This window comes from Actinocorallia longicatena (assembly GCF_039534125.1).
GTDB classification, from domain to species: Bacteria; Actinomycetota; Actinomycetes; order Streptosporangiales; family Streptosporangiaceae; genus Actinocorallia; species Actinocorallia longicatena.
Window position 1 is genome coordinate 1 of sequence record NZ_BAAAUV010000013.1, and the last position, 54700, is coordinate 54700.

General features: G+C 69.6%; 57 protein-coding genes, 2 tRNA genes and 1 riboswitch. Of the genes, 27 read left to right on the forward strand and 32 right to left on the reverse strand.

Features of this window, described 5'->3' with window-relative positions; genetic code table 11:
* Positions 1-537 precede the first annotated feature (537 nt).
* The 3 genes from ABD785_RS24065 to ABD785_RS24075 form a co-directional block, all read right to left on the reverse strand.
* The gene (locus ABD785_RS24065; protein ID WP_344832266.1) at positions 538-2082 is read right to left on the reverse strand and encodes a TROVE domain-containing protein; all 1545 of its coding nucleotides are present in this window, start codon (positions 2080-2082) and stop codon (positions 538-540) included.
* A 117-nt stretch (positions 2083-2199) separates the two neighbouring features.
* Positions 2200-2341: transfer RNA gene (locus ABD785_RS24070), tRNA-OTHER, on the reverse strand.
* Positions 2342-2574: 233 nt separating this feature from the next.
* On the reverse strand, positions 2575-3501 hold the full coding sequence (locus tag ABD785_RS24075; protein ID WP_344832269.1) for an NADP-dependent oxidoreductase: 927 nt from the start codon (positions 3499-3501) through the stop codon (positions 2575-2577).
* A 97-nt stretch (positions 3502-3598) separates the two neighbouring features.
* Between ABD785_RS24075 and ABD785_RS24080 the strand changes: the two genes are divergently transcribed.
* Positions 3599-4027 (forward strand): winged helix-turn-helix transcriptional regulator, encoded by a 429-nt coding sequence (locus ABD785_RS24080; RefSeq protein ID WP_344832271.1) that lies wholly within the window; start codon positions 3599-3601, stop codon positions 4025-4027.
* Here ABD785_RS24080 and ABD785_RS24085 read toward each other — a convergent pair.
* Both ABD785_RS24085 and groL read right to left on the reverse strand, forming a co-directional pair.
* Positions 4002-4325 (reverse strand): hypothetical protein, encoded by a 324-nt coding sequence (locus ABD785_RS24085; protein WP_344832273.1) that lies wholly within the window; start codon positions 4323-4325, stop codon positions 4002-4004. The genes ABD785_RS24080 and ABD785_RS24085 overlap by 26 nt on opposite strands.
* Positions 4326-4458: 133 nt before the next feature.
* A complete protein-coding gene (groL, locus tag ABD785_RS24090) occupies positions 4459-6087 on the reverse strand; it encodes a chaperonin GroEL (protein ID WP_344832276.1) in 1629 nt (542 codons plus the stop codon).
* 567 nt (positions 6088-6654) lie between these two features.
* On the opposite strand from groL, the gene ABD785_RS24095 reads away from it, so the two are divergent.
* Positions 6655-7182 (forward strand): hypothetical protein, encoded by a 528-nt coding sequence (locus ABD785_RS24095; RefSeq protein WP_344832278.1) that lies wholly within the window; start codon positions 6655-6657, stop codon positions 7180-7182.
* Positions 7183-7231: 49 nt separating this feature from the next.
* On the opposite strand, the gene ABD785_RS24100 is transcribed toward ABD785_RS24095, so the two are convergent.
* From ABD785_RS24100 to thrC, 3 genes are all read right to left on the reverse strand, one after another.
* Positions 7232-7432, reverse strand: a complete 201-nt coding sequence (locus ABD785_RS24100) for a cold-shock protein (protein ID WP_344832279.1) — start codon at positions 7430-7432, stop codon at positions 7232-7234.
* 173 nt (positions 7433-7605) lie between these two features.
* Positions 7606-7881 carry a MoaD/ThiS family protein gene (locus tag ABD785_RS24105; protein WP_344832281.1) on the reverse strand — a complete coding sequence of 92 codons (276 nt, stop codon included), beginning with the start codon at positions 7879-7881 and terminating at the stop codon, positions 7606-7608.
* 5 nt (positions 7882-7886) lie between these two features.
* Positions 7887-9119, reverse strand: a complete 1233-nt coding sequence (gene thrC, locus ABD785_RS24110; RefSeq protein WP_344832283.1) for a threonine synthase — start codon at positions 9117-9119, stop codon at positions 7887-7889.
* Between the two features lie 15 nt (positions 9120-9134).
* A riboswitch (SAM riboswitch) is annotated at positions 9135-9273 on the reverse strand.
* Between the two features lie 185 nt (positions 9274-9458).
* Between thrC and ABD785_RS24115 the strand changes: the two genes are divergently transcribed.
* A complete protein-coding gene (locus ABD785_RS24115) occupies positions 9459-10883 on the forward strand; it encodes an alpha,alpha-trehalose-phosphate synthase (UDP-forming) (protein ID WP_344832285.1) in 1425 nt (474 codons plus the stop codon).
* Between the two features lie 61 nt (positions 10884-10944).
* Complete coding sequence (locus tag ABD785_RS24120) at positions 10945-11340, forward strand: type II toxin-antitoxin system PemK/MazF family toxin (protein ID WP_344832287.1); 396 nt, start codon at positions 10945-10947, stop codon at positions 11338-11340.
* A 25-nt stretch (positions 11341-11365) separates the two neighbouring features.
* Here the strand turns inward: ABD785_RS24120 and ABD785_RS24125 are convergent, their stop codons facing one another.
* Positions 11366-11917 carry an RNA polymerase sigma factor gene (locus ABD785_RS24125; protein WP_344832290.1) on the reverse strand — a complete coding sequence of 184 codons (552 nt, stop codon included), beginning with the start codon at positions 11915-11917 and terminating at the stop codon, positions 11366-11368.
* A gap of 124 nt (positions 11918-12041) precedes the next feature.
* Here ABD785_RS24125 and ABD785_RS24130 point away from each other — a divergent pair, with 124 nt between their 5' ends.
* Positions 12042-13775 carry a serine/threonine-protein kinase gene (locus ABD785_RS24130; RefSeq protein ID WP_344832767.1) on the forward strand — a complete coding sequence of 578 codons (1734 nt, stop codon included), beginning with the start codon at positions 12042-12044 and terminating at the stop codon, positions 13773-13775.
* On the opposite strand, the gene ABD785_RS24135 is transcribed toward ABD785_RS24130, so the two are convergent.
* The 3 genes from ABD785_RS24135 to ABD785_RS24145 form a co-directional block, all read right to left on the reverse strand.
* The gene (locus tag ABD785_RS24135; RefSeq protein ID WP_344832291.1) at positions 13772-14653 is read right to left on the reverse strand and encodes an RNA polymerase sigma-70 factor; all 882 of its coding nucleotides are present in this window, start codon (positions 14651-14653) and stop codon (positions 13772-13774) included. The genes ABD785_RS24130 and ABD785_RS24135 overlap by 4 nt on opposite strands.
* Positions 14653-15774 carry an NAD(P)/FAD-dependent oxidoreductase gene (locus ABD785_RS24140; protein ID WP_344832293.1) on the reverse strand — a complete coding sequence of 374 codons (1122 nt, stop codon included), beginning with the start codon at positions 15772-15774 and terminating at the stop codon, positions 14653-14655. The genes ABD785_RS24135 and ABD785_RS24140 overlap by 1 nt, the downstream gene beginning before the upstream one ends.
* A gap of 154 nt (positions 15775-15928) precedes the next feature.
* Positions 15929-17098 (reverse strand): FAD-dependent oxidoreductase, encoded by a 1170-nt coding sequence (locus ABD785_RS24145; RefSeq protein ID WP_344832294.1) that lies wholly within the window; start codon positions 17096-17098, stop codon positions 15929-15931.
* A 118-nt stretch (positions 17099-17216) separates the two neighbouring features.
* Between ABD785_RS24145 and ABD785_RS24150 the strand changes: the two genes are divergently transcribed.
* Positions 17217-17849, forward strand: coding sequence for a PadR family transcriptional regulator (locus ABD785_RS24150; protein WP_344832296.1), 633 nt, complete (start codon positions 17217-17219; stop codon positions 17847-17849).
* 91 nt (positions 17850-17940) lie between these two features.
* Here ABD785_RS24150 and ABD785_RS24155 read toward each other — a convergent pair whose 3' ends face one another.
* Positions 17941-19389, reverse strand: coding sequence for a serine/threonine-protein kinase (locus tag ABD785_RS24155; protein ID WP_344832299.1), 1449 nt, complete (start codon positions 19387-19389; stop codon positions 17941-17943).
* Between the two features lie 169 nt (positions 19390-19558).
* Between ABD785_RS24155 and ABD785_RS24160 the strand changes: the two genes are divergently transcribed.
* Positions 19559-20086, forward strand: coding sequence for a hypothetical protein (locus ABD785_RS24160; protein WP_344832301.1), 528 nt, complete (start codon positions 19559-19561; stop codon positions 20084-20086).
* Between the two features lie 7 nt (positions 20087-20093).
* On the opposite strand, the gene ABD785_RS24165 is transcribed toward ABD785_RS24160, so the two are convergent.
* From ABD785_RS24165 to ABD785_RS24185, 5 genes are all read right to left on the reverse strand, one after another.
* The gene (locus ABD785_RS24165; protein ID WP_344832303.1) at positions 20094-22064 is read right to left on the reverse strand and encodes a serine/threonine protein kinase; all 1971 of its coding nucleotides are present in this window, start codon (positions 22062-22064) and stop codon (positions 20094-20096) included.
* A 60-nt stretch (positions 22065-22124) separates the two neighbouring features.
* Positions 22125-22778 carry a hypothetical protein gene (locus ABD785_RS24170; RefSeq protein WP_344832306.1) on the reverse strand — a complete coding sequence of 218 codons (654 nt, stop codon included), beginning with the start codon at positions 22776-22778 and terminating at the stop codon, positions 22125-22127.
* Positions 22779-23019: 241 nt separating this feature from the next.
* On the reverse strand, positions 23020-23799 hold the full coding sequence (gene otsB / locus ABD785_RS24175; RefSeq protein WP_425547814.1) for a trehalose-phosphatase: 780 nt from the start codon (positions 23797-23799) through the stop codon (positions 23020-23022).
* Between the two features lie 68 nt (positions 23800-23867).
* Complete coding sequence (locus ABD785_RS24180) at positions 23868-24194, reverse strand: DUF3263 domain-containing protein (protein WP_344832308.1); 327 nt, start codon at positions 24192-24194, stop codon at positions 23868-23870.
* 321 nt (positions 24195-24515) lie between these two features.
* Complete coding sequence (locus tag ABD785_RS24185; RefSeq protein WP_344832310.1) at positions 24516-26012, reverse strand: MDR family MFS transporter; 1497 nt, start codon at positions 26010-26012, stop codon at positions 24516-24518.
* A 141-nt stretch (positions 26013-26153) separates the two neighbouring features.
* On the opposite strand from ABD785_RS24185, the gene ABD785_RS24190 reads away from it, so the two are divergent.
* Both ABD785_RS24190 and ABD785_RS24195 read left to right on the forward strand, forming a co-directional pair.
* Positions 26154-26669 carry a MarR family winged helix-turn-helix transcriptional regulator gene (locus ABD785_RS24190; protein WP_344832313.1) on the forward strand — a complete coding sequence of 172 codons (516 nt, stop codon included), beginning with the start codon at positions 26154-26156 and terminating at the stop codon, positions 26667-26669.
* Positions 26670-26765: 96 nt separating this feature from the next.
* Positions 26766-28136: a S8 family peptidase gene (locus ABD785_RS24195; RefSeq protein ID WP_344832315.1), complete on the forward strand. Its 1371-nt coding sequence runs from the start codon at positions 26766-26768 to the stop codon at positions 28134-28136.
* 243 nt (positions 28137-28379) lie between these two features.
* Here ABD785_RS24195 and ABD785_RS24200 read toward each other — a convergent pair whose 3' ends face one another.
* The 5 genes from ABD785_RS24200 to ABD785_RS24220 all read right to left on the reverse strand — a co-directional run bounded on the left by ABD785_RS24200 (position 28380) and on the right by ABD785_RS24220 (position 32897).
* Complete coding sequence (locus ABD785_RS24200) at positions 28380-29102, reverse strand: ABC transporter ATP-binding protein (RefSeq protein WP_344832318.1); 723 nt, start codon at positions 29100-29102, stop codon at positions 28380-28382.
* A complete protein-coding gene (locus ABD785_RS24205; protein ID WP_344832321.1) occupies positions 29075-29833 on the reverse strand; it encodes an ABC transporter permease in 759 nt (252 codons plus the stop codon). The genes ABD785_RS24200 and ABD785_RS24205 overlap by 28 nt, the downstream gene beginning before the upstream one ends.
* Positions 29830-30768, reverse strand: a complete 939-nt coding sequence (locus ABD785_RS24210) for an aliphatic sulfonate ABC transporter substrate-binding protein (protein ID WP_344832324.1) — start codon at positions 30766-30768, stop codon at positions 29830-29832. The genes ABD785_RS24205 and ABD785_RS24210 overlap by 4 nt, the downstream gene beginning before the upstream one ends.
* Positions 30769-30882: 114 nt before the next feature.
* On the reverse strand, positions 30883-31848 hold the full coding sequence (locus ABD785_RS24215; RefSeq protein WP_344832327.1) for an AraC family transcriptional regulator: 966 nt from the start codon (positions 31846-31848) through the stop codon (positions 30883-30885).
* Positions 31845-32897 (reverse strand): helix-turn-helix transcriptional regulator, encoded by a 1053-nt coding sequence (locus tag ABD785_RS24220; protein ID WP_344832329.1) that lies wholly within the window; start codon positions 32895-32897, stop codon positions 31845-31847. The genes ABD785_RS24215 and ABD785_RS24220 overlap by 4 nt, the downstream gene beginning before the upstream one ends.
* A 430-nt stretch (positions 32898-33327) precedes the next feature.
* On the opposite strand from ABD785_RS24220, the gene ABD785_RS24225 reads away from it, so the two are divergent.
* A complete protein-coding gene (locus ABD785_RS24225) occupies positions 33328-33906 on the forward strand; it encodes a GNAT family N-acetyltransferase (protein ID WP_344832332.1) in 579 nt (192 codons plus the stop codon).
* A 643-nt stretch (positions 33907-34549) separates the two neighbouring features.
* Here ABD785_RS24225 and ABD785_RS24230 read toward each other — a convergent pair.
* Positions 34550-35614: an LPO_1073/Vpar_1526 family protein gene (locus ABD785_RS24230; RefSeq protein WP_344832334.1), complete on the reverse strand. Its 1065-nt coding sequence runs from the start codon at positions 35612-35614 to the stop codon at positions 34550-34552.
* 10 nt (positions 35615-35624) lie between these two features.
* Complete coding sequence (locus ABD785_RS24235; RefSeq protein ID WP_344832336.1) at positions 35625-35942, reverse strand: hypothetical protein; 318 nt, start codon at positions 35940-35942, stop codon at positions 35625-35627.
* A gap of 261 nt (positions 35943-36203) precedes the next feature.
* Between ABD785_RS24235 and ABD785_RS24240 the strand changes: the two genes are divergently transcribed.
* Complete coding sequence (locus ABD785_RS24240) at positions 36204-37037, forward strand: hypothetical protein (RefSeq protein WP_344832338.1); 834 nt, start codon at positions 36204-36206, stop codon at positions 37035-37037.
* Positions 37038-37090: 53 nt separating this feature from the next.
* Here ABD785_RS24240 and ABD785_RS24245 read toward each other — a convergent pair whose 3' ends face one another.
* The gene (locus ABD785_RS24245) at positions 37091-37756 is read right to left on the reverse strand and encodes a GntR family transcriptional regulator (protein ID WP_344832340.1); all 666 of its coding nucleotides are present in this window, start codon (positions 37754-37756) and stop codon (positions 37091-37093) included.
* Positions 37757-37883: 127 nt separating this feature from the next.
* Here ABD785_RS24245 and ABD785_RS24250 point away from each other — a divergent pair, with 127 nt between their 5' ends.
* From ABD785_RS24250 to ABD785_RS24310, 13 genes are all read left to right on the forward strand, one after another.
* A complete protein-coding gene (locus ABD785_RS24250) occupies positions 37884-38027 on the forward strand; it encodes a hypothetical protein (RefSeq protein WP_344832343.1) in 144 nt (47 codons plus the stop codon).
* A complete protein-coding gene (locus ABD785_RS24255) occupies positions 38027-38365 on the forward strand; it encodes a WhiB family transcriptional regulator (RefSeq protein WP_344832346.1) in 339 nt (112 codons plus the stop codon). The genes ABD785_RS24250 and ABD785_RS24255 overlap by 1 nt, the downstream gene beginning before the upstream one ends.
* Entirely contained in the window at positions 38365-38823 is a 459-nt protein-coding gene (locus ABD785_RS24260; protein ID WP_344832347.1) for a transcriptional regulator, read from the forward strand. Before ABD785_RS24255 ends, ABD785_RS24260 begins: the two co-directional genes overlap by 1 nt.
* A 30-nt stretch (positions 38824-38853) precedes the next feature.
* The gene (locus ABD785_RS24265) at positions 38854-38988 is read left to right on the forward strand and encodes a hypothetical protein (protein WP_344832349.1); all 135 of its coding nucleotides are present in this window, start codon (positions 38854-38856) and stop codon (positions 38986-38988) included.
* 71 nt (positions 38989-39059) lie between these two features.
* Positions 39060-40193, forward strand: a complete 1134-nt coding sequence (locus ABD785_RS24270; RefSeq protein WP_344832351.1) for a hypothetical protein — start codon at positions 39060-39062, stop codon at positions 40191-40193.
* A gap of 86 nt (positions 40194-40279) precedes the next feature.
* Positions 40280-42256 (forward strand): FtsK/SpoIIIE domain-containing protein, encoded by a 1977-nt coding sequence (locus ABD785_RS24275; protein ID WP_344832352.1) that lies wholly within the window; start codon positions 40280-40282, stop codon positions 42254-42256.
* Positions 42257-42433: 177 nt separating this feature from the next.
* Positions 42434-42844, forward strand: a complete 411-nt coding sequence (locus ABD785_RS24280; RefSeq protein ID WP_344832353.1) for an RRQRL motif-containing zinc-binding protein — start codon at positions 42434-42436, stop codon at positions 42842-42844.
* A gap of 22 nt (positions 42845-42866) precedes the next feature.
* Positions 42867-43142, forward strand: a complete 276-nt coding sequence (locus tag ABD785_RS24285; RefSeq protein WP_344832355.1) for a hypothetical protein — start codon at positions 42867-42869, stop codon at positions 43140-43142.
* Entirely contained in the window at positions 43139-43384 is a 246-nt protein-coding gene (locus ABD785_RS24290; RefSeq protein ID WP_344832356.1) for a hypothetical protein, read from the forward strand. The genes ABD785_RS24285 and ABD785_RS24290 overlap by 4 nt, the downstream gene beginning before the upstream one ends.
* A 5-nt stretch (positions 43385-43389) precedes the next feature.
* A complete protein-coding gene (locus ABD785_RS24295; protein WP_344832773.1) occupies positions 43390-44322 on the forward strand; it encodes a bifunctional DNA primase/polymerase in 933 nt (310 codons plus the stop codon).
* Positions 44319-45488, forward strand: coding sequence for a DUF3631 domain-containing protein (locus ABD785_RS24300; RefSeq protein ID WP_344832357.1), 1170 nt, complete (start codon positions 44319-44321; stop codon positions 45486-45488). Before ABD785_RS24295 ends, ABD785_RS24300 begins: the two co-directional genes overlap by 4 nt.
* A 184-nt stretch (positions 45489-45672) precedes the next feature.
* Positions 45673-45885, forward strand: coding sequence for a helix-turn-helix domain-containing protein (locus tag ABD785_RS24305; protein ID WP_344832358.1), 213 nt, complete (start codon positions 45673-45675; stop codon positions 45883-45885).
* Entirely contained in the window at positions 45885-47177 is a 1293-nt protein-coding gene (locus tag ABD785_RS24310) for a tyrosine-type recombinase/integrase (RefSeq protein WP_344832359.1), read from the forward strand. The genes ABD785_RS24305 and ABD785_RS24310 overlap by 1 nt, the downstream gene beginning before the upstream one ends.
* A 78-nt stretch (positions 47178-47255) precedes the next feature.
* Here the strand turns inward: ABD785_RS24310 and ABD785_RS24315 are convergent.
* The 4 genes from ABD785_RS24315 to cysS form a co-directional block, all read right to left on the reverse strand.
* Positions 47256-47329: transfer RNA gene (locus ABD785_RS24315), tRNA-Thr, on the reverse strand.
* A 111-nt stretch (positions 47330-47440) separates the two neighbouring features.
* Positions 47441-48370 carry a 23S rRNA (guanosine(2251)-2'-O)-methyltransferase RlmB gene (rlmB, locus tag ABD785_RS24320; protein ID WP_344832360.1) on the reverse strand — a complete coding sequence of 310 codons (930 nt, stop codon included), beginning with the start codon at positions 48368-48370 and terminating at the stop codon, positions 47441-47443.
* A gap of 105 nt (positions 48371-48475) precedes the next feature.
* Positions 48476-49045 (reverse strand): Clp protease N-terminal domain-containing protein, encoded by a 570-nt coding sequence (locus ABD785_RS24325; protein WP_425547815.1) that lies wholly within the window; start codon positions 49043-49045, stop codon positions 48476-48478.
* Between the two features lie 58 nt (positions 49046-49103).
* Positions 49104-50489, reverse strand: coding sequence for a cysteine--tRNA ligase (cysS, locus tag ABD785_RS24330; protein WP_344832362.1), 1386 nt, complete (start codon positions 50487-50489; stop codon positions 49104-49106).
* 123 nt (positions 50490-50612) lie between these two features.
* Here cysS and ABD785_RS24335 point away from each other — a divergent pair, with 123 nt between their 5' ends.
* Positions 50613-51788: a hypothetical protein gene (locus ABD785_RS24335; RefSeq protein WP_344832364.1), complete on the forward strand. Its 1176-nt coding sequence runs from the start codon at positions 50613-50615 to the stop codon at positions 51786-51788.
* Here ABD785_RS24335 and ispF read toward each other — a convergent pair.
* Together ispF and ABD785_RS24345 are read right to left on the reverse strand one after the other, a co-directional pair.
* Positions 51785-52252, reverse strand: coding sequence for a 2-C-methyl-D-erythritol 2,4-cyclodiphosphate synthase (gene ispF, locus ABD785_RS24340; RefSeq protein ID WP_344832776.1), 468 nt, complete (start codon positions 52250-52252; stop codon positions 51785-51787). The two genes, ABD785_RS24335 and ispF, sit on opposite strands and share 4 nt — an antisense overlap.
* A gap of 64 nt (positions 52253-52316) precedes the next feature.
* Positions 52317-52799 (reverse strand): CarD family transcriptional regulator, encoded by a 483-nt coding sequence (locus ABD785_RS24345; protein WP_344832365.1) that lies wholly within the window; start codon positions 52797-52799, stop codon positions 52317-52319.
* Between the two features lie 326 nt (positions 52800-53125).
* Between ABD785_RS24345 and ABD785_RS24350 the strand changes: the two genes are divergently transcribed.
* On the forward strand, positions 53126-53863 hold the full coding sequence (locus ABD785_RS24350) for a hypothetical protein (RefSeq protein WP_344832367.1): 738 nt from the start codon (positions 53126-53128) through the stop codon (positions 53861-53863).
* A gap of 126 nt (positions 53864-53989) precedes the next feature.
* Positions 53990-54646 (forward strand): copper chaperone PCu(A)C domain-containing protein, encoded by a 657-nt coding sequence (locus ABD785_RS24355; protein ID WP_344832369.1) that lies wholly within the window; start codon positions 53990-53992, stop codon positions 54644-54646.
* The last annotated feature ends 54 nt before the right edge of the window (positions 54647-54700 follow it).

Sequence of the window (54700 nt, forward strand, 5' to 3'; positions counted from 1 at the left end):
AGAAATCCTCAGACGAGGATGTACATGACCAGAACCGAAGTCCCGGCCATTATTTTGGCACTGACTTTTAGCACGCTGTTGAGTTCTCAAGAAACGGTGTCGCTTCGCCTTCGGCCCTTGCGGACCTCCTTCGGAGCAACCCTTCTAACTTACCAGGCTGGGGAAGTTTGTCAACTTCCATCCCGCCCTGCCCCGGTTCCTGCCCTTCCGGACCTGTTTCGGAGCAGCCTCTCTAACCTACCAGCCCTGTCCGGAGTGTCAAACTCCGTCCCGTTCTGTCCGCTTTAGACGCGGCAAGCCGCACCTTCAGCAGGTGGATCGAGTGGGTTCCTCTGCCGACCGGCCGCCCCTAGGTGTGACCCTGGTGGCGTCCCGCACTCGGCGAGGCGAAGAGAAACTTATGCCCGCGAGCGGGGAACGTCAAACTGGCGCGCCCGGCGTGTTCCACGGGGCTGGTGAGACCACGCCGCGAGCTGCGGCGGAACGCCCGAAAGGCGGTGTCTCCCGGGACTCCGGAAGACACCGCCTCGTGGTGCGTCAGAACGGCCAGTCGGCGTTCCGGCCCGCCTCGATCAGCGGGATCATCGCGAAGGCGTGGTCGGACAGGCCGCCGAACACGTGGCGCCGTGCCCGGCCCGAGGGGCCGTGACCGTGCTGGTACCCGACCAGGTTCCAGGTGTAGACCGGCACCTTCGCCGGGACCGCCGCGGTCGGGTCGTTGCCCCGCGCGGTCCCCCAGACCTGCTCGTCGGTGACGATCAGGACCCGGTCGTGCCCCTTGTAGTGCGCCCGGACGGCCGCCGCGGTCTCGGTGCCGCCGAGGTCGCCGAACCGCTCGACCAGCTGGAGAACGGACTCGCCCCTGTTGAATCCGATCTCCCGGTGCGACGAGCCGAACTCCACCAGCGTCGCCTTCTCCGCCCGCAGCGCCAGGGCGCTGCCGAAGACCGCCGCCGTGTCGGCGAAGGTCATCTGCGAACGCTCCGAGGTGCTCCAGAACATCGAGCCCGACCGGTCCACCAGGATCAGCGTCCGGCCCGGCAGCGCCGGAACGTTGGTGAGCGAGGCGTCGAGCGCCTGGCTCAGCGCCCACCCCCACCGCAGCGACGGTGCCGCACGGTGGGCGGCGAGGTAGCGCATGGGCAGGACCCGTGCACCGCCCTTGCGGCTCACCAGCCGGTCGGCGACCTTCGCCGCCACCTTGTCGCCGACGCCCGCCTGGTCGAAGTTCCGCAGGTTGCGGAGCTGGGCCAGGTAGCCCATCGACGGGATGAGCGCCGTCCAGACGCGGGCGTCGAGCGGACCCTGGAGCCAGCCCGCGACCGACTCCCAGGTCATGCCCGCCTCGGCGAGACGGCCGGCCGCGTCGGCGTGCTCGACCAGGGCGCGGCGCTCGGCCACCGGCAGCGCCAGCAGCTTCGCCCGGGCCCGCAGGACGGGCAGCGACGCGGGGATCTCCTCGTCCCGGCCGTGCCGGCGGTCGATCGCGTAGCGGAACAGGTCGCCCTGCGCCGCGTCGGCCGGGGCCGGGTGGGTCAGCTCCAGGACGTCGCCGAACCGGAAGGCGCCGCTGTCGTACTTGGCCAGGGCCCGCTCGGTGTAGAGCCGCCGCACCGCGTCGCCGACACCGCGCTTGACCGGCTTGGGCAGCGCCCGGCCGAAGCGGGAGGTCCAGTAGGCGAGCAGTTCGCCCGGCTCGTCGGCGCGCTGGAGCGCGGCGTCGATCAGCCGGCGGTTGCCGCCGTGCAGCGACCCGCAGAGCCGGGACATGACGCCCTCGGCGGCGGCGACCACGGACGCGGTCCGCAGGCCGGCGTCGCCGCGCAGCCAGCCGATGAACCGGACCAGCCAGTCCGGGTCGCTCAGCGCGACCTCGCCGACGAGTGTCCGGAACCGCGCGTCCCGGTCGGTGGCCGCCTCGTAGAACGCGGACTCGCCGACCATGTTCGAGACGGCGAGCAGAAAGAGGGCGGACTTGGTGTCGCGCTCGTAGCCGTCGCCCCCCTCGTGGGTGCGGCCGCCGCGAAGCGACGTGATCGGGCTGAGGACACCGGTGGAAGAGGCGCGGTTGAACTTGGACATGGCTGTACTCCGAGAATGAGCACCGGAAAACGAAAGAGAAGGGAAGAAAAGGGGGCTGCCCGAGATCAAGGGCGGCGACGGTGTCTTGGTGCTCTGCCACTGAGCTACCGGCACAGGTATGCCGGGCGGGATTCGAACCCGCGACCTCCCCATTAAGAGTGGAAGTAACCGTCACCTGCGCACCGGGCAGGTCTGGTTCCCCTCGAGATCGAAAGCGGCTGCGGAGGTCTCATTGCTCTGCCGACTGAGCTACCGGCACGAACGCGCCGGGCGGGACTCGAACCCGCGACCCATGAAATAGGAAGTATCCGCTGCCTGCGCACCGAGGGGAAGTCTTCGCCGCAGGGTCCGGTCAGGGCCTTCGAGGGCCTCTGCGGAGGCGGCGATTCTGTTTCCGCATCTGCTCTCTCATCGCTCTGCCTCCTTTCCGGCCGTTCCTGCTGACATGCAGAACTCTGCCTCATCCGGGAATGGCGTGCAACGCATTAACGGTCAGGGGGACAGGACGACCTTTCCGGTGACGCGGCCCGAGGCGAGCAGTTCGTGCGCCTTCGCCGCCTCGGCCAGGGGGAACTCCGCCTCGATGTGGACCGTCAGACGGCCCTCGGCCACCAGCGCGGCCACGCGGGCGAGGTCGTGGGCGGACGGGCGGACCGAGACGACGGCGAAGCGGACGCCGAGGGCGGCGGCGCGGGAGTCGTCGAAGCCGGGGTTGCCGCCGACCGCCGCCACGAGGAGGCCGCCGGGCCTGAGGACCCGGGCCGACTTCTCGCCGTGGACCCCGCCGAGCAGGTCGAGGACCACATCGACACCGGTCAGGTCGCCGTAGTCGGCCGTGGTGTGGTCGATCAGCTCGTCGGCGCCGAGCTCCTTCAGGAACGCGTGCTTGGCGGAGGAGGCCGTGCCGATCACGTGGGCGCCGCGCGTCTTGGCGATCTGGACGGCCAGATGGCCGACGCCGCCCGCGGCCCGGTGGACGAGCACCCGCTGCCCGGGGCGCAGGTCGGCGACACCGGCGAGGGCCTGCCAGGCCGTGAGCGCCGCCAGGGGAAGTGCTCCCGCCCGGAGGGTGCTCAGCCCGTCCGGGATGCGGGCCAGGTCGTTCGGGTCCGCCAGGACGTACTCGGCGTAGGCGTCGCCCGCCGCCGGGTAGGCGCTGAGCCCGAACACCGCGTCGCCGGGGGCGAACTGGGTGATGCCGGGGCCGACCTCCTCGACGGTGCCCGCCACGTCCCAGCCGAGGGTGAAGGGCGGGGTGAGCAGGGGGAAGGCCCCGGCCCTGACGAACAGATCGACCTGGTTGACGCCCGCGGCACCGACCTTGACCAGGACCTGCCCGAAGCCGGGCCGGGGCCGTTCGACCTCGGTGACCGTGAGGACCGACGGGTCTCCGTACTGCCGCTGGGTGACGATGCGCATCTCGTGCTCCTCGCTCGGTGTCTTCGTGCTCTGCACCGATCATGACCGAGGTGGTATCTTTCGGTAAGAAGGCACCTTCGAGGAATATAGGTACCCCGTGGATACCGCTCCTGACCAGCGAATTCGCTTCGACGCCAATGCCTACCTGGCCGAGTGTGCGTCCCGGACGGTCCTCACCGCCCTCGCCGACAAGTGGACCCTGCTGCTCGTCGACGCGCTCAAGGACGGGCCGGTCCGCTTCGGTGAGCTGCGGAGGCGCATCGGCGGCATCACCCAGAAGTCGCTGACGTCCTCCCTGCGGGGCCTGGAGCGCGACGGCATGGTGATCCGGACGATCTATCCGACGATCCCGCCGAAGGTCGAGTACGAGCTGAGCCCGCTCGGGCGGAGCGTCGTCGCGCTGGTGGCCGGGATCAAGGACTGGGCGGAGGGGCACGTCGACGAGATCCTGCTGGCACGCGAGCGGTACGACCTGCTGGCCGAGCAGGAGGTCCGGCCGGTCAGGTCAGCAGATAGCCCCCGATGAACAGGATCGCCCCGGCGGCGATCCAGAGGGCGGCCGTCAGCAGGAGCAGGGTGTCGAGCTCCTGGGGGTGATCGCGAAGCAGGAGCCAGCCGAGGACGCCGAAGATCCCCGCGGGGACGGCGAGCGCCACCGACAGCTCGACGGCGCGCCGGTAGTCGTCCAGGCAGGCGCGGTCGGCCGTGCAGAAGGCGTCACCGCCCCACCCGCCGGCCGCGGAGAAGATCCACAGCACGGCGAGCAGCAGATTCGCTGACGCGGGGAGGACAGGTGAGATCCCCCAGCGCGGGGGGCGTCGCATGTCATCGGGGTACCCGCGCCGGGCGGTCCGCGAACGTGATCGGGGCCGAACATGCGCGGTAAACGCTGGAAGGACGGCCCCCTTCACGGGAGGCCGCCCTTCGTCAAAAGCGTCCTGCTGCGGTGGGACGGACTTAGAAGTCCATGCCTCCGCCGTCGGGCATGCCGCCGCCGGGGGCCGGGTTCTTCTCCGGCTTCTCGGCGATGACGGCCTCGGTGGTCAGGAACAGCGCCGCGATGGACGCCGCGTTCTGCAGCGCCGAGCGGGTGACCTTGGCCGGGTCGATGATGCCGTGGCCGAACATGTCCACGTACTCACCGGTCGCGGCGTTGAGGCCCTGGCCCGCGGGGAGCGAGCGGACCTTCTCCACCACGACGCCGCCCTCGAGGCCGGCGTTGACGGCGATCTGCTTGAGGGGCTCCTCGAGCGCCTTCTTCACGATCGCGGCACCGGTGGCCTCGTCGCCGGACAGGTCCAGCTTGTCGAACGCGCCGACGGACGCCTGGATCAGCGCCACGCCACCGCCGGGAACGATGCCCTCCTCGACGGCCGCCTTCGCGTTGCGAACGGCGTCCTCGATGCGGTGCTTGCGCTCCTTGAGCTCGACCTCGGTCGCGGCACCGGCCTTGATGACGGCCACGCCGCCCGCGAGCTTGGCCAGGCGCTCCTGGAGCTTCTCGCGGTCGTAGTCGGAGTCGGTGTTGTCGATCTCAGTGCGGATCTGGTTGACCCGGCCCTGAATGTCGTTGGCGTCGCCGACGCCCTCGATGATCGTGGTCTCGTCCTTGGCGATGACGACCTTGCGGGCGCGGCCCAGCTGGTCGATGGTCACCGAGTCGAGCTTGAGGCCGATCTCCTCGGAGATGACCTGGCCGCCGGTCAGCACGGCGATGTCGCCGAGCATGGCCTTGCGGCGGTCACCGAAGCCCGGAGCCTTGACGGCCACGGACTTGAAGATGCCACGGATCTTGTTGACGACCAGGGTGGCCAGGGCCTCGCCCTCGACGTCCTCGGCGATGATCAGCAGCGGCTTGCCGGCCTGCATGACCTGCTCGAGCACCGGCAGGAGGTCCTTGTTGGAGGACGCCTTGCCCTGAACGATCAGGATGAACGGGTCGTCGAGAACCGCTTCCATGCGCTCGGGGTCGGTGACGAAGTAGGGCGAGATGTAGCCCTTGTCGAAGCGCATGCCCTCGGTGAGCTCGAGCTCCAGCCCGAAGGCGTTGCTCTCCTCGACCGTGATGACGCCTTCCTTGCCGACCTTGTCCATCGCCTCGGCGATGAGCGCACCGATCTCGGTGTCGGCGGCGGAGATGGAGGCGGTGGAGGCGATCTGCTCCTTGGTCTCCACGTCCTTCGACAGCTGCGAGAGCTGCTCGGAGACGGCGGCGACGGCGGCCTCGATGCCCTTCTTCAGGGACATCGGGTTGGCGCCGGCGGCCACGTTCCGCAGGCCCTCACGGACCAGGGCCTGGGCCAGCACGGTGGCGGTGGTGGTGCCGTCACCCGCGACGTCGTCGGTCTTCTTGGCGACTTCCTTGACGAGCTCCGCCCCGATCTTCTCCCACGGGTCCTCGAGCTCGATCTCCTTGGCGATGGACACACCGTCGTTGGTGATCGTGGGGGCGCCCCACTTCTTCTCCAGGACGACGTTGCGGCCCTTCGGGCCAAGCGTCACCTTGACGGCGTCCGCCAGCTGGTTCATGCCACGCTCGAGACCGCGCCGGGCCTCCTCGTTGAACGCGATCATCTTGGCAGCCATAGGCTCCAGATCCTCCTTCAGAGTGGATGCGGAACATGGCGGATCGGAGCGACGCCCGCGACGGACGGCAAGCCCCCTCGAGAAGCCCCATGTACGGCCCCCCAGGCGACGAACCTCGTCGACCCGATCCAGATAAGTTCGATTATCACTCTCCTAGGGAGAGTGCCAGTTACTGTCTAGCACTCCCCCTAGGAGAGTGCAAGCGGAACGCATCCTGAGCAGGGGATGGACTGGGCCGGGAGGGCCGACGAGGGCCTACAGGACGAAGGTGGGAAACCCGACGATCGCCGTCAGAGCGAACCGAAGGGCATCCGGTACCGAGCAGACGGCCGTACGGGAGCGGAGGCCCGGCGGCTCCGGCCGTTCGTGCCGCCCCGGACCGACCGCCGCCCGGCCGGACGAAGATCGATCCACGCCGCGCGACACGTCGTCGACCTGTGAATTCGTCCAGATGATGGCCGGACACGGCCATTCCCTAACCGCATTCGCGCGGGATGAAGCGACCTGCCCGGCGCCTAGCTTGGCGAACTCCTGAGGACGAGTACAAGCGGGCGGAGCGTGGGGTCCTTGAACGGTGACCAGTGGAAGCTGATCGGTAGCTTCGTGGTCGGAGTGAGCGCCATCCTCGCTGGAGGCGGGGCCGTCTGGGCGGCCGCCGAAGCGCACTGGGTCGGCGAACGGCAGCAGTCGATCAACGCGACCAGCAGCGCGACGATCAAAGAACCGGCGGACGGACGGAACGGCGGGTGCGCGAGCATCAGCTACGAGGGAACGACGCTCCGCGGCACGGCGAAGCTGCTCCACGGCGAGCAGCTGTGGGTGCTCACCCTGGCGACGGGCGAGGGCAAGTTCTACACCAGCCAGGATCATGTCGCGGTCGGCCCCGACGGGTCCTGGAACCGCAAGGTCGACCAGATCGGTATTCCGGGAGCGAAGGGCAAGGGCGGCAGGTTCCAGCTGGTCGTGCTCCGGGCGAACCTCAACGCGGCCAACTACTTCGTCGTCAGCACTCAGAAGAAGAAGGCCAACGGTTACGACAGGCTCCCGCCGGGCGCCGTGAGCCTGGACCAGGTCTGCGTCGAGCGCACCAGCTGAAGGGGCCGCGGCACCCGGGGGGGTGACGCGGCTCCTCCGGGTCGGCCGCCTAGAGCTGGCGGACGAGGTCGGCCTGGGGGCCTCGGTCGGATTGGGTGATCTCGAATTCGACTCGCTGGCCCTGTTCGAGGGAGCGGTAGCCGTCCATCTGGATGGAGGAGTGGTGGACGAAGACGTCGCGGCCCCCGTCGACGGCGATGAAGCCGTAGCCCTTGTCCGCGTTGAACCACTTCACGGTGCCTAGCGCCATGCTGAACCCTGCCTGGAGCCACGGCCCCCCTGGACCGTGGAACGGAAAAGATGGCACGGAACATACCGGGGCATATTTGGCGGAATCTTCTTACGGCCGGGATCGGCCATAAGGGCGGAGCAGAAGGGGCTCGCCCATTTTTACAGGCGAGCCCCTTCTGTAAAGAACGGTGTTCAGCCGCCCGCGACCGCCGGGATGATCGAGACCTGAGTGCCGTCGGGGGTGGGGGTGTCCAGGCCTTCGGCGAAACGGACGTCCTCTTCGCCGACATAGACGTTGACGAAACGGCGGAGCTTGCCGGTGTCGTCGAGAATGCGCGCGGAGATCCCGGAGAACTGTGCCTCCAGGTCGCTGACGAGCTCGCGGAGCGTCGCGCCGGTGGCCTTCACTTCCGATTCCCCGCCCGTGTACGTGCGGAGGATCGTCGGGATGCGGACGGAAACAGACATGTCGATCAGACCAATCCGGTAGCGCGGAACGCCTCGAGAGTGGGCGCGATGTTGGCGGACGGCTTGGCCACGTCGGCCACGGCGTCCAGGGTCTTCAGGCCTTCGCCCGAATTGATGATCACGGTCTCCAGGGACGGGTCGAGCTGCCCGGTGTCGATGAGCTTCTTCAGCACGCCGACCGTCACGCCGCCCGCGGTCTCGGCGAAGATCCCCTCCGTGCGGGCCAGCAGCCGGATGCCCTCGACGACCTCGGCGTCGGTGACGTCCTCGATGGCGCCGCCGGTACGGCGGGCCACGTCCAGGACGTAGGGGCCGTCGGCCGGGTTGCCGATCGCCAGGGACTTGGCGATCGTGGCGGGCTTGACCGGGCGGACCACGTCGTGGCCGGCCTTGAACGCGGCCGAGACCGGGGAGCAGCCCTCGGCCTGGGCGCCGTAGACCTTGTACGGCCTGTCCTCGACGAGCCCGAGCTTGATCAGCTCCTGGAACGCCTTGTCGATCTTGGTGATCTGCGACCCGGACGCGATCGGCACGACGATCTGGTCGGGCAGCCGCCAGCCGAGCTGCTCGGCGATCTCGTAACCGAGGGTCTTGGAGCCCTCGGCGTAGAAGGGACGGACGTTGACGTTGACGAACGCCCAGTCCTCCTGCTCCCCCGCCAGCTCCGACGCCAGCCGGTTCACGTCGTCGTAGTTGCCGTCGACCGTCACGAAGGTGCCGTCGTACACGGCGGTGGTGATGATCTTCTGCTGCTCCAGGTCGGAGGGGACGAACACCGCGCTCCGGATCCCGGCCCTGGCCGCCGCGGCGGCGACGGCGTTGGCGAGGTTGCCGGTCGAGGGGCAGGCGAGCACCTTGAAGCCGAGCTCACGGGCGGCGGCGAGCGCGACGCCGACGACGCGGTCCTTGAAGGAGTGGGTCGGGTTGCCGGAGTCGTCCTTCACCCACAGGTTCTGCAGGCCCAGCGCGGACGCCAGCTGGTCGGCCTTGACGAGCCGGGTGAAGCCGGGCTCGGTGTTGGGGATGTCGGCGACGTTCGGGGGGACCGGGAGAAGGTCCTTGTAGCGCCAGATGTTGTGCGGGCCCGCCTCGATCGCCTCACGGGTGACCTTGGAGAGGTCGTAGGCGACTTCGAGCGGGCCGAAACACTGCTCACACGCGTAGAAGGGGCCGAGTTCGACCGAGTGGCCGCATTCACGGCAGACGAGCGCGGTGGCGTTACCCAGATTCGCGGGCATGGTGGCGAGGCCTCTCCCTCATCTTCCCTGTGCACCACTGTGGTCACAGGCCGGAGTTGGCACCTGTCCCGACCGGGCCTCGCAGGAGCGCGGGCTGATCGGGAGGGTTGCCGGGGCTTCGCAGGGCCGGTCCCTCCACCCCTCTGGATGAGCGGCCCGCCGGGAACGGCAGGCCTTATGAAGTTGTGTGCCTGACTTTACATCAGGTGTCCGTTTGTCCGCGCGCACCGTCTCACTCCTCGGACGCCGCACCGCGTGGAACGTGCCCGAATGTGTGCTTGATCACCCATGGCCGCCCCGGGGAGTCATGGAATTCTCCCTCATGCGACACTGCGTCACATGCAGGTACTCGTCGCCAGCAATCGCGGGCCCGTTTCCTTCTCCCAGACCGACGACGGCACCCTGACCATGCGAAGAGGCGGCGGCGGGCTGGTGTCGGGCCTGGCGTCGGTCGCGGCGGGCACCGACCTGGTGTGGGTGTGCGCGGCCCTGTCGGAGGCCGACCGGATCGCCGCCCGCCAGGATCCGCACGGACGGCTGGACGCCGCCGGCCACGAGACGGGCGCCGTCCGCATGCTGGACATCCCGGAGTCGACCTTCGAGCGGGCCTACAACTCGATCGCCAACTCGACCCTGTGGTTCGTGCACCACATGCTCTACTACACCCCCACCGCACCGCACTTCGACGCCCGCGCCCGCCGCGACTGGCAGTCCTACGAGGCCTACAACGCGGCCTTCGCCGACGCGCTCGCCCAGGACGCCAGGCCGGGCGCGAAGGTCGCCGTGCAGGACTACCACCTGACGCTCGTCCCGGCGATGCTGCGTGAGCGCCGTCCCGATCTGAGGATCTCCCACTTCTCGCACACGCCGTGGGCTCCGCCGGAGTACTACCGGCTGCTCCCCGACGACATCGGCGTCCAGATCCTGGAGGGCATCCTCGGCGCCGACCACGCGGGGTTCCTCTGCGAGCGCTGGGCCGAGGCGTTCCTGGACTGCTGCGAGGAGATCCTCGGCGCGAAGGTCGACCGGCTGGACCGGCGGGTCACCCACCAGGGCAGGGTCACCGGGGTCGGCGTCCACAGCCTGGGGGTCGACGGCGGAGCGCTGCGCGACCGGGCCGCCGAGGAGGACGTCGCCGACCGCAAGATCCAGCTCCGCGACCAGGTCGGCGACCGGCAGATGATCATCAGGATCGACAGGACCGAGCTGTCGAAGAACATCGTGCGCGGGCTGGCCGCCTACTGGGAGCTGCTGCTCGACCATCCCGAATGGCACGGCAGGGTCGTCCACGTCGCCTTCGCCTACCCGTCGCGCACCGACGTGCCGGAGTACCGCGAGTACACCACGGCGGTCGAGCGGATGGCCGCGGAGATCAACGACGAGTTCGGCACCGACGACTGGACGCCGCTGATCCTCCAGGTCAAGGACGACTACGCCCGCTCTCTCGCGGCCTACGCCGTCGCCGACGTGCTGGTCGTGAACCCGATCAGGGACGGCATGAACCTGGTCGCCAAGGAGGGCCCGATCCTGTCGGAGAAGGGCTGCGCCCTGGTGCTGTCGCGGGAGGCCGGGGCCGCCTCCGAGCTGCAGGAGGACGCCCTCATGGTCAATCCCTACGACGTCTCGCAGACGGCCAGGGCCCTCAACCGGGCTCTGCTGATGCCACCGGAGGAGCGCAGGAAGCGCACCGCCCGGCTGGTGGAGGCCGCCACGGCCCTGCCGCCGCAGCGGTGGTTCGCCGACCAGCTCGCCGCGCTGGACTGAGACCGGCCGGCCGCGTCACCCGGGCGGTCTCCTGGTGGACGTCCCGCTATGCTCCGGGCGCGTGAGCATCCGTGAGGTCTACTCCGCCGAGCACGTCGCGTCCCTCGAGTACTCCCCCGAACTGGACGGCCTCGCCGACCCTGGCGAGATCGTCTGGGCCTGGGTCCCCTTCGAGGAGGACCCGTCCCAGGGAAAGGACCGGCCGCTGCTCGTCATCGGGCGGCACCGGAAACTGCTGCTGGCGATGCAGCTGACCAGCAAGGCCCACGAGGACGCGCTGCCGCTGGGCCCGGGCGCGTGGGACCGCGAGGGCAGGCCGTCCTACCTGCGGCTCGACCGGGTCTTCACCCTCGCCGAGGGCGACCTGCGCCGGGAGGGAGCGATCATGGACGGCGACCTGTTCGCCAAAGTCGCCTCGGTGCTGATGGCCCACCACGGCTGGCAGGTCCGCCGCTGATTCCGCGGCGGACCCTCGCGGGGGATCAGCCGTAGGACTCGCCCAGGGTGGCGCGGACCTGCTTGCGGGCCTCGTGGATGCGGGACTTGACGGTGCCGAGCGGCAGGTTGAGCTGCTCGGCGATCTCGCTGTACTCCAGCTGGGAGACGTCGCGCAGGACCAGGGCCTGGATCAGGTCGGGCTTGCGGGCCTCCAGGTCCTCCATCGCGTCGAGGATGTCGACGCGGGAACCCGCGATCACCGAGGTGCGGCGCGGGTCGGGACGCTGCGAGGGCAGCTCGCCGGCCTGCTCGACGCTGCGGCGCTTCAGGGAGCGGTAGGTGGAGCGGGCGGAGTTCGCCACGACCACGTGCAGCCAGGTGGAGAAGCGGCTGCGGCCCTCGAACCGGTGGATGTTGCGGGCGACCTGGAGCAGGGCGTCCTGGCAGGCCTCCTCGGCGTCCTGCCGGCAGGGCAGGAACCGGCCCGCGTGCCGGAGGACGTCGTTCTGGATCAGGCCGAGCAGGTCGTTGAGCGCGCCCTGATCTCCCTTGGCGGCCTTCAGCGCCAGCTCTTCTGTTCGTTCGTTGAACGCCATGCCGCCCTCTTGCTCGTCATAGGCCACAGGGCCTGTCGCCCGCGCCTACACGTTACGAGTCGCTGACCTTGGAAGATCCAGCTCCCCATCTTGACCACTCATTGGGCATGATATCGGGGTGTCCATGCCTACGGCCGTCGGCCGTTACCGAATTGATCGCGTCCTCGGGCAGGGGGCTTTCGCCTCCGTCTGGCTCGGCCTCGACGACGACCTGAACGACCGGGTCGCCATCAAGGTCCTTTCCGGCAGCCTGCTGGACGACCTGGACGTGCGCAACAGGTTCCTGGAGGAAGCGCGCATTCTGCGCCGGGCGGACTCCGAGCGCCTGGTGCGCGTCCACGAGTTCGGCGAGCTTCCCGACGGGCGTCCGTACTTCGTGATGTCGCACGCGGACCGCGGATCTCTCGCGGACCGGATGGCGGGACGACCACTTCCGGTCACCGAGGCGCTCGGGCTGATCGAGGAGATCGCCCGCGGCGTCGAGGTGATCAACGAGCTCGGTGTGATCCACCGCGATCTGAAGCCGTCGAACATCCTGTTCCAGACCACCAAGGACGGTCAGGGCGAGCGGTGCCTGATCGCCGACCTGGGCCTGGCCAAGGCGCTGGCGCACGCCTCCGGCGCGTTCACGCTGCCCGTCGGCACACCGGGCTACATGTCCCCCGAGCAGGCGCGCTTCGGCGGAGGCCTGGACGTACGGGCCGACGTGTACGGCATCGGAGCGCTCTCCTACCACCTGCTCACCGGGCGTCCGCCGGGGCCCGCCCCGGTCCGCACCAAGCCCTCGCAGGTCAACCCGGAGATCTCCCCGGCGATCGAGGCCGTGATCCTCAAGGCGCTGGAGGCCAACCGGGACAACCGGTTCGACACCGCGGGCGACTACGCGGACGCCATCGCCGCGCTGCGCAGGGGCGAGTCCCCGCTCCAGGCCCCCTCGGCCGTCCCGCCGGAGGTCACCCAGATCGACCGGCTCCCGGCGGGCTTCGAGCCGTACGCGCGGGTCCAGCCGCCCGCCGCCGCCCAGGACGACATCCCCACCGGGCGCTTCGAGGCCGTCGACCCCGACAAGACCGCCGCGCTCAACTTCCAGCCGCGCGACCGGGACGCCACCTTCCTCGACCCGCGGGCGCTGGTGCAGAACCAGCCGCCGACCCCGCCCGTCCAGCCCGGCGGCTACCAGCCCCCGGCCGGCCCCTACGGCGACCCGCAGTACCGGACGCCGGTCGCGCCCACGCCCAAGGCGGCCAACCGGCTGCTGATCCCCGCGGTCGTCGCGGCGGGCGTCCTGGTGATCGGCGCGGTCGCGGTGGTGCTGGTGAAGGTCAGCGGGGGCGGTGACAGCGGCAAGAAGACGCCGCCGCCCGCGAACGTGGTCAGCCTGACCGACGCCGCGGCGAAGATCACTGTCTCGGTGCCGAAGGAGTGGCAGCAGGACGCCACCGAGCAGACCTGGTCGCCCGCCGCCAACAACCTGACCGGCGACGCCTCGACGACCCGCCCGGTGCTGCGCGCCTCGACCGACCCGACCAGGTTCCGGGGCGTCGAGCAGACCAACGGCGGGGTCTTCATCGGGCTCACCACGGCCCCCACCCCGATGCCCGCGACGCTCTCCGACCACGCGAGGGCCGGGAACGGCGGCTGCACCAAGGGGAACAGCTCGACCAAGACCGTCGGCACGCTGACGTTCACGATCACCGACTGGACGGCCTGCAAGACCGGCGTCCCGGTGATCAAAGAGATCGCGGCCGTCGACTCCTCGAAGACCTTCGGCGCCTGGATCCGGATCAAGCAGGCGACCGGCGCCGCCGACGTGACGAACCAGATCCTCGACTCGCTCAAGCTCAGCGCCCCCGCCTAGAAGGCGAGGCTCGCCCCCTTCGCGAGGGGGGCGAGCTTGTCGGGGTTGGCGATGTTGTGGACGGTCGTGACGCGGCCGTCGGCGTCCAGGTCGACCGAGAGGGTGGCCAGCGGGCCCGCGGGCGAGGAGACGAACAGGGCGGGGCCGCCGTTCAGCTCGACGGTCGTGAAGACCATGTCCTCGATCGCGACGCCCTCGTAGGGCCGGGAGGCGACCCCCGTCAGCCAGGGGGCGACCCGCTCGGCGCCGACCACCGGGCGGAGCGCCTGGCGGACCTTGCCGCCGCCGTCGGTCCACAGGGTGACGTCGGGGGCGAGGACCTCCATCAGCGCGTTGATGTCGCCGCCGGTCGCGGCCGCCAGGAACCGGTCGGTGGCCGCCTTCTTCTCCTGTGGGGAGGCGCGGAAGCGCGGCCGGTGCTCCTCGACGTGCGCCCTGGCCCGGTGCGCGAGCTGCCGGACGGTCGCCTCCGACCGGTCGATGGCGACGGCGATCTCGGTGTGCGGGACCCCGAAGACGTCCTTCAGGACGAACACCGCCCGCTCCAGCGGGGTCAGCCGCTCCAGGACCACGAGCATCGCCAGCGAGACCGACTCGGCCCGCTCCGCCGACTCGGCGATGTCGGGGCCGGTCAGCACCGGTTCGGGCAGCCACGGGCCCACGTAGGTCTCGCGTCTGCGCTGCCCTGACCTGAGCCGGTCGACGGCCAGGTTGGTGACGATCCTGACCAGGTAGGCGCGGGGCTCGGCGACCCCGGAGCGGTCCGCGGAGGACCAGCTGATCCAGGCGTCCTGGACGGCGTCCTCCGCGTCGGCCGCGCTCCCGAGGATCCGGTAGGCGACCGCGAACAGGTAGTTCCGGTGGTCTTCGAAGGACATCAGTGCCTCCAGAGGACGACTCCAGCGCTCTTCTTGATCATTCCATAGGTCTTCCAGGGGCTCGAGCTGACGAACTCCTTGTAGGCGACGGCGCTGCGGCCGGTCAGCAGGAATCGTCCGGGGGTGTCGTCGCGGCGGGTGAACTGGATGACGGCGTCGCGGCGGCCGAGGCTGACCGGCTGGTGCATGTACCCGAACCGGAACGGCCGGGGCGTCCTTCCGCGCAGCTCGGCGGCGATGGCCCTGGCGGCGTGGGCCGCGGTCGGGATGCCGCTCTGGCAGGTGCCGTGGAGCACGCCGTGCTCCACGGTGACGGCGGCCGCGTCGCCGACGGCGCAGATCTCGGGGTGGGAGACCGAGCGGAGGTACCGGTCGACCACGACGCGGCCCCGGTCGTCGACCGTCAGGCCGGCGTCGCGGGCGAGCGGGGCGACCCGGACGCCCGTGGTCCACAGGACGGCGTCGGCGGAGAGGAGTTCCCCGCCGGCGAGCTCGACGGCGCCGGGAAGGACCTTCTCGATCGTCACCCCGGACCTGACGGTCACGCCGAGCCGGTCGAGGGCGGCGCGGAGGTGGGCGCGCGCCCGGTCGCCCATCATCGCGCCGGGTTCGTCGCGGCCCGCGAGCACGACCCGGACGCCGGCGTTCCGCTCGGCGATCTCCGCCGCGGCCTCGACGCCCGTCAGGCCGCTGCCCGCGACGAGCACGGTCCCGCCGGCGGCCGCGGCGAACCGGGCGGCGTCCCGCGGGCCGTCGAGAATGTGGGCGTGCTCGGCGGCGCCCGGGACGTTCGTGGTGTCGGCGACGCTGCCGAGCGCGTACACCAGGCGGTCGTAGGCGAGCCCGGTGCCGTCCTCGAGGACCACCCTGCGCTCGTCGGCGGCGATCGAGGCGGCCCTGCCCAGGACGAACCGGACGCCCGTGCCCTCCAGCATCGCCGGGATGTCGAGACGGGCGAGGGCCTCGCCGGCGGCCACCTGGTGGAGGCGCAGGCGCTCGGTGAACCGTTCCGACGGGTTGACCAGGGTCACCCTGACCTCCCGCCCGCGGGTCCTGCGGGCGAGGCCCAGCGCGGCGGTCATGCCGGTGTATCCGGCGCCCAGAACCAGGATCTCGGTCATCTTCGTTTCCTCTCGTGTCGCGGTTGCACACGGGGAGACGGAAACGGGACCCGGAAGCGTGACAGTGATCCGGGTCACACCCGCACGGCGCCCTGAGGCGCCGAGAAGGCCGTGGCGCCCGCGCTGGGTCCGGAACCCCGGGCGGAGCCCGCGATCACCTCTCGGCCGGGGCCAGGGGCACCTGGACGTGCTCCGGCCGCAGCCCCTTGGCGATCAGCGACACGGCGGCCCGCTGGAGCGGCCGCACGTATGACAGGTACCGGACCGGCGGCGGCGAGGCGCCCTCGAGCGCCGGGGCGATGACCCGGTCCTGGATCGTGAGCTGGAGCCGCTGAATCACGACCGTGGCGGGGGTGCGGCGGCGCTGGACGGCGGCCAGGTGCCGCGAGCTCAGGTTCCCCTCCAGCAGGGGCCGGTACAGCAGGTTCGCCGCGGCGACCGCGTCCTGGACGGCCAGGTTGATGCCCACTCCAAGGACGGGCGACATGGCGTGGGCGGCGTCGCCGATGCACAGCAGGCCGGGCCGGTGCCAGCGGCGCAGCCGGTTCACCTGGACGGTCAGCCGGCTGATCGCGTCGATCTCGGCGACCCGTCCGGCGAGGAAGGGCAGCAGCTTCGCGACGTGCGGCCGGACGGTCTCCGGATCCTCGACGGGGTCGCCCTTCGGCACGATGTAGCCGAGCTGCCAGTAGGTCTCCCGGTTGATGGCGACCATCATCTTCCCCGTGCCGAGCCGCAGGATCGGGTCCTCCGGATCGTCCGGGACGCGGGGCAGCCGGAACCAGCCGACGTCCATCGGCGCCCCGTGCTCGCGGAGCGGCAGCCCCGCGCGGAGCACCGAGGACCGGCCGTCGGCGGCGACGGTCAGATCGGCCCTGATCCTGCGCTCGGCGCCCTCGGGGTCGCGGTAGAGGACACCGTCGCCGGTGAAGGACAGGGCCTCGCAGCGCATCCGCAGGTCGAAGTTCGGGAAGGCGCGGGCGGCCTCGGCGAGCAGGTCGAGGAAGTCCCACTGGGGGACGAAGGCGATGTAGGGGTGGCGGCCCCTCAGCTGGGAGAGGTCGCCGATCGTCACGGTGTCGGTGTCGGTGACCGCGGTGATCTTCCTGGCGTGGCGCTGCGGGAGCCCGGCGAACCGGGCGCCCAGGCCGAGCTCGTCGAGGATCTCCAGGGTCGACGGGTGGACCGTGTCGCCCCGGAAGTCGCGCAGGAAGTCCGCGTGCTTCTCCAGGACCACGACCTTGACCCCGGCCCTGGCCAGCAGGAGCCCGAGCATCATCCCCGCCGGACCGCCCCCGGCGATCACGCAGGTCGTCTCTTCCATGCCCCCACCCTGCCCGGCGGGAGGGGGCCGAACCAGGCCCACTTGTCAACGACATGTTTCCGATATATCGTTGAGACATCGACAACCAGTCGAGATCGTTCACAGAAGGAGAACCACCATGTACCGCGAACACGAACACCACGAACCCGAACACCACCGGCGCGGACGCGGCGGCTTCCCGGGCGGGCGCAGGGGCGAGGGTCCCGGTCCGCGCGGCGAGGGCCTCGGCAGGCGCGGCGACTTCTGCCCCTGGGGCGGCCCGGGAGGACCGGGCGGCTTCGGCGGTCCCGGCCTGCGCGGCGGACGCCGCGGAGCGCGCCGGATGCCGCGCGGCAACGTCAGGGCCGCGATCCTGGCCCTGCTCGCCGAGCGGCCGATGCACGGCTACGAGATGATCGGCGAGCTCGACACCCGCACCGGCGGGATCTGGCGGCCGAGCCCCGGCTCGGTCTACCCGACCCTCCAGCTCCTCGAGGACGAGGAACTCGTCACGAGCGTCGAGCAGGGCGGCAAGCGCCTGTTCACGATCACCGAGGCGGGCCGCACCGAGGCCGGGCGCAGCCCCGAGCCGTGGCGCGAGGTCGCCGATCAGGCGGGCGAGTCCGCGCCGCACGCCCGCGACTCGATCGGCCAGCTCGTCCTGGCTCTCAAGCAGGTCCTGCACGCCGGCGACGACGACCAGCAGGCCCGCGCCCTGAAGATCGTCGACGATGCCCGCAAGAAGCTCTACGGCATCCTCGCCGAGGACTGAGCGATGGCGGCGAACCTGACGGCCCTGTTCCTGAGGCTGGCTCTCTCCCGCGCGGCCGCCCGTACCGCCCTGGCCGTCGAGGCCCTCGCGGCTAAGCGAACGGCAGAGTGATGGGCCGGGCCACGAAGCGCGGCTGCGACACGAAGACGCCCAGATCACTCTGGGCGAGGTCGCCCGGAACCGGGTCGACCGTCGAGATCCGCAGCACGTACGAGGCGTGGGGCGGCATGGTGAACATGCCGTCCCGCAGCCCCGGCTCCGGCGAGCCCGCGAGCCTCTCCTGCACGACCGTCGCCGAGGGCAGCGAGCACATCGCGTCCGTCGCCGGCGCGCACCTGGCGGCCAGCGAGACGGGCAGCGCGCCCTTGCGCAGCAGCAGCTCGCCCGGCATGACCAGCGCGATCGTCCGGCGCGAGACGTTGTCGAGCTCGTACTCGGCGAACGGGCGCCCCTCGATCGTCCCGCCGCGCAGCGCCCTGATCCGGTAGTCGCCCCGCAGCTGCACCGAGGAGTCGGCGGCCGCGACCGGTGTGATCACCGTGTCGCTCGCGGTGCCCGGCTGACCGAACTTCACGATCCCCGCGCCCACGACCAGCGGGATCAGCACCGAGGCCGCGACGAGCAGCGGGCGCAGCGGCGCCGACTGCACCCCCGAGAGCCCGAGGTAGGGCTGGATCGGCTCCGGCGCCGGCGAGTGCGGCGCCGGCACCCGCACCACCGACAGCGACGGCCACGAGCGGGCGGACGGCGCGGTCGTCCCCGTCAGCTCCAGCAGGATCTGCTGCGCGGAGGGCCGCGACCGCGGCTCCTTGGCCAGGCAGTCGATGACCAGGGCGCGGAGCTGGCCGTCCAGGTCGCCGAGATCGGGAACCCCGGTGACGATCCGCTCGACCACCTCGGAGATCGCGCCGTCGCCGAACGGAGGCCTGCCCGTCGCGGCGTAGACCACCAGGCAGCCCCACGCCCACACGTCGACGGCCGAGCCGACCTCGCCGCCCGACACCTGCTCGGGAGCGCGGAACGACGGCCCGCCCATGACGCCGCGCACTCCCCCCGAGTCCAGCGCCGAGCCGTACCCGAAGTCGATGACACGGGGCCCGCCCGCGTCGAGCAGGACGTTCCCCGGCCGCAGATCCCGGTGGATCACCCCGGCCCTGTGCAGCGCCCACAGCGCCCCGGCGACCCCGATCGCCAGCCGGGTCAGCGGCGGCCCGAACCGCGCGCCGGCCGCCTCCACCACATGCTGGAGCGACAGCCCGTTCACGTACTCGGAGGCGATGTAGGGGGCGCCGCGCTCCATGCCGGCGCCGAGCACCCGGGCGACCCCGGGATCGTCGACCCTCTGCGCGGTGGCCAGCTCGTGCGCGAACCTCGCGCGGAGCCGGTGGTTACCGCCGAACCTGGCGTGCAGCAGCTTGACCGCGGCGACGTCGCCGTCCCGATGGGCCAGGTAGACGACGCCCTGCGGGCCGCGCCCCAGCCGGCCGGCGAGCCGGTAGGGGCCGACGGCCTGGGGGTCGGCTGGCCGCAGCGCTTCCATGCCGTTGATTCTCTCCACCGGCCGCGAACTCATGACGTCGCCTCCCCTGTCCGTATGTGGCCATCACGGCGCCCGCCGGGCCCCCGATGGTGAGATCGTCGTTCCCTGATCCACGCCCTGGGCCGTGTCTTACGGATCTTGTCCGTGGCGAGCGGAGGAGAACGCGACCTTGAAGACCGCCGACATCGTGACCGGGGCCCTCGAGGCACCGGGGATGGTCATGCCCTTCTCCCCCGCCGCGGGGGAGGCCGTGGCCGTCGCCCGCTGGAAGGATCCCTCGGGGCTCGGCGGCGTCCTGCTGCTGCGGCGGCGGCGCGACGGCCTGCTGCTGGGCGAGGCCGAGTTCGCCGTCCGCGGGCCCGGCGGATGGCAGCCGCTCGGGATCAACGCGGGTTCCAGCGGCTATGCCGACCTCTTCGAGGTGAAGCCCGCCGACCGGCAGGTCTCGGTGCTCGGCGCGGGCGAGTTCTGGGCGACCCCGCCGGGCGGTGCCGAGGCCGTCCGGGTCAGGTACCTCGAACTCGCCGTGGGCAAGGCCGTCACCGAGGTCGGCGCGTGGCGGGAGGAGGGCGTCCCGCTGGCGGCCCATCCGGTGTCGCCCGTCCGCGCCTGCCTCGCCGGGGTGTGCGGGGAGGGACCCGTGGTCTTCACCGCGCACGCCTCCGGGTACGAGGTGTGGCGCCACGCCGTGGACTGAGCCGCCGTCAGGGAAGGACGACCTCCCTGGCCTCGCGGTCCTTGAAGAACCGCACGTCCCAGACGTAGAGCTTCAGGTCCTCGGCCGGGTCGATGCCGTCCTCGACCGGACGGTCCCCGCTGACGCGCAGCAGGTAGGACGCGCCGCCCGGCATGGCCTCCACCCCGTCGACGATCACCGGCGGGCCCGCCTTGTCGAGGTAGGCCTTGACCACGGTGCGGTTCTTGACGCTGCAGAAGGCCTTGTCCGCACCGGCCTGCTCCATGCAGCCGACGCTCTTGTCCTCGACCTGGTCGGTGCGCACGAACAGGTCGCCGACCTCCTCTATCGGGACGGGCTGCGCGGTCACGTTAGTGAGCACGTACTCGATGTAGGGGTACTTCTTGCCGTCGTTCTCCTCGACGCCCGCCTTGACCGCGGCCATCGTGTAGCTGTGCAGGTCCGTGTTGGTCAGGCTCAGCGGGGTTCCCGCGGGCGGGGCCGCGGCGGACGTGGCGGTGCCGGTGTTGACGACCGTCTTCTGGTCGGAGGGCGTCGAGCCGGTCTTCTCCCCGCCCGGCCACAGCAGGAACGCCGCGAGACCGGCCACGGCGAGGAGCCCGGCCACCCCGGCGAACGTCCCGTTCCTGGTCGTGGCCCTGCGCCTGCGGGCCCGCTGCATGGCCCGCAGTTCGAGCCGGGAGACCGCGGGATGGGTCCCGGTCCCGAAGGAGCCCTCGGGGCCGCCGCCGAGGGCGCCGCCGTCACCGAACGGGCCCTGGCCCCCCGCCCTGCCGGAGCCGAAGCCGGGGTCGGCCGGGCGGCCTCCGCCGGGGCCGAAGGAGGGGTCGTGCGGGGCCCGCCCGCCGGTGGGCTGGTCCTCCATGCGCCGCCGGCCGCGTCCGTAGGTGTTCTCGCCGGGGCCGCGTCCGGGGTCGAACGCCGGGCGCGGGGGTTCCTGGCCGAAGGAGCGGGCGGCGGAGGGGCCGGTGCCGGGGTCGAAGGCCGGGCGGGGCGCGGCGGGGCCGAGACGCGGCTCGACCGGCAGGGACGCCCCGGAGTCGTACGGGCTCGGCGGTGCCGGCTTGGCCCGGCGGCCGCGTCCTCGGTAGCCGGGGTCGCGGGACGGTTGCGAGCCGATGGGGTCGTCGGCGGAGGCGCCTGAGCCGATCAGGTCGAGCAGGAGCTGGTCGGCCGAGGGGCGGGCGGCCGGGTTCTTGTGCAGGCAGGCCGCGGCGAGCTCGCGCAGCCCTCCGGCGAGCCGGCCCAGCTCCGGCTGCTCGTTGAGGATCCGGTTGATGACGACCGAGATCGAGTCGTTGCCGAAGGGCGGCTGCCCGCAGGAGGCGTAGACCAGGGTCGAGGCCCAGGCGAACACGTCCACCGCGGTGCTGACGGGTGCGCGGGCGAACTGCTCGGGCGCCATGTAGGCGGGGGTGCCGACCGGGCCGCCGCTGGAGATGCTGCTGGTCGTCAGGTCGAGGGCGCGGGCGACGCCGAAGTCGATGACGCGGGGGCCGTCGGGGCCGAGCAGCACGTTCGACGGCTTGAAGTCGCGGTGCACGACCCCCGCCTTGTGGATCGCGACGAGCGCCGTGGCGGTGCCGATGGCGAGCCGGTTGAGCTGGCTGCCCTCACGCGGGCCCCACTCGGCGACGGTCCGCTTCAGCGACAGGCCGTGGATGTACTCCGAGGCGATGTAGGGGATGTCGCCCTCGACGTCCGCGGCGAGGATGCGCGCGGTGCAGAACGGGTCGACCTTCTGGGCGGCCGCCAGTTCGTAGGCGAAGGCGCCCCTGGCGCGAGGGTTTCCGGTGAAGCGCGTGTGCAGCAGCTTGACGGCGACAGGCTCGCCGCTCTCGGACAGGCCCTGGAAGACGACGCCCTGGCCGCCCTCGCCGAGCCGTCCCATCAGCCTGAACGGGCCGATCTGACCAGGGTCTCCCGGTCTCAGCGGTTCCGCCTCGGGCATGAACGTCCCCCGTGTGCTCTGTCGCATGGTCGAAGATTGTGGCCGAAACCTTAGGACGAGTCAGCACCAACTTGCCAATTTGCGAATTTATTTCGGAAACGGGACGGGATGCCCCACGCGGTCGCGGTAGAAGCGGCTCGCCCACAACCACAGCGAGACGTCCTCCGCGGCGACGCCCTGCTTCATCGGAACGGCCGCCGTGACCCGGACGAGATAGGAGGAACCGGGCGGCATATACCAGTCGGCGCCCTCCTTGCGGAGCTGCGGGGAGCCCCCGACGGCGCCGATCAGCTTGGCCTTGTTGCGGGGGCTGCACGCCCCCCTGACGCCCTCGGTGAGATTGCACGGAGTGCCCTTGGGCAGCACCCTCGTGGCCACGAAGAGATCGACCGGCATCGCGAGAAGTGCCTCGTCAGAGCCCATGTTGGTCACCGTGTACTCGGCCCACGGCACCTGGCCGGACAGGCCCGCCCTGACCCCGGCGAACTGGTAGTCGAAGCCGTCGGTCGACCCGGCCCGCAGGGGCTCTCCGGCCTTCACGTCCGCCACCGGGGAGACCGGCGCCGAACGCGGGGCGTTCCGCGCGGAATCGTCGCCCGAGGGCCAGAAGACGAGCACGGCGATGAGCGCCACCGCCAACGGGACCGCGCCGAAAGCGAAGGTCATCACCCGCCGGTTGGTCTTCCTCCGCCGCTCCGCCCGGGCCTGCATCCGCTCGTGGCTGCGCCGCGAAGGGGGCACCCGCTCGCCCCGCGGACCTTCGAATCGGAAGTTCCCCGACCGTCGACCGCCGCCCTGCTGCGTCATGACCCACCTCCACGCTCAACCGCACGGAAGCGTAGTGACCCTCGCCACTCGCGAAAACCCCTGCCCCACCCCTTTCACCCGGAAAAAGTCCGCTTACGGCCACCTGCACCGTCTCCTGACAGGCCTTGTCAGGGTGCGTCACCGGGCTGTGCCGGTCGGCGAGCGCTTTCCGAGGTCAGTGCTCCAGGGCGCCGGCGAGCTCGGCGAGGAGGGCGACGACGCCCTCGGGACCGTCGACGACGATGTCGGCCCGGTCGGCCAGCGCGGTGACCTCGTCGGAGCCGGAGCAGACCTTGAGGGCGGGCAGGCCGAGCGCGTCGGCGGCGGCGAAGGCGGCGAGGTCGCCCAGGTCGTCGCCCGCCACCAGGAGGGCTCCCGCCTTGGTCTCCCGCGCGTAGGCGGTCAGCGCCGCGCCCTTGTCGACGCCGGGCGGGCGGAGCTCCAGCACGAAGCGGCCCGGCTCCACGTGGAGGCCGGTGCGCTCGGCCAGGGCGTCGACGATGGAGCGGAGGCGGTCCAGCGTGACCTGCGGCTCGGCGGCCTGGCGGGTGTGGACGGCCAGGGCGTGGCCCTTGTCCTCGACGAGGACGCCCGCGGGCTGGCGCTCGAGGATCAGGGGGAGCTTGCGGCGGGCCTCCGCGACGCCCGGGTGCTCCTCGGGCGTGGTGTAGGTGCCGTCCGACCACCGTTCGAGCCCGTACTGGCCGAGGACGGTCAGGTTCGGGATCGTCTCGAAGCCGCCGTACTCCACGGCGGACAGGGCCGGACGGCCCGTGATGATGACGAGGGAACGCACGTGCGGGGCCAGGCGCCGCAGCACCGGGGCCGCCTGGGGATGGGCCCGGGCCGCTGCCGGGTCCGCGACGATCGGGGCGAGGGTGCCGTCGAAGTCGAGGGCGATGACCGCCTCGCCGGAGTGGTCAATGATGGGGGCCAGCACATCGGGAATCGTCACTCCCCACTCTTTACCAGGGGGAGAGGGCTTACCCGTGAACAATCACACAGAGCGAGGAGAAGCCTCGCTCAGGGGTTGAAGCCGTACCTGCGGGCGGCGCGGACGCGCTGCCGCTCCGCCCTGACCCGCTGGAGCCGCTTGATCAGCATCGGGTCGTGCTCGAGGGCTTCGGGGCGGTCGATGACGATGTTCAGCAACTGGTAGTACCGGGTGGCCGACATGTCGAAGGTCTCGCGGATGGCCTGCTCCTTGGCCCCCGCGTGCTTCCACCACTGTCGCTCGAAGGCGAGGATCCTCCGGTCGCGATCGCTCAGCAGATCACCGGGGAAGGCTCTCAGGTCGTCTTGGTCGCCCTCGGCGACCTGAGATGGGTCCGGGGCGTTCGCCGCACTCATCAGGTCCCTTTCGGTGGTTTCTGATCCCGGTCGTCCGGGTTCGGCGGGCCTCACTCTAGCGGGCCGCCACGACACCCGCCCGCCGTTCTGCTTGTCCCTCTACGCGGTTATTCGAACGCCAGTGGCGCTCCTTTTCTGTAATCCCCGGCGACTCGTCGGCAACTTTCGTCACTTCTTTAACAACAGTGGCACTATCACCGCTCTCCAAGCGCGTGACCTGCGGATTGATGGCCATCCGGTGATCGGTCCGAACACGCCGCGACGGCGCCCGCATGGTGCGCGAGCGCCGCCGAAAAGCGGGCGAGAACGGCGAACCGGGAACTAATGCGCCGCTTTCACGAGTTCGGGTTCGGCCTCGGCTCCGGGGGCGCCGCGCAGCGGCTCCTCGCGCAGGAGGAACGCGCACAGGAACGCCACCGCCATGAACGGGACGCCGTAGCGGAACACGTCCGTGAGCGAGACCGCGAAGGCGTTCAGGACGCCGTCGCGGACCGGGGCGGGCAGCGCGTCGATCACCTCGCGGGAGATGGAGGAGGTGCTCGGCAGGTTCCCGCCGGGCGGGATCACGGACCTGATCTCCTCGGTCAGGCGATTGTTGAAGATCGCCCCGAAGACCGCGACGCCGAACGACGCGCCGACCTGGCGGGCGAAGGTCACCGTGGACGTCCCGGAGCCGAGGTCCTTGCGGTCGACCGTGTTCTGCACCGCCAGCACGACGGTCTGCATGACCATGCCGAGCCCGGCGCCGAGCACGACCATGTACAGGCCCGCCTGGCCGCGTCCGGTGTGCACGTCCATGGTGGACAGCAGCGCCATGCCCGCGCCGGCCAGGAAGGTCCCGAGGATCGGGAAGATCCGGTAGCGGCCGGTCCTGGAGATGATCCGGCCCGACACGATGGACGTCGACAGCACGCCGACCATGAGCGGCAGCGTCAGCAGGCCCGAGTTGGTCGCGGACGCCCCCGAGACGATCTGCAGGAACAGCGGGATGAACGACATGCAGCCGAACATCGCGAACCCGGTGAAGAAGCTGACCACGCTGGAGGTCGAGAACGTCCGCGACCTGAACAGCCGCAGCGGGATGATCGGCTCCGCCGCCCTGGTCTCGACGAACGCGAACACCGCCAGCAGCACGGCGCCGCCGATCGCGAGGCCGATGATCGTCGAGGAGCCCCAGGCGTACTGGGTGCCGCCCCAGCTCGTGAACAGGGTGACGCAGGTGACGGCCCCGGCGATGGTGAGCGCGCCGAGGTAGTCGATCTTCGGCTTGCCACCGGGCTTGTGCAGATGCAGCCCGAAGATCGCGACGAGCAGCGCGACCGCGCCGATGGGCAGGTTGACGTAGAAGATCCAGCGCCAGGTCAGGTGGTCGGTGAAGAACCCCCCGACCAGCGGCCCCGCGATGGAGGCGAGGCCGAACATCGCGCCGAACAGGCCCTGGTAGCGGCCGCGCTCGCGCAGCGGCACCACCTCGGCGACGATCGACATCGCGCTGAGCATCAGCCCGCCGCCGCCGAGCCCCTGGACGGCCCGGAAGATGATCAGCTGGGTCATCGACTGGGACATCCCGCACAGCATCGAGCCGACGAGGAAGACCACGATGACGAAGACGAAGACCGGCTTGCGCCCGAACTGGTCGCCGAGCTTCCCGTACAGGGGCATCGCGACGGTCGAGGCGAGCAGGTAGGCGGTGACCACCCAGGAGATGTGCTCGAGTCCGTCGAGGTCACGGACGATCGTTGGCAGCGCGGTCGAGACGATCATCTGATCGAGCGCGGCCAGCAACATGCCGAGCATGAGGCCGGAGATGATGACCATCCTCTGCCGTCTGCTCAGTCGGGGGGTTTCCACAAGGCTCCTTCTTCTGGTGCTGGACCCCTGATACGTGTAGCTTGCATACAAGAGTCATATGCACCGTACATCTGTACGGTGCACGCATCAACCTGACGAGAGGCCGTCATGAGCGACCCCGTGCTGGAGCAGATCGGTCGTGCGCTGTTTCATCTGCGCAGGGTGTGGGCTCGGCCGGACCTCATGCGGAAGGTCAGGGAGCAGACTCCGGGCTCCCGGCCGCTGCAGCTGTCGAACCTGATGGTCGTCTCGGCGGTGACGCGGCTCGGCGAGGGCGGCGGCGAGGTCACCGTGGGGGCCGTCGCCGAACGGCTCGAGATCGACCCCTCGACGGCCTCGCGGCTGGTCGGGCACGCCATCGACGCCGGATTCGTGTCACGGCGGCCGTCCGTGGCGGACGCCAGGCGGGCCAACCTCCAGCTCACCGACGCCGGAAAGCGCGTGATGGAGTCCGCCGACCGGCACCGGCACGCCTACCTCCAGGCGCTCATGGCCGACTGGCCCGAGGAGGAGCGGAACGAGTTCTGCCGGCTGCTGACCCGCTTCACCGACGCGATGGCGAACGACCCGATGGACCCGTCCCGGATCAGCGAGATCTTCGAGGACGCCGAGAACGCCCGGTGACCGTCCGGATGCTGGCTGATTGACGGGATGCATCAGGTGCCCTGATCCTTCGTGGCAGAATGTCTACTCGCCTGCCAAGGTCGTGAAGGAGGACGGATGCGCGTCACGCTCATCACCGCGCTCGCGGTCCCCCTGATCCTCGCCCCGCAGGCCGCCTCCGCCGACCAGATGCGCGACATGCAGTGGACCCTGAAGGCCCTCGGCGTCACCAAGTCCTGGGCCTACTCCAAGGGCACGGGCGTGACGGTCGCGGTCCTGGACACCGGCGTCGACGCGGGGCATCCCGACCTCAGCGGCCAGGTCATCACCGGCCCCGACTACACCGGGCACAGCACGCCCAAGGGCAGCGCCTACTGGGCGCGGCACGGCACCGCGATGGCCGGGATCATCGCCGGACGCGGCCACGGCCTGGCCCGCGCCGACGGCATCATGGGCGTCGCCCCCAATTCCAAGATCCTTTCGATCAAGGTGACCTGGGAGAACAACGACCCGGCCCGGCACAAGAAGCAGTTCCTCGATCTCAACAAGAACGCGATGGCCCGGGGCATCCGCTACGCGGTCGACCACGGGGCCAAGGTCGTCAACATGTCGCTGGGCGGCGGCAAGACCTACTACAACGGCAACGCCGTCGAGCAGGAGGCCATCGACTACGCCGTCTCCAAGGGCGTCGTGCTGGTGGCGTCCATGGGCAACGACGGCAGCGGGCAGAACAGGCGCAACTTCCCCGCCGCCTACCGGGGCGTGGTCGCGGTGGGCGCGGTCGACGCCGCGCTGAAGCCGTGGCCCGACTCCAACCGGCACGACTACGTGTCGGTCGCCGCTCCGGGCGTCACGATCGTCACGACGGCGCCGCGGGCGCAGTACGCCAACGACACCGGCACGAGCGCCTCGGCGGCGTTCGTGGCCGGGATCGCCGCCCTGATCAAGGCCCGGTATCCGGACCTGAGCTCCGCGCAGGTGAAGCTGGCCCTGGAGAAGGGCGTCACGCACCGTCCGCCCGGCGGCCGGGACCAGCAGATCGGCACCGGGGTCATCGACGCCTTCGCCGCCCTGAAGGCCGCCAACAAGCTCGCCAAGGCCGGGCCCGCCCTGCCACCGCCGTCGCCGGCCGTCACGCCCACGGCCACCGCCACCGCGTCCCCGGCGACCCATGCCGCGGGGGACGGCGAGGGCGGCGGCCAGTCGTCGGCCTTCGTGCTCGCGGTGCTGGCCTGCGGGGGCGTCCTGCTCACGTCCGGACTGTTCATCGCCTACCGCAAGCGCTCCCGCAAGCCCTCCGCCGCCCCGCCCGGCCCCGACCTCGATCCGGTCCCCCCGCCGCGGCCCGCGGAGCGCGAACGCGAACCCGTGCTGGCCGCCCCGACGACGACCGACCCGGAGGCCGCGACCCCGCTGGCCGGGGAGTCCTGGCGGGCCGTCCAGGCCGCCGATCCCCACGACGACCGCTACCGCCCGCCCTGGGCCTGATCTCTCACGGGCGTGCGGAATAACGCCCGGAATCCCTTGACGCACCGGGTCTGACGGCCCGTGCGGGTGTCCGCATGCGGCCGATCGGGCGGAGCGGACCTTGACTATAGACACCCGATGGTTTCTATTAGCGGGATCTCCTCCCGTGAACGGCCGGTGGGTTCCGCGGCACGCGACGGAATCGCGCGGGGCCCGCCGGCTTCCCGGCAGCCGGACGACGTCCGTGATCGGTGGCCGGACGGCCTAGAGTTCCTCGGGGCCCGCGGGGACGTGGAGGAGGCCGAGGAGGTGGCGGCGGAGGTCGCCGAAGCCGGGGGCGTCGACGGCGCGGGGATGGCCGAGGTCGACCTTGATCTCCTCGGCGATGCGGCCCTCGTCCAGGACGAGGAGGCGGTCGGAGAGCAGGAGGGCCTCGTCGACGTCGTGGGTGACGAGCAGGGCGGCGAAGCCGTGCTTGGACCGGAGCCTGCCGAACAGCGACTGCATCCTCAGCCGGGTCAGCGCGTCGAGCGCGCCGAACGGCTCGTCGAGCAGCAGCAGGTCGGGCTCGCGGATGAGGGCGCGGGCGAACGCCACCCGCTGGGCCTGCCCGCCGGACAGCTCCGACGGCCAGGCCGCTCCCCGGTCGGCCAGCCCGACCTCGTCGAGGACCGTCGCCGCCCGTTCCTTCGCGTCCCGGCCGCGGACGCCGAGCGCGACGTTGTCGGCCACCCGCTTCCACGGCAGCAGCCGGTGCTCCTGGAACACGACGGCCTTGGACTCCGACGTCGTGAACTCCCCCGACGCCTCCCCGTCCAGCCCCGCCAGGATCCGCAGGAGCGTGCTCTTGCCCGACCCGCTGGCCCCGAGCAGCGCGACGACCTCGCCCTGCTCGATCCGCAGATCGACCCCGTCCAGGACGGTCGTCCCGCCGAACACCCGGCGGACCCCGGCCGCCGCTACGACGCCCTCAGGCCGCGACGCCATGACAGCACTCTCCTTTCGGCGGTGCGCAGCGCCACGTCGGACAGCAGCCCGAGCGACGCGTACACGACGAGTCCCAGCACGACGATCTCCGTCTGGCTGAAGTCGCGGGCCTCCATCATCATGAAACCGAGCCCGCTCTGCCCGTTGACCTGCTCCCCGACGACCAGGCTGAGCCAGCCGGCGGCGAACGCCAGCCGCAGCCCGAGGAACAGCGACGGCATCGCGCCGGGCAGCACGACGTGCCGGATCCGCTCGAACGGGGTCAGCCCGCAGGTCCGGGCGGCCTCGACGAGCCGCTCGTCGATGTCGCGGATGCCCGCATAGGTGTTGAGATAGATCGGGAAGAACGCGCCCAGCGCCACCAGCGCGATCTTCAGCGACTCCCCGATGCCGACCCAGATGATGAGCAGCGGGACGAGTCCGAGGTGGGGCAGCATCCGGGCGGCCTGGACGGGCGGGTCGACGAGATCGTCCCCGAGGCGGAGCAGCCCCGCGACGGCCCCGAGGACGAGCGCCAGCGAGCCCCCGATCAGCAGCCCGATCACGGCCCGTTCGACGGATTCGAGCAGGTGCGTGCCGAGGGAGCCGTCCAGGGTCAGCCGCCAGGCGGCCTCGGCGACCAGGCTCGGCGCGGGCAGCTTCTCCTCCGGGAGGACGCCGGCCTGCGCGGCGCCCTCCCATCCGGCGACGAGCACGACCGGGGTGATCAGCCGGCGTGGTCGGATCCTCACTTCAAGAGGTCCGCGTAGGTCGGGTCGATGAGGCTCTTCACGTCGACCTTGCCGGGGATGAGCTGGAGCTCGGTGAAGCCGTCCGCGATCTCCTGGATCTCGTCGCCGATGGCGGCGTCGACGGGTGCGAGCGGCTGCGCGCTGCGCGCCAGGGCGTTGCGGGCGACGTCCTCGGGGATCTTCAGCTCGGGCGCGATCAGCTTGACGCGCTCGTCGGGGTTGGCGATCCCCCAGTCGGTGACCTCGCGATAGAGCTTCAGGTACTCGCGCACCAGGTCGGGCTTGTTCTTGAGCGCCTCGGGCGAGACCAGCAGGTACTCGCGGTTGTTGGCGAGGCCGGTCGCGTCGGCGAGGACCTTCACCCCCGGCTGCTCGGCGAGCGCGAAGTACGGGTCCCAGATGATCCAGGCGTCGACCTGGCCGTTGTCGAAGGCGGGACGCGCCTCGGCGGGCTTGAGGTACTGCACCTGGATGTCGTCGATCTTCATCCCGTTGGCCTCAAGCAGCTTCACCAGCAGCCAGTTGACGTTCGACCCCTTGTTGAGCGCGACCTTCTTGCCCTTGAGGTCCTTGAAGGAGGTGAACCCGCTCTTCTCCTTGACCAGCACCGCCTCCCCCTTGGGCACCGGCGCCGAGGTGGCGATGATCTTGAACTTCGTCCCCCCGGCGGCGGCGAAGATCGGCGGCGCCTCCCCGGTCTGCCCGATGTCGATCGCCCCGGCCTTGAGCGCCTCGGTCAGCGCTGGCCCGCTCTCGAACAGCGACCACTTGGCCGACTTCGCCAGCCCCTTGGCCTTCAGCAGGCTCTGCCCGCCGAACCGCTGATATCCGACCTTCAGCTCCTTGGCGTCGCCGCCGTCTTTCTCACCTCCTCCGCAGGCACCGAGACTGCCGGCGAGAGCGAGCATGCCGATGAGGGCGACGATGCGGCGCATGAGGGACTCCTTGACTGGAACGCGGCAAACGGCGCCAGTATGCCTACTAACCCGACCTTTTGTATAGGCTTAGTGGGAATAAGGACGTCCCGGACCGCCGTTCCGTCTGCTCGGTCAGCGGCGGAGGGCTGCGGCGGGCAGGGTGCCGAAGGCGGCGCGGTAGGCGTCGGTGAAGCGGCCGCCATGGCCGAAACCCCAGGCCGCGGCGATCGCGGCGACCGTGGTGGCGGCGGGGTCGGCGGCGAGCAGGGCCTGGTGGACCTGGTCGAGGCGGACACGGCGCAGGTAGGCCGTAGGGGTGGTGTCGAGATGGCGGCGGAAGACGAGCTGGACGGCGCGGACGCTGACCCGGGCGGCGGCGGCGATGTCGGCCACGGAGACGGCGGTGGCGGCGTTGGCCTCGATGAAGGCGACGGCGCGGCGCAGCGTGATCGGGGAGGCGTCGTGACGGTCCTCGATGGTCGGGACGGTCAGCGCGGTGCTGGGGAAGGTGGCCAGGGTCGTCGCGGCGAGCAGCTGGGCGGCCCCGGCCAGCAGCAGCGGCGAGGAGGCGGCTTCGGGATCGTCCAGGAGGCCGGCGAGATAGAGGCGGGTGCTCCGCCAGTGGGCGGCCGCGGCCGGGCTGACCGGGTCGAGGCCGGTGAAGCGGATCGGTGCTGGCCGGCGTGCGGGGGCACCCTCGGCGACCTGGTCGAGCACGGACCGGTCGAGGGTGATGTTGACCAGTCCGCCGGGCAGGCAGCGCACCCTGTAGGGCCGGTCGGGATTGGCGACGAGGAGGACGTCGCCGGGTCCGTAGCGGCCCTCCCCGTCGGACGAGCGGCGGTCCACCCGCGCGTCCGTCGGCATGGAGACCACGACGGCGTTCAGCGGCTCGACGTCGAGGCTCAGGTCGACGGTCTGCCTGAAGGCGTCCAGGGAGAACGTCCCCGCGGACGTGCGGCGGGCGCGCAGGTCGGCGCGGCCGTCACGGTGGCGGATCCGCACGCTCGTGCCGTACGAGGTGCTGAGGAAGTCCTCGACGGCGTCGATCCCGACGCACTCGGTCTCCGTGGTCTCCGTGGCCCTCGCCTCCTTCACGTGTGCAGGGTGCGCTTGGGGGGACGGCCGAAAGCGTCACGGTAGACGGCGGAGAACCGTCCCGGATGGGGGAACCCCCAGCGCCGCGCGATCTCCGCGACGGTGTCACCGCGTGTGGGATCGGCCGCCTGAAGATCGCGATGCGCGCCTTCGAGCCGGACGCGCCGCAGATAGCCGCTGGGAGTGGTGTCGCGGTGACGGGCGAAGGCCGCCTGAAGCCCCCGCACGCTGATGCCCGCGGCCGCGGCGATGCCCTCCAGCGTGATCGGCTCGGCGGCGTGGGCGTCGATGAAGGCCACCGCCCTCCTGACCGTGGCGGGAGCCGTCCGGCCGGGGCCCGCCAGGTGGTCGCGCCTCATCGTGGTGTTGGGGAACACCACGAGCACGGCCGACGCCACGGCCTCCAGCACCCCCGCCAGGATCAGCGGATGCCCGACCGGCGGATCGGGCCCGGCGAAACTGCGGAAGAGGTAGGCCGACGTGGCCCGCCAGTGCCGGTTCATCGCCGCCGATACCGGCCGCGTCCCCTCGAACCGCAGGTCGGCGGCGTCCACCCCGAGCCTGCCCGCGATCGGCCCGACCGTCCCCGCGGGAAAGCCGACCACCTGGTACCTGACCTGGTCGCAGATCGTCGTGACCCGCGCACCGGGCACGAACAGCACCGACTGCCCCCGTGCGACGTGCCGCAGCCCGCCCCCGCGCCCGACGGCGTACCGCCCCTCGTGCAGGCACACCACGGTGTACCGGGGAAACGGCCCGGCGTCGAGCCGGATGTGCGCCTGAAGATCCAGGGAGTCCGCCAGCAGATCCTCACCGGGCCCGGCCCCCGTCCGCGACGCCGAAGCCGTCTCCGACCGCAGCACCAGCCCCCCGGCCGCCCCCACCAGCCGCGACCGCGCCTCGGCGTACCGGCGGCTGATGAGCTCCAGCACCGCGGCCATGCCGTGCAGCTCCGACGCCTGCCGCCGCACCCGCACCCCGCCCGTTCCAGGATCCGCCCCGGACTCCACGGACACCTCCACCGGCGAGGAGCCTCCTGTTCGCCTCACGAAGTTTCTATCCGCAATGCGCACACCCGCGCCAGCCACTCTTGCGTGACCACCCCCTTCCACAGCTGAATGATTCGGGCCGAAACTCACCGGCCCACCGGCGACCCGGGCCGCCCTCTCGGACCACGGCGCCCCCGCCGGAGCAAGAAGAGCAGGAAGGGCCCGAAGGAGTTCCCAGGCGGTTATCCCCCCCGACCGCCCGGAAGCCGACGGGGCTGAGGGCCCTTCCCCTCTTCGAGCCACTCGTCCACGACGATCAGCGCGAGCCCCCTCGACTCCCGCGAAGGACGGCTGGCGGCGGGCTGCTGGTCACGGCATGGTCGCGATGGTCGGGTTCGGCAAGGGATCGGAACTCCGGCACCGTGCGGAGTGAGGGCGGATCGGGCAGAAAGCGGTCGTGTCTCCGAAGCGGCCGTGGGACGGTGTTCCCATGCCTCAGCCGATCTTGCGTACCGAACGCCTACTGCTGTCGCCGCTTGCGGAACGGCATCTCGAGGCGGAGATCCACCTCTACTCGGATCCCGAGGTTCTGCGCTTCCTCAGCACCAGGACGCCGACCTCGGACGAGGCGGCCGCCTCACACCGGCGTCGGCTGACCATGGCCGAAAAGGTGGACGGTCTGGGATTCTGGATCGCTCACCTCTCCGAAGCCGGCGAAGAGGGCGAGTTCGTGGGCTTGCTGATGCTGCCCCCAGCCCACGGCCCGGACCAGCCCGACGACCCGGCCGTCTGCGACCTGGGCTACCGTCTCCTCCGCCGCCACTGGGGCCGGGGCCTGGCGAGCGAGGCATCCCGAGCCTTGCTGCGGCACGCTTTCGACACCATCGGACAGTCCCGCGTCATCGCCCAGACCATGACCGCCAACCTCGGCTCCCGAAGAGTGCTGGAGGCCATCGGCATGAGGTACGTACGCACCTACCACCCGACGTTCGACGAGCCATTGCCCGACGCACACCTGGGCGAGGTCGAATACGAGATGACCCAGCGCATGTGGCGAACGATGCGCTAGCCGCACGAGAGACGGCCGGGCCCTGGAAACGATCGAGACCCGACCGGAAGAACGGCCATCACGTCTTCATGACCGGCTGGGCCAGCCGACCCACCCCGACACCGCGTCTTCGCCCGCCGGCTCGACCCGGAAGAGAGCGGGGAACGGTAGCGCTGTTAGCACATCCGTTAGCACGAAGGCCCTTAGCGATCATGCTAGGGGCCTTTGAGCTGGGAGCCCCGTATCGGATTCGAACCGATGACCTGCTGTTTACAAGGCACCGCTTCCGAGCATTGGTAACTGTTCAGCCCTGCTCAACGTGCCTGCGTACGTGTCAGGACGTCCCACGAGGTGCACCGGTCGCTCCCCCAGTTGCTGTACTTCGCTGCTGTACAAAGCCGTCGCTCGAACGCCTTCCGCCAGCATCGCTCGGTTCCAGGGCAGCCCCCTTCGATGCGAACGCGGACCGAGGCCAGATCGAGCATGCAACCCCCGTATCGCACGCACCTCGCTAGTTCTCTCTGTCTCCCAACGTCTCCTGCCGACGTCAGGCAGTTGGTCCGGCAGGAGTGGCGGTCCGGACGGCCGAAACCGCACCGCAGAGCGTCGGTTAGGTACTTCCGACGACAAGCCATTTACAACATTACATACGACATTTTGAAGCTTAAGAAATCCAAATCCTCACATCCTCCGGGAATACCTCACCTGCTATCCTTCGCAAATTTGCATGAGCCAAGGCGATCCCCACGACTGTAAGATTTGAGAGGGATAGATTCGTGGATTCCCATTTCGTCATTATCTGCGGCAGACGAGGGTCAAATTCTTGCGCTTCCAACGAAATCTCATCATCCGAAAGCAAGTAGGCTGCATTTTCGAGAAGATTTGTCAGAATCTGCTCGACCCGTTCCTTCTCCGATCCGGTAAACCTGTCATCATTTTCAATCTTTACTTTAAGTGCGTCACTATCAGAGGCGTCAATTTGAAGCTTATCTTTATCGCGAAGACAACGAGTTGAGTAGGGGGGCTGGAAGTATTTCTGTGAAATTTCGTCCGGCAATTCACCCACACCAAAACCTTTGGCAAAGAAACCCGGCGAAACCTTTTTCCATAGGTGTTGAATAGTGCGCGGAAGAGGAAGAAGGCCAATGCAACCAACCGCCTCAAGATAGCGAAGGTCTGATGGAGAAAAGTCCAGAGAATCCAGGAGTGGTGCCAAGAGTCGTGCTTGGCGTTTATAAAAATCTGTATGCGTATGACAGTGAATCTTGGTTTCCCGGACCAGAAACAAAGTCGTCAGTATCGAGAAATGCCGAGCGGAGAGTTTAGAAGCAACCCCAAGCGCTTCAGTTAGAGACAATTGATAAATATCACGAGTAGTCGACTTTGTTCGCTCCACAAGGAGATCTATCAAGATCTGCCCCAAGTCTTGGTCTCCACTACGCGCATATCCAGACTGAACATCCAGAATCGCGGCTTGAACCCCCGGATCGCTAATATTTTCAATCGACTCTGGAGCGCTAGCCTGGAGACTATGGAGATAGTTTTCGGTTAGCTCATCGACACGCTCTTTCGCGGTAGCATGCGCAACGCTGGACAGGCGATAGAAATTCTGTTCGAAAAGATCCATAAAAAGGTCTTTAGCTTCACCGTACGTCAATCCAACATGGATTATTTCACCTTGAATATTTTGAGACCCCGAGCCAGAACGCTGCCTTTGTATCCATTTCATCCAGACCTCCTTAGATTTGATTATTATCACCGAAAGATACATCCCCGGCAGACTGAATGTTTGAGGAGTTATCTCCGCCGGACTGAGTCTGCCGAATATTTGAAGCCTGTCCTCCCCGCTGACGAGAAGGATTTGCAATATTCCTTGCCTGGAATGATGAGTACACAGTTATTCCAAGCCCGATCAATGTAGCAAGGCATGCGATGGCGCTGCCCAGCTTGTCCGAATTATCAATTCCAATATAGATAAATACAATTCCAACGATTAGAACTACTGCACCGAAAAGGATAGCGATTATCCATGCAACGCGCGAACTTGAGGCTGCCATGTAAGCCATTATGCCAGCTCCAGACCGCACATCGCGACCGTTACCTAATAGTAACGAATGCAGACAAAGAAATTGTGAACAATGACCGTTTTGTCAACTTATTGGCTGATTTTCGCGAATCTTCGGCGAGCTTCAGGACTCCCTGTTGGCATCAACGACTTCACAGGACCCCGCCGATGAGCAGTCCGATGGTTTGAGGCGCCCCGAGTCGTGAAGCTCGCAAAGCTGGACTGCTTGGGCGTAGTGCGAGAAGCTCGCGGCATGGCCAAGCTGATCCTTACATCAGACCGATGGGACGAACTCAGCGCGCTACTGGAGGACGATCAGAGGCTTCAGCGCGAATATCCGAAGGTAGCTGAGTACCTGAGCATGGCGGAGCGGCTTCCCGGAGTCGGCGATGAGCAGGCTGATGCTCAGTTCAGCTTGCGGTTCGTGCACTACCTGACCGGTGGCACCTCCGAGAGTATGAACCCGTACTGGGACATCGTTGAGCCGTTCGTGACCGAACGTAGCGGCCGCCGAGTAGTGAACGGCGGCAGAGCGCAGGGCAGCCCACGGCTCGCCTTCGCGCAGATGCAATTGCAAGGCGTTTACGCGCACGCAATCCCCGCCCCTCAGACCATCGAATGGATCTCTGAGTTCAGTGGAGGTCGTCCAATCGTTGAGCTCGGAGCAGGAAGAGGCTACTGGGCAGCGCAGATCGCCCGACAAGGACTGTCCATCGAGGCCTATGACTCGGACCCACCGGACAGCGCCAGGAGTATTTCGTTTCCTGGAGCGGCTGGGCAGGTGGATGTCTGGCACCCGGTCGGGGACCTAGACGGGTTCGCCGCCCGCGCTATGCCGGCGGATTATGCGCTGTTCCTCTGCTGGCCGCCTGGGTGGGGCGACTCGATGGCGTTCGACGCTCTCACCTCGTTCGAGGCCGCTGGCGGTGAGCGGCTGATCTACATCGGTGAGCGGAAGGGTGGCAAGACCGGCAACGACGCGTTCTTCGATGCCTTGTCTGCTCGGTGGAAGCTGGAATCCGTAGATCGGGACTTCGTGTCGTGGTGGACAGAAGAGGACGTGGCGGAGGGCTGGGTTCGGGCCTGATTTCAGACATGCGAAGGGGGGTGCCGAACGTCGGCACCCCCCTTCGTGGCGCCCTATTTGAGGGCCATGCGGAACACGAACGCGTCGTAGCGGTCGCGGGGGTACGACACGGTGGAGATCATGATGATCCGGTCATCGGCGGAGAGGAATCGCTGGTGAACCGTCTTGACGAGGTCGCCAGGAGTCGTTCGCAGCCATTCGGCGTGGGCAGCCGCGGGCAGCAGGTCTGAGAGGGTCTCTTCCAGGAAATCGGCTCCTGAGATGTCGGAGACGTCCAGCGGCTGGTAGGTGTCCGAGATCGAGATCGGCCGTCCGTCCTCGGTAGCGCGGGTGATGACGTGCTTGATCTCTTCGCCGAGCGGGACGCCGAGCGCCTCCGCGAGTTCGGTGGTGGCAGGGATCTGCTCGGTCTCGCGTTCCACGCGGACCTGCCGATCTGACTCGTTCGCGAACGACCGCTCAGCGCTCTCCATCTGGCGCTCGGGCGATACGCGGACGAGGTTGGGGCGATCGGCCACGAAGACTCCCCGCCTCCGCACGGTCCGAACCAGCCCCTGACTCCCGAGGAGTTCGAGGGCCTTGCGAACCACGATGTCCGAGACGCCGTTCTGCTGCGCGATCTCGGCGTAGCTCGGTAGCTGCGTGCCGGGCGGGAGCTCCCCGCCCCGGATGCGGCGCGCGTACTCGCCCGCGATGCGGACGTATGCCGGTTCTGCCATTGCGTGATCCTTCCCTCGACGCTTTGACCAGCGTATACGCATCATCGTATACCTAGGTCTTGTGCGTATACGAAGTTGCGTATACGGTGAGCTCATCAGCTCGACCGCTCGCAACGGAGGTAGGCAAGTGATCCCGACTCAGCCGAAGAAGTGGCCGCAGACCATCGTGGGCATCTGCGTCTTCCTGTTCCTGGTGAAGAACCCCGAGGCCGCCGCCGCTGGCGTCCAGACCCTGGGTGACTCGCTCTCGCGGTTCGTGGACGCGTTCTGATGAAGACGCTCCCCTTCCCCGTCTCGGCCTCGAAGGCCTCGGCTCCGGTTCTGCTGTCGGTGCTGCCGCTGGTGGATCTGCTGGATCTGGTGAGTGATGGCGAGTGCCGTTACAACCCGGACCTGCACACCGGGCCGGACGTCTTCGAGGCCGAGACGGAACTCGACCGGCGGGCACGGATCGACGTCGCCAAGGACGTCTGCGAGTCCTGCCCGGTGTGGGATGCGTGCCTTGAGTACGCGCTGCGCACCAAGCCCACGTCCGGTATCTGGGCCGGTCACACCACCTACGAACTGGCCGTTCTCCGGGCTTCCGCCCGCACGGGAGAGGCCGCCTGATGAAGCTCGCCGACCCCGCCGTGTTCGCCACCTGCTTCGCCGCGCTGTATGCGGCGCATCACGTCGGCGACCACTGGTTGCAGACCCACCACCAGGCCATCACCAAGGGCCGGACCGACCGCGACGGCGCGCTTGCGTGCCTGCGTCACGTCCTCACCCTGACCGCACTCAAGGGGGCGGCGCTGGCCCTGGCCATCGCTGTGACCGGTATCCGCTTCCCGCTCTACGGCCTGTTCCTGGCCGTCGCCCTGCTGATCGACGCTGCCTCTCACGCCTGGGCTGACCGGCGCATAACCCTGCTGGCGCTGGCAGACCGGATCGGTAAGGGCGAGTTCGCCCGCCTCGGCGACGTCATGGCGGCCCCGGCCGGTACCGGCGCCTACGCCCTCGACCAGTCCTGGCACATCGGATGGCTCTTCCTCACCGCCCTCATCGCCGCCCTCGGCGCAACCTCCTAACTCCCCGCACAGCAGACGAAAGGCCGCCCAGTGATCACCTTCCTGCTCATCGCCGCTGGCATCGCTCTGATCTACCCGGAGCTGCGCCAGCTCACCACCTGGACCACCACCCGTGTCCGCTCCGTCTACCCCCGCCTTCGCTTCCGCCGCACTAACGCGCGCTGACGCTGCGTCCAGGCGGCCGGTTCTACCGGCCGTCTCACGGAACGCCAGCCCGAACCGAAAGGAGAGCCCACATGAAGGCGACCAACCCGAGCGTCGAGACGCTTCCGGCGCGCGAGCTGGCTGACGAGCTTGCCCAGCAGCGTGACCGTGAGGCCGTCCGCCGCAGCGATGAGCTGGCGCGCACCATGGCCACGGCCGAGCACAACCGCGCGCTCGCCGATCTGTCGGAGGTCACCCGCCGCGCCGACCTCGACCGCACCGAACGAGAGGCATCCGCGAACGCATCCGCCACCCTGGCCCGCGTCTACCGGGAGTCCAAGGACTCCGGAGAGCGCATCCGGATCGCCGCCCACATGGCCCGCTCTGGTGAGGCCCGCGCGCTGCGGCTGGAACGGCTGCGGACCCGGAACCTCAAGGTTCTCGTGCCCGTGCTGCTGGGGTTCGCTGCCTGGTCCACGACCGGTGTGCAGGCGGGCGGCGCCCGGCTGATGCACGTCGCTAGCGACGCCCCTACGTGGTGGGTGCTGTGGTTGCTGGAGCCCGTTCTCATCGGCGCGGTGGTGTGGGTCATCGTCGCCCGCGCTGGGCTGGCCGCCTGTGGGGGCCGCCTCAACGACCGGGCCGTTCAGATCGCGACCGGCTGTCTGGCGACCTCGATCCTGCTCAACCTGGCCGCCGCCGCTGTCGCCCCTCCCACGTGGACGGTCGGGAGCATCGCCACCTTGTTGGGTGCCATGCTGGCGCACTCAATTGGGCCGGTCGGGGCCGCCGCGACCGCGCACCTGATCGGTGTCGTGGACGAGAGCATCAGCGCCGCCGACCCCTGGACCGACATCCACGGCAGCAAGGTCCCGCTGCTCACTGAGCTGGCCCTCGACCTCGACGCCGCCCCGGCAGCCGAGCCCGGGCCCCTCCCGACGTCGACCACGAGTTTCCTGCCTGACCTGCCCGAACAGCCGGTGCCAGCAGCGACCCCGGCCCGCTCGCACAAGGGCGTCAAGGTTCCGCCGTCTGCCCGCCGCAAGCCCTCAACGACGTCCCCGCGCGCTCTGTCCGATGCCGTCCTACGGGAGCGGCTGGCCGCTCTCGTCTCTGCCGGAGACCTTCCCGACAACGCTCCCGTACGTCGTGTGCAGAGCGCTCTCGGAATCAGCTTCGACCGCGCCAAGCGCGTTATGGCCCTGCCCCTAGCAGAGGCCGCCTGACCACCTCTCCCACCTGACCGGGCGGCGGCCCCAATCCGACCAAGAACCGAGCCGCCGCCCACCCCTCCCGAAGGAGAACCACCAGCATGACCGCCGAACCGAACTTCTCCAACGACCCCGACCACAACCCGCCCGGCCAGGACCGGACCGATGCCGAGATCGTCCCCTTCCCCAAGACCCGCGACCAGGACCCCGCCGACGAGCCGGACGCCACGCCTCCCATTGAGGGCCGGATCGTCAAGACCTTCCCGGCCCTGCCCGGCGGCGCCGTGTCAGGTGCGCAGATGCTCGCCGACTGGCGCGCGTCCGCTCAGCAGCTCACCGACCGCGTGGGAGAGCTGGCCAAGCGCCCCGACCTGGTCATCAACGCCATCCTCAAGCACGAGCTGTACTACGGCGCTCTGGGCACCGGGCGCGGCATCCGTGCCGCGTGGTCCTGGGCGACGGCCGCCGAGCTGAACGCCCAGCTCGGGAGCAACCCCAAGATGGTGCTGGAACTGCGCAAGTCCCGTCAGCGGATGGGCGGCGCGGCGCTGGGCCTGTCGGTGCTGGCCACGTTCATGGTGTGGGCCGCGTTCGGGCCGTTCCTGTTCACCCTCGCTGCCCTGCTGGGACTCGGGGCGGCAGGCGCGGCGGAACGCAAGCTCCGTTCGGCCGGCAAAGCCGACGATGGGCGCGGCGCGCTGGGCACCCACCCGGGCAGCAAGGCCGTTCGCGGTGCGCTCGCCAACGCCAAGCTGGGAAAGCTCGACCAGATCCGCGTGATCGGCGCGGTCACCCGGGACGGGGACGCCTGGATCGCCACCGTTGAACTCCCCCCGGGCATCCCCTACAGCGCCGCCGCCAAGAAGCGCCCCGAGATCGCCTCCGCCATCGGCGTGGATGAGGTCCAGGTCGCGATCGACCCCGTCAAGGGACACAACGGCCGGATCAAGCTGTGGGTGGCCGACGAGGACCCGATGCAGGGCGACCGAGTAGAGAACCCCCTCGTCTCACAGGCGGCCGGTACGAGCTTCTGGACCGACAAGGTCTTCGCCGGACGCGACGCCCGGGGCCGCGCGGTCGCCTTCTCCCTGGTGGAACGCTCGTACCTGATCGGCGGGGAGCCCGGCGGCGGTAAGTCGGTGGCCTCGAACAACATCCTGTGCTTCGCCGCCCTCGACCCCTACATCGACCTGTACCTGGGGGACGGCAAGTACGGATTCGACCAGATGCTGTTCGAGCCGCTGGCCAAGGGCGTCATCGGGGACCGGCAGGGACACGACCCGGTGATGGAGATGCTGGAGACCGTGCGGGAGGAGATGAACCGCCGCTACAAGCTCCTGCGCAAGCTGGGCACGCCGAAGATCACGCGGGAGATCGCGGCCAAGTACGGGATCAACCCGATCCTGCTGCACCTGGACGAGATCCAGACGTGGTCCGCCTCCGGCGACACCAAGGCCGACAAAGCATTCGTGCTCAGCGTCGCCGACATCGTCGGACGCGGCCGGGCCGCCGCCATCGTGACCGGCGCCGTCACCCAGCGGCCCGCCGCCGAAGTCGTCCCGACCCGCCTGCGCGACATCCTGTCCATCCGCTGGGCGCTGCGCTGCACCACCCCCGACGCCTCCGACACCATCCTCGGTTCGGGCCGAGCCTCACAGGGCTTCAGCGCCGCGAAGTTCAACGCCGACCAGCGCGGCGCCGGTTACCTCCTCTCTGAGGGTGCTCTGCCGATTCAGACCCGTTCGGCGTTCCTCAACGAATCCGAGCTGTCCGGGCTGGCCTCCCGCGCCTACGACCTGCGCAAGGCCGCCGGTACCCTCCCGGCCACGGCGGAGCGCCCTGGGGTCAAGCTGCTGATGGCCGTCCTGGACGCGATGGGCGGGCACCCCAAGGGCGCGCACACCGCCGAGATCCTCGACGCCCTCACCAAGATGGACGGCTACGACGGATGGGAGGCAGGCAAGCTCGCCGCCGCCCTCAAGCCCCTCGGCGTCTTCCCCCGACAGGTCGAGATCGACGGCCGTAACCGCAACGGCTACCGCCGCGAGGACGTCACACAGGCCCTCGACCGGGCCTAGAAGGCCCCTAGACGGGGTCTGGGAGGGGCCTAGTTCTAGGCCCTCAGCCTCTAGGAACTAGACCCTCCCTCTAGCCCCCAAGACCCTCCCTGGCCAGCACAGACACCGCCCTAGACCCCCTAGAGGCCCCCGGCCAGACCCCCCAAAACACCCACCCGTACGGAGGTTGATTCCGTCATGCCCGCGATCAAGCCCACCCGGCCCCGTGCCACCCGCGCCGACCGGTTCATGGACCCCACCGCCACCCGCCACGACGTCCCCACGTGGCCGTGGCGTATGGCCCCCGCCCACCTGCTCACCCGCCGACAGCTCACCGCACGCGGCCTGCGCCCCGGCGGACAGCCCATCGCCGGACAGATCCTCTGGGGCTCCCGCCACCGCCCTCACCTCCGCGCCGCCTACCTCTACGACATCCGCTTCGCCCTCCCCAAGCGGACCGCCACCCCGCGCCAACTCGCCGCCCTCGACAAGGCCAACGCCGCCCGCCGCACCTGCCCCCGCTGCACGACCGATGTCGGCTACACCCTGCCCACCCGCTACGGCTGCTGCCTCGACTGCCTCACCGACTTCGAGCAGCGGGCCGCATAGCCCGCCGGATTAGGAGCCAAACATGATCACTGGCAGCTGTGCCCGCTGCGGCATCCTCGACGACCTCAACGGGCTGGAACTGTGCGGAGACTGCGCCTGTTCTCAGTGCGGCGATGACCACGGCGACGAGCCCTGCCCGGCCGAGTACGACGACGAGTGTGGCACCTGCGGCGGCCCCTGCACCTGGGGCGTGCCCGCCGACGAGCCCGACGAGCCCGACCACGACGACTACGACCCGCGCGGCTATCCCGCTGCGCAGGACGAGCCCGACCCGTACGACGAGGAGGAGGACCAGTGACCGACGACAACGACTGGCGGCCCTACACCCCGCCCGCGCAGGAGGAAGCGCCGCCGGTCAGGGACTTCCTGCGCTGCCAGTGGTGCAACCTGCCCATCGAGTACTTCCCCGATGGGCTGGGCTTGCAGCACTTCCGCCTCATCGAGGGCACTGCCAGCGACTCGATCTGCGTCGTGCTCCCCTACGAGACCGACCACGACGCCCTCTGGGTCGACGGCTGGACCGAAGAGAGCGACCGGTGACCGGCATGAACGCCACCCTGCCGTTCGCGCTGGCCGCCGCCCGGCGCGGCTGGCACATCTTCCCGCTCCGCCCCCACCTCAAGACCCCGCTCGCAGGCTTCACTGCCTGGGAGACCCACGCCACCACCGACACCGACCGCATCGCCGCGTTCTGGACGCGCCCGTTCAATGTCGCGATCGCGTGCGGCCCGTCGAAGTTGGTCGTGATCGACCTCGACATGCCCAAGCCCGGCGAGACCCCGCCCGAGGAATGGAACATGCTCGGCGTCAACGAGGGCGCCGACGTCCTGGCCGTCCTCGCCGAACGACGCCGCCAGCCCTACCCGTTCAACACCTTCACCGTCCGGACCCGGCGCGGCGGCACACACCTGTACTTCACCGCCCCGCCCGGTGTGGAGCTCCGCAATACCAACGGGCGCAGCGCCAGCGGGCTGGGCTGGCTCATCGACACCCGAGCAGCAGGCGGCTACGTCGTCGGTCCCGGCTCCCACGTCGACCTGCCCGATGGAGCAGGCGGCTACGAGATCGTCAACGACATCACCCCCGCTCCGCTCCCGGACTGGCTGCGCTGGCGACTGACCGCCGCCCGCCCCCAGCCCCGCCCCTTGAGTGCCCAACCTTCCCCGAGCGTCACCGACCTCGACGGCTACGCACAAGCGGCACTCAACGGAGAGATGCGGCGCGTCGTCGAGGCCCAGATCGGGGGCCGCAACCACGCCCTCAACAAGGCCGCCTACAACCTGGGGCGCCTCGTGGGCTCTGGAGCTCTTCCCGAGCCTGTTGTAAGGGCCGCCCTGACAGAGGCCGTCAGCGTCCATCTCAGCCCCGGCAGGGATGGATTCACCGACACCGAAGCCACCGCAACCATCAACGCCGCCCTGGCGAAGGGGACCGCCCGACCCCGCACCATCACCCGACGCCAGGAGGCCGCCGCGTGAACCCCGAAACCCCCACCCCGCCGACCGGCGCCGAACTCCTCGACGCCCTGCACACCGCCCTCAACACCTACGTGATCCTGCCCAGCGTCGAGGCCGGACACGCCGTCACCCTGTGGATCGCCGCCACCCACGCACAACCCGCATGGCCTCACGCCCCCCGCCTCGTCATCCGAGGACCGGAAAAGCGGTGCGGCAAGTCCCGGCTCCTCGACATCGTCGAAGCCACCTGTCACGACCCCTTCATCACCGTCAACTCCAGCCCGGCCGCCGTCTACCGGTCCATCACCGAAGACCCGCCCACCATGCTCGTAGACGAGGCCGACACCATCTTCGGACCCAAAGCAGACGGCAACGAAGACCTGCGAGGGCTGCTCAACGCTGGCCACCAGCGCAACCGGCCCGCCAAGCGGTACAACGCCGAGACACGAAGCGTCGAGTCCATCCCCACCTTCGCCATGGCCGCGCTCGCCGGTATCGGCGCGATGCCCGACACCATCGAAGACCGCGCAGTCGTGGTCAAGATGCGGCGCCGCAACCGCGCCGAACCCGTCGCGCCCTTCCGGCACCGCCGCGACCGGCCCGCCCTGCGGCAGCTCGCCCAGCAGCTCAACCAGTGGCTCCGCGCCGACCTCGACGCCCTTGAACGCGCAGAGCCCGACATGCCCGTCGAGGACAGGGCCGCCGACACCTGGGAACCCCTCGTGGCTGTCGCCGACCATGCCGGCGGGCGCTGGCCCGCGCGCGCCCGGGCTGCCGTGCTCGCCCTCACCGGTCAGGCCGATGAAGAGCAGATGTCGCCCCGTCTGCGGCTGCTCAACGACTGCCGGACCGTGTTCGGGACGGACACTGCACTACCCAGCGCCGTCCTGCTGGAGCGGCTTAAGGCCGACCCCGAAGCCCCCTGGATGACCTACGGACCGAACGGGCTGACCGCCGCCCGACTCGGCGCGCTGCTGCGCGAGTACGAGATCCGTTCGACCACCGCCCGGTTCAACGGACAACTCCTCAAGGGCTACCTGCGAGCCGACTTCACCGACGCCTGGAGCCGCTACTGCGGCGACCCCAACCCGCCCGTCGACCCCCACCCCGATGCCGAAATCGTCATCCTCGCCAGGGGTACCCGTAACAGCCGTAACAGCCTCGAACCCGCAGCTCAGGGCATGTGAGGCTTCTCCCGCTGTTACGGCTAAGGCGTAACAGCAAAACAAGCCGTAACAGGCTGACCAGGGAAAACGACCCTGTTACGCCTGTTACGGCTACCCCCCTCAGAACCGTCCTGTTCGCGTGTCCGGACAACGCCAACGCGCGTCCGTAGACCACTCCGAACGGGCTCGCCGAAGGGTCGCTCTCATGACCGCCGCCATTGCCGAACTGCCCTTCCCCAAGGCTCTTTACCGCCTCGAAGAGGCCATGGAGATCCTCTCCCTGAGCCGGTCCGTCTTGTACCGCGAGATCCATCGCGGCCGGATCATGACCGTCACGGTCAATCGGTGCCGCCGCATCCCCGCCACCGCCATCACCGAGTACGTCACCCGCCTGATCGAGGAAGCAGAGGCCGCCTGATGACCGCCACCGCCACCGCCGCGCCCGCCGACGAGCCCGAGGAGTCGGGAGGCCGCAAGCGCACCCGCGCGAACGGGGAAGGATCGATCTTCCCGTACAAGGGCAAGTGGGCCGCCGTCGTCTGGGTCACGACCCCGACCGGTGAGCGCCGCCGCAAGTGGGTCTACGGCCGGACTCGTGAGGAGACGCACGACAAGTACGTCCATGCGCTGGCGGCCGCGAAGAACGGCCCCGTCCCGACGACCACGCCGAACGTCGCGCAGTACCTGACACGCTGGCTGGAGGAGTCCATCAAGCCGAACCGTGAGCCGACGACGTGGCGGTACTACGACCTCATGGCAAGGGCCTACGTCACGCCCGGTCTGGGCAAGAAGCGGCTGGCCAAACTGACCGTGCGCGACGTCCAGACCTGGCTCAACGGGCTGCCCGGCAAGTGCCAGTGCTGCGCGCAGAAAAAGGACGAGCAGCGTCTAGCCGAACGCCGCCGCTGCTGCGCGGCTGGGGACTGCTGCGAGGACTACGCCAGCCGGAACACGATCCGCGCAGCACGGGACACCCTGCGGGCCGCCCTCACACATGCCATGGCCGAGGAGCTGATCACACGGAACGTGGCCATGCTCGTCAAGCTGCCGACCGCGCGGAAGCGGACCCGTAAGGGCGAGTCCTGGACCGTCGAGGAGGCCCGCCGCTTCCTGGTCTTCTCCCGTGACTGGAACGATGACCTCTACGCCCTGTGGGTTCTCATCCTGGTCTTGGGCCTGCGCAAGGGGGAGGCGCTGGGACTTCGCTGGACTGACGTCGATTTCGACGAGGGCGCGCTGAACGTCGCGTGGCAGCTTCAACGTGTCGGTGCAGGGCCTCTGCTGCACAAGGAGCGGACCAAGACGGACGGTTCAACGGACACGCTGCCGCTCCCCGAGGTCGTCACGGCGGCCCTACGGATGCGCCAGCGTCAGCAGGACCAAGCCCGCCGCATCGCGGGCAAGGGGTGGCGCAAGTCCGACCTGGTCTTCACCACCCGGACCGGCGGCCCCATCGAACCGAGCAACGTCAACCGGGCGTTCACCGCGCGGTCCCTGCGCGCCAAGGTCAAGCGCATCCGAGTCCACGACACCCGGCACACCTGCGGTTCGCTGCTGGTCGCCCTCGACGTGCACCCCCGTGTGGCGATGCAGATCCTCCGCCACAGCAAGATCTCGATCACGATGGAGATCTACTCCGAGGTCCCTCCCGAGGAGACGCGCAAGGCTCTCAAGCAACTCGGGGATTTCCTCGAAAAGCCCGCCGACTAAGGCCGGTAGCTGTATTTCGCTGCTGTACCCGTTAGCACAAGGCCCCGTTCGAACATCGGACGGGGCCTTTGAGCTGGGAGCCCCGTATCGGATTCGAACCGATGACCTGCTGTTTACAAGACAGCTGCTCTGGCCGGCTGAGCTAACGAGGCTGGTGCGGGACTCACTTTAGCGGGTGGGGGGTGGTGGGTGCATCTGCGTTGTGGGGGACGCGGAACGGCGAAGACCGCAGGGGTCTTCGCCGTTCGTGAGAGGTGGGGTGGTCAGGCGTGGCGTTGGCGGGCGATCTCGTAGAGGGCGATGCCGGCGGCCACGCCTGCGTTGAGGGATTCGGCGTGGCCGAACATCGGGATGTGGGCGAGCATGTCGCAGCTGTCGCCGACCAGGCGGCCGAGGCCGGTGCCCTCGGAGCCGATGACCAGGACGAAGGGGCCGTCGCTGGCGGGGAGTTCGGCGATCGAGGTGCCGCCGTGGGCGTCGAGGCCCGCGACGAAGCAGCCGGCGTCCTGGTAGGCCTTGAGCTGGCGGGTCAGGTTGGTGCACTGGGCGACCGGCATGTTGGCCAGGGTTCCGGCGCTGGTCTTCCAGGCGCCCGCGTTGACGCCGGCGCTGCGGCGTTCGGGGAGCAGGATGCCGGAGGCGCCGAAGGCGGCCGCGCTGCGGACGATCGCGCCGAGGTTGCGGGCGTCGGTGATGCCGTCGAGGGCGACGATCAGCGGGGCGGTGCCCTGCAGGAGGTCGTCGGGGTGGGCGTAGCGGAACGGCTTGACCTGGAGGGCGAGGCCCTGGTGGACGCCGCGGTCGGTCAGCCTGTCGAGTTCCGGCTTGCCCGACTCCAGCAGCGGGATGCCGATGTCGGCGGCGATCTTGATGGCTTCGCGGACGCGCTCGTCGGAGTCGGGCGTGTAGTACAGCGACGTTCCGGGGACGCCCGCGCGCAGCGCCTCCAGCACCGAGTTGCGGCCGTAGACCAGCTCGGGGGCGTCGGGACGGCGGGTGGCCGCGGGCCTGGCCGGACGGCCGTCGGACGCGGCCGGGCGAGACGGGCGCAGCCCCGGCTTACGCGGACCCGTGGTCTTGTTCCCGGTCCTGGCCGTGTTCTTGGCGGAGCGGGCCTTCACGCGCTTGCCGTGCCAGTGGCGATCCTCGGCCTTGGCGGTGACGCTGGGGCCCTTCTTGCCCTTCTTGGTCATGTGGAATGCCCTCCCTGATCATGGGCGGCACTCGCAGTACGCCCCAGAAAACTCCAGCTTCCAGGGTACGGGACGCATCGAGCGCCCCTCCCGCGAAGTCCTTCATCAGGGGTCCGCGCGGTCCTCCAGAGCTGTGAGCCTGATCTCCAAGGCCTCGATCCGCCGCTGCATCTCGTCGAGGACGGATCTGAGCTCCGACGCGCGGACGGGCGGCCTCTTGCGTCCGAGCGGCTCCGGATCCTCGCGTCGCAGGCTCGTGAGGACTTGTTCCCGCAGGGCGTCCTGATCGACGTCGAGCCCGGAGATCACCTGGCTGGCGACGCCGTCGCCCTCCCGGAGCAGGCCGAGCAGGACGTGGCCCGTTCCGATGTGGTCGTCGCCCAGGTCGAGGGCCTCGCGGAGCGAGATCTCCAGCACCTTCTTGGCCCGCGGCGTGAACGGGATGTGCGCGAACGAAGTGGTCTGCCCCATCCCGATGATCTCTTCGACCCGGGCCCGCGCGGCGTCGAGCCCGCATCCCCTCTCGGTGAGGATCCCGGTGATCGGATCCTCGTCGTTCGCGAGCATCCCGAGCAGCATGTGCTCGGTGCCGATGTAGTTGTGGTTGAGCAGCCTGGCCTCTTCCTGGGCCAGCACCACCATCCGCCGGGCACGATCGGTGAAACGTTCGAACATCGGCCGAACCGCCTCATCTCGGGGGAACTCCAAGATTACGTCCGGTTCGGCCCTCACGTTAGGGGCGTTTGACGCTGATTCGCTGGCCGTCGGGGGTGTCCTCGACGCTGACGCCCAGCTCGTTGAGCTTGTCGCGGATGGCGTCGGCGGCGGCGTAGTCCTTGCGGGCGCGGGCCTCGTTGCGCTGGTTCAGGACGACGTCGACGAGGGCCTCGACGATCGGCATGAGATCGCCCTGGTCATCGGACGACCAGTCGAGCGGGTCGACGCCGAGCACCGCCGTCATGGCCCTGACCTCGGCGACGGCCTCGCGGACATCGTCGAGCTTGCGATCGGCCAGCGCGCTGTTGCCCGCCCGGACCCGCTCATGGATCAGGGCGAGCGCCTGGGGCACGCCGAGATCGTCGTTCATGGCGTCGGCGAAGGCGCGCGGCAGCACCGCGGCGGGCTCCACCAGCCCGACGACCTCGACGGCCCGGGTCACGAAGCCCTCGATCCGCTGGAAGGCCGAGGCCGCGTCGGCGAGCGCCCCGCCGGTGTAGTCCATGAGCGACCGGTAGTGCGCCGAGACGAGGTAGTACCGGACCTCGACGGCCCTGACCTGCCGCAGTAGGTCGTCCAGATAGACGACGTTCCCGATCGACTTGCTCATCTTCTCCCCGGCGATGGTGAGCAGGCCGTTGTGCATCCAGTACCGCGCGAACCCGTCGCCCGCCGCCTTGGCCTGGGCGATCTCGTTCTCGTGGTGCGGGAAGATCAGGTCGACGCCGCCGCCGTGGATGTCGAAGGTCTCGCCGAGGTACTTGGTGGCCATCGCGGAGCACTCGAGGTGCCATCCGGGACGTCCGGGGCCCCACGGGGTCTCCCAGGACGGCTCGCCCGGCCTGGCCCCCTTCCACAGCGCGAAGTCGCGGTGGTCGCGCTTGATCCCGTCGGAGTCCTTCGGGTCGCGCATGTTGTCGAGGCTCTGGTTGGACAGCTCGCCGTAGTGCCCGGCCCACGACTTCACGTCGAAGTAGACGTCGTTCCCGACGTTGTAGGCGTGCCCTCCGTCGATCAGCCGCCGCATCAGGACGATCATCTCCGGCACGTGGCCGGTGGCGCGGGGCTCGATCGTGGGGTCGAGGCAGCCGAGCGTCTTGTAGCCCGCGTTGAAGATCCGCTGGTTGGCCTCGGCCACGGCGAACCAGGGCACGCCGGACTTCTCGGCCGTGGCGATGATCTTGTCGTCGACGTCCGTGACGTTCCTGGCGAACATCACGTCGTATCCCGACCGCTTCAGCCAGCGCACCAGCAGGTCGTAGATCACGCCCGAACGGAGGTGCCCGATGTGCGGCGCGGCCTGCGGCGTCGCACCACAGACGTACAGCCCGACCCGGCCCGCCCTGAGCGGCTCGAACTCCCGGACGGCACGTGCACTGGTGTCATATAGGCGCAGGCTCACAAAACAAAGGCTACCGGGATTCGCACGGCGAGCGGTGGGAGCGGGGAGAATGTCCTTCGCCCATGTCCTGTCTTCTCCCCCCGAGGCACCATGACTCCCGCTGAATCCCGGCCCCAACGTTTCGTGGCCCAACGCCTCCTGAGCGGGGTGGCGTTCCTGGGCGTCGCCGCGTTGACGGCGGGGGCGTTCGTCCTGTCCTACGACGACATCCGTGAACTCGCACTGGCGGGAATGGGAGGACGCAGCGATCGCTATGCATGGGTTTATCCCGCCATGTACGACGCCTTGGTGGTGACCGGCCTGCTGGCCGTGTTCGTCGCCAGGAACGCGCACTGGTTCACCCGGGCGGTGCGCTGGGGACTGCTCCTGCTGCTGATCGCCGGTGCCATGACGATCTCGGTGCAGCGTTCGGTCAAGGGCTTCGGCCCGATCGAGGGCGACGGCCTCGACGCGGGCGTCGCCTCGGCCCCCTGGGTGGCGGCGCTGCTGGCGATCTGGCTGTGGATGTCGATGTTCCGGCAGCTCAGGACCGCCGCCCAGGCCCGGACGGCCGCCCGCCGCGGCCGCGGGTCCCGGCGGGCTCCGGCTCATGCCAGGACCGATCCGTCCGAGATGATCCCCGGTTTCCAGGCGGAGATCAGGGAGGAGCAGGAGCCGGCGGAGTTCCGGGTTCCCTACGAGGTCCAGACCTCGCCCGATCCCCTCTTCCCCGAGGGTGCCGCCGTTCCCGCGCCGCGCGCCGAGCCCGTCGCCGAGCCCGTCGCCGAGCCGGAGCCCGTCCGGGAGGAGAAGGGGGGAAGGTCCTGGTTCGGCCGGAAGAAGGCGCAGGATGTGCCGGCCGAGGAGCCCGAAGAGGTGATCGAGCCGGAGCCCGAGCCCGAGGCCTACGAGGAGGAGGAAGGAGAGCGTCCGCCGGACCCGTTCGTCGGTGTCCGGGAGATCCCCCGCCGGCCGGGCGTCGCGCCCGCGATGGACACCGTCGAGGACTTCCCCACGGACGATCTCTACCGCGATCCCCCGCCCCCTCGGCCCATGGACGACCCCGAGCCCGAGCGCGACCCCTACACCGACACCGTCGAGGACGCCCTCCCCCGCCCGCCGATCCTGCTGCCCACGGACGTCAAGCTCGTCGGACGCTCCCAGGACACCCAGCCGGACTTCCCCGCCCCCGGCGACGACCAGGCCGATGACCGGGCCGAGGACCCCGACGCGGGCGACGACTGGGCCGCCTACGCCCCCGAGTGGAACCCCCCGTCCGGCACCCTGCGCAGCGGCCCCGTCCCGCCCGAGGAGACCTAGGAAGCGGGATAGATCAGTGCGGTGGCGATGGCGGCGAGGCCCTCGCCGCGGCCGGTGAGGCCGAGGCCGTCGGTGGTGGTGGCGGAGACGGAGACGGCGGCGCCGTCCAGGGCGGCGCTGAGGGCCTTCTCGGCCTCGGCGCGGCGCTTTCCGATCTTGGGACGGTTGCCGATGACCTGGATCGCGACGTTGCCGATCTCGTAGCCGGCCTCACGCAGGAGCCGATGGGTCTCGGTGAGCAGGACGGCACCCGAGGCCCCGTGCCACTGCGGGCGTCCCGTGCCGAAGACCGCGCCGAGATCGCCCAGCCCCGCGGCCCCCAGAAGGGCGTCACAGGCCGCGTGGGCCGCGACGTCACCGTCGGAGTGACCTTCGATGCCGTCGCCCTCTCCGGGCCATTCGAGGCCCGCGACCCACAGGGGACGCCCGGACGCAAACGGGTGGACGTCGGTACCGACGCCCACCCGGGGATAGCTGTTGTGCATGGTGCTAAAGCTAGACGCTGCGCAAAACGTGCGCGACGCCGTTCTAACCGGCGAGAACCTCGTCGAGCAGGGCCTCAGCCTTGTCCTCGTTGGTCTTCTCAGCGAGCGCGAGCTCGCTGACCAGGATCTGACGAGCTTTGGCGAGCATCCGCTTCTCGCCCGCGCTCAGACCCCTCTCCTTGTCCCGCCGCCAGAGGTCGCGAACGACCTCGGCGACCTTGTTGACGTCGCCGGACGCCAGTTTCTCCAGGTTCGCCTTGTAGCGCCGCGACCAGTTGGTGGGTTCTTCGGTGTAGGGTGCGCGAAGCACCTCGAACACCCTCTCAAGCCCCTCCTGGCCGACCACATCGCGAACACCGACCAGCTCGGCGTTGTCCGCAGGGACGCGTACTGTAAGGTCACCCTTGTCGACCTTCAGCACCAGGTAGGTCTTGTCCTCACCCTTGATGGTGCGAGTCTCGATGGCTTCGATCCGAGCAGCCCCATGGTGGGGGTAGACGACGGTGTCGCCGACCGTGAAAGTCATGTGACAAGTACCCCTTCCGCTAGGTACCAGCCTACCACGCTGTCCCAGGTCAGCGCACCGGCCAACCGTACATATCCGCAGGTCACGCCACCAATTGGGGTCTTGACAAACCCTCAGACTGGTGCAAGTCCAGCCTCTCGCCGCATTGTTCTACCCATGAGCAACAGCCCGGCAACCTCCTCGCAACGTGGGAAAACCGGCCGTCGAGACCCTTTGGAATTTCTTGATACCGGGCCCTCGAACTTGGCGAGTTGCGGACCATACTGGGTACGGGATCTACCTGGAAAGTAAGCTCCCAGGGGCCGCCTTGAAGGCGAGGTGCGGCGTTGAGGCACGACGGAGACGACGACTACGGCCTTCCTCACGTCGAGGTCGTGGTCCCTGACGACGCCCGTGAGCTGGAGGCCGACATCACGGCCTACCGGCGCGAGGAGCGCCGGCGGCTGCAGCGCGTCAGGATGGCGCGGATCCTCGGCCCCCTGACCCGGCACGGGATCGCCGCCCCCCTCATCGCCGGGGCCCTGGTGATCGCGCTCGTCAGCGGCGCGCTGATGACCTTCTTCGGGCCGCGGGTGCCCGCCCCCCAGCCGACCATGTCCCTCACCACTCCCACGCCCGTCCCCGGCGAGGTGGGCGGCGTCCTGCCGGACGTGCGGCTGCGCTGGGACGGAAGGGAGCATCCCGCCGAGGAGATGCGGCCCGCGCTGATCGTGATCGTCCCGAGCGGGTGCGCGTGCTCCGAGGCCCTCGTCGACCTCACCGACCAGGCCTTCAACCAGCCGGTGAAGGTCTTCATGATGGCCGACCGGCGGCGGTCGGGGCTGAGCGTCGCGGACGCGCACAAGGAACTCGCCGCGGTCTCCGGGCCGGCCGGGAAGGCGCACAAGGGCGTCCCGGTGCTGGTCGACGACGTGGTCGAGGCTCCCAAGAGCCGGTTCGCCGAGAAGATCGGCGCCTCGGAGCTCAGCGTCGTGCTGGTCAACGCCGGGGGCAAGATCGTCGATGTGCGGATCGAACTGCGGCGTGTCCCCGATCTCGAGGTCGAACGGGCGCTGAACGCCTGATCGCCGTTCCGCCACCCCGGGACCGAGCACGGCGGTGGTCTCGCTACGATGCGTGCGGGCCAAGACAGGACCACAGACATGTCAAGGCCGGGAATCGTCCGTGTAGTTCGAGGGAGTCTCGCCGCCGTGATCCGCAAAGTTGCTCTGCTGGCCGCCGCCGGTTCGCTTGTCCTGGCCGGGTGCGGCACCGGGGTCGACGCCGGTAGCGCCGAGCCGACCCAGCTCACCGAGGGAGTGAACTTCTCCCAGGGCGGCATCGACGCGCGCAACGTGTTCGTCCTCGGCCCGAAGCCCGGCTCGACCGTGGCCGTCGGCTCCGACGTGCCCGTCTACGGCAGCCTGATCAACAACGCCTCCGACTCCGCCGACGCGCTGACCTCGATCAGCGTCGCCGCCGGCGCCGACGGCCGTCCCCTGGCGACCGCGGGCCTCATCCAGGGCGCCCCGCTGACGCTGCCCGCGCACCAGCTCGTCCAGCTCGCCGGTCCCACCGGGCCTCTGGTGACCCTCAAGGGCGTCACGACGGCCCTGCGCGGCGGCGAGCACATCCGGCTGACCCTGGCGTTCAAGAACGCCAAGACGATCTCCATCAGCGTCCCCGTGGTGCCCGCGCAGGGCTCCTACGCGACCCTCTCGCCCGCCCCGAGCACCGGCCCCGTCCTCCCCACGGCGACCCCGGGCGCGACCGCCACTCCCGGCACGACGGCCACCGCGAAGCCGACCACCACCGCGACCCCCGCGAAGGCCACCCCCACCGCCACGAAGAAGGCCAAGAAGGCCTGACCCCTGCCGGGTGACCACGAAAGCCCCGCGGCCGTCTCCACGACGGCCACGGGG

Excerpts from the sequence above, each read along its gene's own strand:
- ABD785_RS24065 (WP_344832266.1), bottom strand. The coding sequence starts at position 2,082 with ATGTCCAAGTTCAACCGCGCCTCTTCCACCGGTGTCCTCAGCCCGATC.
- ABD785_RS24075 (WP_344832269.1), bottom strand. The coding sequence starts at position 3,501 with ATGCGCATCGTCACCCAGCGGCAGTACGGAGACCCGTCGGTCCTCACG.
- ABD785_RS24085 (WP_344832273.1), bottom strand. The coding sequence starts at position 4,325 with ATGCGACGCCCCCCGCGCTGGGGGATCTCACCTGTCCTCCCCGCGTCA.
- groL (WP_344832276.1), bottom strand. The coding sequence starts at position 6,087 with ATGGCTGCCAAGATGATCGCGTTCAACGAGGAGGCCCGGCGCGGTCTC.
- ABD785_RS24100 (WP_344832279.1), bottom strand. The coding sequence starts at position 7,432 with ATGGCGCTAGGCACCGTGAAGTGGTTCAACGCGGACAAGGGCTACGGC.
- ABD785_RS24105 (WP_344832281.1), bottom strand. The coding sequence starts at position 7,881 with ATGTCTGTTTCCGTCCGCATCCCGACGATCCTCCGCACGTACACGGGC.
- thrC (WP_344832283.1), bottom strand. The coding sequence starts at position 9,119 with ATGCCCGCGAATCTGGGTAACGCCACCGCGCTCGTCTGCCGTGAATGC.
- ABD785_RS24115 (WP_344832285.1), top strand. The coding sequence starts at position 9,459 with ATGCAGGTACTCGTCGCCAGCAATCGCGGGCCCGTTTCCTTCTCCCAG.
- ABD785_RS24125 (WP_344832290.1), bottom strand. The coding sequence starts at position 11,917 with ATGGCGTTCAACGAACGAACAGAAGAGCTGGCGCTGAAGGCCGCCAAG.
- ABD785_RS24130 (WP_344832767.1), top strand. The coding sequence starts at position 12,042 with ATGCCTACGGCCGTCGGCCGTTACCGAATTGATCGCGTCCTCGGGCAG.
- ABD785_RS24135 (WP_344832291.1), bottom strand. The coding sequence starts at position 14,653 with ATGTCCTTCGAAGACCACCGGAACTACCTGTTCGCGGTCGCCTACCGG.
- ABD785_RS24140 (WP_344832293.1), bottom strand. The coding sequence starts at position 15,774 with ATGACCGAGATCCTGGTTCTGGGCGCCGGATACACCGGCATGACCGCC.
- ABD785_RS24145 (WP_344832294.1), bottom strand. The coding sequence starts at position 17,098 with ATGGAAGAGACGACCTGCGTGATCGCCGGGGGCGGTCCGGCGGGGATG.
- ABD785_RS24150 (WP_344832296.1), top strand. The coding sequence starts at position 17,217 with ATGTACCGCGAACACGAACACCACGAACCCGAACACCACCGGCGCGGA.
- ABD785_RS24155 (WP_344832299.1), bottom strand. The coding sequence starts at position 19,389 with ATGGAAGCGCTGCGGCCAGCCGACCCCCAGGCCGTCGGCCCCTACCGG.
- ABD785_RS24165 (WP_344832303.1), bottom strand. The coding sequence starts at position 22,064 with ATGCGACAGAGCACACGGGGGACGTTCATGCCCGAGGCGGAACCGCTG.
- ABD785_RS24180 (WP_344832308.1), bottom strand. The coding sequence starts at position 24,194 with ATGAGTGCGGCGAACGCCCCGGACCCATCTCAGGTCGCCGAGGGCGAC.
- ABD785_RS24185 (WP_344832310.1), bottom strand. The coding sequence starts at position 26,012 with ATGGTCATCATCTCCGGCCTCATGCTCGGCATGTTGCTGGCCGCGCTC.
- ABD785_RS24190 (WP_344832313.1), top strand. The coding sequence starts at position 26,154 with ATGAGCGACCCCGTGCTGGAGCAGATCGGTCGTGCGCTGTTTCATCTG.
- ABD785_RS24195 (WP_344832315.1), top strand. The coding sequence starts at position 26,766 with ATGCGCGTCACGCTCATCACCGCGCTCGCGGTCCCCCTGATCCTCGCC.
- ABD785_RS24200 (WP_344832318.1), bottom strand. The coding sequence starts at position 29,102 with ATGGCGTCGCGGCCTGAGGGCGTCGTAGCGGCGGCCGGGGTCCGCCGG.
- ABD785_RS24210 (WP_344832324.1), bottom strand. The coding sequence starts at position 30,768 with ATGCGCCGCATCGTCGCCCTCATCGGCATGCTCGCTCTCGCCGGCAGT.
- ABD785_RS24225 (WP_344832332.1), top strand. The coding sequence starts at position 33,328 with ATGCCTCAGCCGATCTTGCGTACCGAACGCCTACTGCTGTCGCCGCTT.
- ABD785_RS24230 (WP_344832334.1), bottom strand. The coding sequence starts at position 35,614 with ATGAAATGGATACAAAGGCAGCGTTCTGGCTCGGGGTCTCAAAATATT.
- ABD785_RS24235 (WP_344832336.1), bottom strand. The coding sequence starts at position 35,942 with ATGGCAGCCTCAAGTTCGCGCGTTGCATGGATAATCGCTATCCTTTTC.
- ABD785_RS24240 (WP_344832338.1), top strand. The coding sequence starts at position 36,204 with ATGGCCAAGCTGATCCTTACATCAGACCGATGGGACGAACTCAGCGCG.
- ABD785_RS24245 (WP_344832340.1), bottom strand. The coding sequence starts at position 37,756 with ATGGCAGAACCGGCATACGTCCGCATCGCGGGCGAGTACGCGCGCCGC.
- ABD785_RS24255 (WP_344832346.1), top strand. The coding sequence starts at position 38,027 with ATGAAGACGCTCCCCTTCCCCGTCTCGGCCTCGAAGGCCTCGGCTCCG.
- ABD785_RS24260 (WP_344832347.1), top strand. The coding sequence starts at position 38,365 with ATGAAGCTCGCCGACCCCGCCGTGTTCGCCACCTGCTTCGCCGCGCTG.
- ABD785_RS24270 (WP_344832351.1), top strand. The coding sequence starts at position 39,060 with ATGAAGGCGACCAACCCGAGCGTCGAGACGCTTCCGGCGCGCGAGCTG.
- ABD785_RS24275 (WP_344832352.1), top strand. The coding sequence starts at position 40,280 with ATGACCGCCGAACCGAACTTCTCCAACGACCCCGACCACAACCCGCCC.
- ABD785_RS24280 (WP_344832353.1), top strand. The coding sequence starts at position 42,434 with ATGCCCGCGATCAAGCCCACCCGGCCCCGTGCCACCCGCGCCGACCGG.
- ABD785_RS24285 (WP_344832355.1), top strand. The coding sequence starts at position 42,867 with ATGATCACTGGCAGCTGTGCCCGCTGCGGCATCCTCGACGACCTCAAC.
- ABD785_RS24295 (WP_344832773.1), top strand. The coding sequence starts at position 43,390 with ATGAACGCCACCCTGCCGTTCGCGCTGGCCGCCGCCCGGCGCGGCTGG.
- ABD785_RS24305 (WP_344832358.1), top strand. The coding sequence starts at position 45,673 with ATGACCGCCGCCATTGCCGAACTGCCCTTCCCCAAGGCTCTTTACCGC.
- ABD785_RS24310 (WP_344832359.1), top strand. The coding sequence starts at position 45,885 with ATGACCGCCACCGCCACCGCCGCGCCCGCCGACGAGCCCGAGGAGTCG.
- rlmB (WP_344832360.1), bottom strand. The coding sequence starts at position 48,370 with ATGACCAAGAAGGGCAAGAAGGGCCCCAGCGTCACCGCCAAGGCCGAG.
- ABD785_RS24325 (WP_425547815.1), bottom strand. The coding sequence starts at position 49,045 with ATGTTCGAACGTTTCACCGATCGTGCCCGGCGGATGGTGGTGCTGGCC.
- ABD785_RS24345 (WP_344832365.1), bottom strand. The coding sequence starts at position 52,799 with ATGACTTTCACGGTCGGCGACACCGTCGTCTACCCCCACCATGGGGCT.